We start from the raw sequence: 43,015 nt of genomic DNA on the forward strand, positions 1-43,015 counted from the left end.
CTCCTTCCCATCCCGAACAGGACAGTGAAACGCCTCAGCGCCGATGATAGTGCGGGTTCCCGTGTGAAAGTAGGTCATCGTCAGGCTCTTACAGCCCCAAAAAGCCCAACCCCATAAAGGTTGGGCTTTTTGCGTTGCTCAATTGGAAAGCAGTCCTGGCGAGAGTGCTTTGAATTCTCTAGACCGGAATACCCGCGCGCATCGATTCTCACACTTGAGCGTCGAACCGCAATTGACGCCGAAGAATTTTTCCGACGTTGCTTTTCGGCAGTGCATCCCGAAATTCGATAAGTCTTGGGCGCTTATACCCGGTCAGCTTGTCATGGCAATAACGCATGACATCGTCTTCGGTGAGCGAGCTGTCTGCCCGAACGACAAAAACCTTGATCGACTCTCCCTGCTTCTCGTCCGACACTCCGATCGCCGCGCATTCGACGACGCCTGGGCATAGCGAGATGACATTCTCGACTTCGTTCGGAAACACATTGAAGCCACTGACCAGAATCATGTCCTTCTTGCGATCAACAATCCTGCTGTAGCCATCGTCCTGCATCACCGCTATGTCGCCTGTCCGCATGAAGCCGTCCGACGTGAACGCCAAGGCAGTCTCCTCCGGCTGGTTGTAGTAGCCGACCATGACGTTTGGGCCCTTGATGCAAAGCTCACCGGCCTCACCGGCGGGAAGCGAGCGCCCGACGTCGTCCTTTATCGCGATCTCTATTCCAGGGAGCGGCAGGCCAATCGTCCCCGTGAACTCGGTGTTCGAGACTGGATTGTTCGTCCCTATCGCACAGGTCTCGCTCATGCCCCAGCCTTCAATCATCGGGCAGCCCGTCAAATCGAACCATTTGCGGGCGGTTCCTTCGGATGCCGCCATACCCCCTGCCTGGGAGACGAACAGGCAGGAGAAATCGACAGTCTTGAATTGCGGATGGATCAGCAAAGCGTTGAACAGGGTGTTCACTGCCGGCAGCATATGGAAGGGCCGCCTCTTGAGTGTCGAGACAAACTTGCCGACGTCGCGCGGGTTGGGAATCAAGGTCAGATGGGAGCCCTGCCGAATCGCGAGAAGGCACAGCGTCAGGGCGAAGATGTGATACAGCGGCAACGCGGCAATGCTGTTGACTTTGGAAAGATCGCCGGCACGCGCGAGCGCCGGCGAAAACCAGGCTTCCGCCTGCAGGGTCGCGGCAACGACATTGCGATGCGTCAGCACAGCCCCTTTCGACAGTCCGGTCGTCCCCCCCGTGTACTGGAGAAAAGCGACCGAATCCAGGTCGCTGCCGTCAGGGCCCAAGGGCCGTCCTCGCCCTCCCGAAATGCTCCTCGAGAACGCTGTGACGGTGAGCCCCTTGCCGCGGGGCAACTCGTACACCGGCACCATCTTGGCCAAGTGCCTTACGGCAAACGTGATCCAGGCGCCATAGAGCCCGCCGAGCAGATCGCCCATCGATGTCACGACAACATGCTTCAACGATGTTCGCTCGATGATCTGCCCAAGCGTGGCGGCGAAGTTCTCGAGAATGATGATGGCCGTGGCGCCAGAGTCCGTCAGCTGATGCTCGAGCTCTCGCGCCGTGTAGAGGGGATTCACGTTGACGCAGGTATAGCCGGCGCGCAAGACTCCACACATGGCGACTGCGAACTGCGGTATGTTGGGCAACATGATGGCCACCCGCGCACCTGGTTCGAGCCCACATGATTGCAACCAGCTGCCCATTGCCTGTGACAGCACATCGAGTTCGCCATAGGACATCCACCGTTCCATACAGACGCAGAATGGCCGGTCGGCAAAGCGTGCGAATGACTCATCGAACAGGTGCCGCAGTGAGCGGTACTGCTCGGGATGAACCTCGTGCGGCACCCCGGCCGGATAGTTCTGTAGAACGGATGTCTGCATGCGGTCTCCTTTCGCGCGGATTGTCGAAGCGAGCTCATCGAGCGCGCCAGCGGGCTTCTCCCAGGGTGGCGCCCTTGTTGTCGCGCATGCGATAGTCGCGTGCATGGTTGCGTATGTTCAGCGATGGCTCGTCTTGACTGGGGTCACTGCATCGATGACATGGATGGCTTTCTGGTGGAGCAGGTCGCAACTTGTCGCTGCCGCCGGCGTGCTCGTCTTGATGTTTGCGCACAGCTGTGTCCTCGCGATGGAATTCATTGCGACATGTCTCGTCAATTCAGATGATTCAATTCCACGCGCCAGTGCAGCTCAATGTGCAAGGGCGCGGCTCGCCGAGAGCTGCGTTGCGCCACGCGTCTTCTGCTGGCAGCAGCCATTTCGATCGCAAGCCATTCCGGACCACCTGCCGTCGAATGGCCGCCGTGGGGCAGTCCTGATCCACGGTCTCCTGTGCAACCGGGGCTTCTGGAATCCTTGGCTACGCGACCTGCGTGCTGCCGATCGCGCCTTCATTGCGGTCAGTCTCGAACCGATCATCAGTTCGATCGATGACTACGTCACCATCATCGAACGGGCGATCGTATCCATCAACGAGGTCACTGGAAAGACGCCGATATTGATCTGTCACAGCATGGGCGGCCTGGCTGCCCGCGCCTGGCTGCGCGACTCCGACGGGGCCCGCGTGCATCGAATTGTCACCCTGGGGACCCCCCATCGAGGAGCTTGGCTCGCTCGCTTCGGGGGCAGCGTGAATTCACGGCAACTGTGCCTGGACTCCGAATGGTTGCGGCGATTGAACCACCCGCAGGAACGGAAGCGCGAAGTACCGTTCACCTGTTGGCACTCGAATTGCGACAATATCGTATTTCCGGCGTCGACGGCGACGCTACCCGGCGCGGACAATCGCCTCGCCGAGGGGCGAGGACACGTGGAGATGGCATTCGACGCAAAGCTTCGGCAACAGACCCTTGCGTTACTCGACGAGTAGACGGCGAAATACGCATGTCCGCCTGGTCGTCCAGCGCGAAATCTGGCTCCGTCAGTTCAATGGACCCGCGCGCGGAACGATCCGATTCGGCATTGACATCCATGCGCGCATCCAGACTTCCTCACTTGAACCAGCGATCCATCACCTGTTGAAACTCGCCGCCGGCTTGCGACAGATGCAGCCATTGATCCACGTAGGCCTTGAATGCCACATCATCACGCGGCAGCATCCAGGCCATCTCGCCATATTGCAATGGCTTGTCGGGGTTGATGGCGCAAAGTCCAGGCTTGAGTCTCTGCTGCGTGATGGCCTCGGCCGACTCGGTGACGAAGACGTCCGCTCGATTCGCGAGGATCTCGTCGAAGATCGTCACGTTCTCACTATGCAAAATGAGCCTGGCATGCTTGAAGTTCGTTCGCGCGAAACGTTCATTGCTGCCGCCCGGGTTGAAGATCACTCGCACTTCGGGCCTGTCGATGTCGGCAACGGTCCTGTACTTGGCAACGTCCGCGCAGCGTGCGATCGGGGCCTTGCCATTGACCATGTAAGGCGCGCTGAAGAATGCGCGCTTTTGCCGGTCGGTGGTGACAGAAATGCCGCCCACCGCCATATCGCACTTGCCGGATGCCAGGTCCGGAAGCAGATTCACCCAGCTTGTCTTGATCCACTCCGGCTTGGCACTGAGGCTGGCACTGAAGCTCGTCATGAGATCGACATCGATGCCCTCATAGCCCGCATCGGGCTTCTGGAAGCTGAACGGCTTGTAATCGCCTGGCGTGCAGACGCGCAGGACACCGGTTCTCTGTGCCGCATCCAGATGAGATGGTGCATCAGTCTGGCGCTGTGTCATTGCGCAACCTCCTATCAACAGCGTCGCAGCGGCAATCCATAAGAACCGAATCGGAAAAATCGCGCTCATGCAAGGCTCCAGTTTGTGAGGGGGCGCCTATTTTGCGGCGCTAACTACGCCGCGCCGCATCTGGTCGAGCTCAATGCTCTCGAACAGCGCCTTGAAGTTGCCTTCACCGAAGCCATCGTCGCCCTTGCGCTCGATGAACTCGAAGAAGATCGGCCCGAGTTGGTTTTCGCTGAAGATCTGCAGCAGCAACGCCCCTTTCTTGCCGTCGATCAGTATCTTGCGTTTCTTGAGCGCTGCCAGGTCTTCGCCGTGACCGGGAATGCGCTTGTCCACCAGTTCGTAGTACGTGTCGATGGTGTCGAGAAGCTTCACGCCGGACGCACGCAACGCGTCCACCGAATGCGCCAGGTCGCGCGAACCCATGGCGATGTGCTGGATGCCCTCACCGTGATAGGTGTCGAGGTACTCCTGGATCTGCCCGGCCTTTTCGTTGCCCTCTTCGTTGATGGGGATGCGGATCTTCCCGCACGGACTGGTCATGGCCTTGCTCTTCACACCCGTCACCTGGCCTTCGATATCGAAATAGCGGATCTCTCGGAAGTTGAAGAGACGCTCGTAGAAGTCGGCCCACTCCTGCAGGCGCCCGCGATGCACGTTGTGCGTCAGGTGGTCGATGTAGGTGAGACCGTGCCCCTCCGGCGCAAGCGCCTGCGCCGCGGTCAGCCCTGGCAGCGCCTCGAAATCAACGTCATAGAAGCCGATGTTGCCGATATCTCCAGCATGAGCACCGTTCTTGCCGCGCCAGCGGTCAACGAAATAGATCAAGCTGTCGCCAATGCCCTTGATGGCTGGGATGTTCAACTCGCCCGGGCCGGCGCCCGGCGCGAAACCCCACGCGCCCAGTGAATTCGCGCGTTCATAGGCCGCCTTGGCGTCCTGCACCCGGAATGCGATCGCGCAGATGCTCGGCCCGTGCTGGCGCGCGAAGCGCTGCGCAAACGAATCCGGTTCGGCATTCACGATGAAGTTGATCGTGCCCTGGCGATACAGCAGCACATTCTTGTGGCGGTGCCTGGCGATGGGCTTGAAGCCCATCCGCTCGAAGACCTTGCCCATGGCCGCCGGGTCCGGTGCGGCGTACTCGATGAATTCAAAACCGTCCGTGCCCATCGGGTTCTCCCAAGGTGTGAAGGCGAGGGCGTCAGTGGTACTCATTGGCTGTCTCCGGGTGATGGCGGGGTGTTCGGTAAGGCATCGCGGTGAGAGCGCGACGGCCCCCCGAACTGTAGAAGCGTGGTACATCACGATTTCAGCGTTGTTGCGCCTATTTCGGCGTGAATGCGCACGAAACCTGTAAAAATTGACTTATGACCGCATTGGACAAGCTTGATCGCCTTATTCTTCGCACGCTTCAGGCGGACGGTCGTGCCACCTACGATCAGCTGGCAGAGCAAGTGAGCCTTTCCCCGAGCGCGGTTCTAAGAAGGGTCAAGCGGCTCGAAGAAAGCGGTGTGATCGACAGATACGTGGCACTCGTGAAATCCGAAACAGTGGGCCTCGGGCTCACCGCCTATCTCAACGTCAGGCTCGAGAAGCACACCGAGACCCACAAACGCAACCCTATGGATCTGTTTCGCGCCAGCGTGCAGACTTGGCCGGAGGTTGTCGAATGCGCGGCGTTGACCGGCGACATGGACTATCTGCTGCGCGTCGTGGTCGCCGACATGGCGCACTACAGCCGCTTCATCATGGACACTCTGCTCAAACACCCGAGCGTGCAAGATTGCAAGACGAGCTTCGTGCTCGACCGGGTCAAGGCCACCACAGCCGTGCCGGTGTAGCAGGGGGTCGAGCGCTCGAAGCTGCGGGGCTGTCGATCCGGCACTTGTTCACCCGGTGACCTCCTCGCTTGGCCCTGCTGCCTTGTGGATTTAGGGAAAACCCTTATATTCACTCCATGTTTACAGCCAAGGCCCTCCTGAAAGCCTCGCTCGGCGTCGGTTCGTTCCTGAAGCTCCCCGTGGTCGAGGCGCAGGCGTTGGCCGCCGCACCCGCGCCGGTGATGGTGCCGATCCGTTCGATCGGTCCGCGCGAGCGCGATCGCATCGCGCAGCATCTGCTTACGCTCAAGCTCCATGATCGCTATCTGCGCTTTGGTTACGCGGCATCCGACGAACAGATCCAGCGCTATGTGGACGGCCTGGACTTCGAGCGCGACGAACTTTTCGGCATCTACAACCGCCGCCTCGATCTCATCGCGATGGCCCATCTTGCGTTGGCCCCGTCGGACCAGCCCCGTGACTGTGCCGAATTCGGAGTTTCCGTTGCCGAACATGCCCGCGGGCGAGGTTATGGCGCTCGCCTGTTCGAGCGGGCTGCCGTCGTCGCTCGCAATGAAGGCGTCGGCATGCTGTTCATCCATGCGCTGAGCGAGAACGCCGCGATGCTCAAGATCGCGCGCAACGCGGGTGCCACCGTGGTGCGCAGCGGCTCCGAGTCAGAAGCCCATCTGCAGTTGCCCGTCGCCACTTTCGACAGCCGCATGAGCGAGATCGCGCTGGAGCACTACGCGGAGATCGATTACCAGTTCAAGACACGAGCCAAGCAGTTCTGGTCGTTCCTGGCCGGTTTGCAGGCCATCCGCAGCGGCGTTCGCGACGCGCGCGGCAAATCTGCCCAGTAGCGGGCGCCCGTGGTGGGGCCTTCCGGGGAAGGCGGAGAGAAGCATGCGCCGGGCGCCGCGGCGTCTTCTTCTTCCGGTATCCTTGTGGTCCCCCAACTCCGCCCTCCCGCAGTGGCCGATCCTCACCCTGAACGCGCACCCGTCGAACGCGAAGACAAGCGCAGCTTTCTTCAAAAGCTCGCCGAATTCATCCACCCCGGGCCCGATTCCCGCGACGAGCTGATCGAAACGCTCGCCGATGCCGAAGACAACGATGTCATCGGCGCCGAATCGCGCGTCATGCTTGAAGGCGTGCTCCGCATGGCCGACATGACCGCCGGAGACGTCATGGTGGCCGCCCCCAGGATGGACCTCGTCAACATCGACGCCCCGTACGATGCCTTGCTGCATCTAGTGATCGACACTGCGCACTCCCGCTTCCCGGTGTATGAGGGCGAGAAGGAAAACATCATCGGCATCCTGCTGGCGAAGGACCTGCTCAAGCTCCAGCGCGCGCCGGGCCTGAACATCCGCGCCCTGCTGCGCCCCGCCACCTTCGTGCCGGAAAGCAAGGGTCTGAACGACCTGCTGCGCGAATTCCGCGGCAACCGCAATCACCTGGCGATCGTGATCGACGAGTTCGGTCGTGTGGCCGGGCTCATCACCATCGAGGACGTGCTCGAGCAGATCGTCGGCGAAATCGAGGACGAGTTCGACATCGCAGAAGACGAGGGCGACATCTTCGGTCTTGCCGACCGCACCTACCGCGTCTCTGGCGACACCCCGATCGAGCGGGTAGCGGAAGCCTTCGGCATCACCTTCGACAAGGAGGCGCTGAGCGAGGATTTCGACACCATCGGCGGTCTGATCGCGCACGAGATGGGGCATGTGCCCAAGCGCGGCGAGCACCACGCCCTGGGCGCGTTCGATTTCGTCGTCCTGCACACCAAGGGCGGTGCGGTGCGCTGGTTCAAGGTCTCGCCGGCGCGTGGCGACGACGCGGCCGATTGAACGCCCTGTTGATCGCGCTGGGCTTCGGCGTTGCGGGGCTCGCGCAAGCCGCATCCATCGCGGCCCCTTGGGGCGGCCAGCCGCTCTGGTGGCTTCAGCTCATCTCGTTGGCAGGGCTGGTCTGGCAGCTTGATGCTTTGCGGGCACCTGCCCGCAGCAGGTCCGCATGGCGTGGCGCCGCACTCGGGGGCTGGGTGTTCGCAACGGCCTGGCTATGCGGCACCTTCTGGTGGTTCTTCATTTCGATGCACACCTACGGCGGGCTCGCTGCGCCGTTGGCGGCCGCGGCTGTGTTCCTGCTTGCCGCCGCGCTTGCGCTGTACTACGCCCTGGCATGCGCCGTATTCGTCGCCTTCGCGCCAAGGTCGCTCGCGCCATCGGCCGTGTTCTTCACCGCCCTATGGACCTTGGCCGAATTGTTGCGCGGCAACTGGTTCACCGGCCTTCCCTGGGGGGCGGGTGGCTACGCGCACGTTGATGGGCCGCTGGCTGTCTATGTGCCGTGGCTCGGCTCTTATGGCGTAGGGGCCCTGGCTGCCGCCCTTGCTGCACTGGCCGCGATGGCGCTGCGCAAGGCCCGTGGCCGGGCGCTCGCCGCACCGACCGTGGTGGTCCTCGTGTTGCTGTGCGTCCCTGCGCTCGTCGGCGCGCTACGCAGCGAACCCGACGAAGCGGGCCGGTCTCATGGCCGCCTCGGCGTCGCGCTGCTGCAAGGCAACATTCCGCAGGATGAGAAGTTCATCCCCGGCGGTGGCATCGCAACGGCGCTGCGTTGGTACGGCGAGCAACTGCAGGATGCCACGGCATCCCTGGTGGTCACCCCGGAAACCGCGCTGCCCTTGCTGCCCTCGCAGCTCCCGCCCGGCTATCTGGATGCGATCGCCGCGCGCTACGCGAGCGGCCGTCAGGCCGCCATCGTCGGGCTCCCGCTGGGAGACGGGCGCTTCTATACCAACACGGTGATCGGCTTCAGCCCCGGCCACGGCACGCCATACCGCTACGACAAGCACCATCTCGTGCCCTTTGGCGAGTTCGTGCCGCGGCTCTTTCGCTGGTTCACCGACATGATGAACATCCCGCTGGCCGACTTCCGAAGCGGCGGCCTGGCTCAGGCGCCCTTCGACTGGCAGGGACAGCGCATCGCGCCGAACATCTGCTACGAGGATCTGTTCGGCGAGGAGATCGGTGCGAACTTCCGCAACGAGGCCGACGCGCCGACCATACTGCTCAACGTGAGCAACATCGCCTGGTTCGGCGATTCGATCGCGATCGACCAGCACCTGGCCATATCTCGCATGCGGGCACTCGAATTCCAGCGGCCGATGGTGCGCTCCACCAACACGGGTGCGACTGTCGTCATCGACCACCATGGCCGTGTCACGGCTGCCCTGCCGCGCCTCACGCGCGGCGTTCTGGTTGCGCAGGTGGAGGGCCGTACCGGGATCACGCCCTATGCGTTCTGGGTGTCGCGCTTCTGGCTATGGCCCTTGTGGATCGCCGCGCTCGCCGTGGTGGCTGCGACGCTGTGGCTGCGTCGCCGCGCCAGCAATTGAACTTCTTCAGGCTTTGCTCACCGGCCAATCCCGCAGCTTGCCGGGATTCAGCAGGCCCTTCGGATCGAAGCGCCTCTTCATCTCGATGATCTCCTGCGGCAGCGCGCCGCCCGCCTTGCCGTCCTCGACGATGAAGACGTGCGGGTTGTTGATGCGAACACCGCGCTCCCGATGCATGCGGATGATCTCGTCAAGCCGCTCCTCCGTCGTGAATCGCACCAGCTGCAACGCGCTGCAGGTGATGAGGCCGTCGAGGTTGCGCAGGAACTCCGCATGCATCATCACCTCGCCCGCGAACAGGTGTTCCATCTCGGTGATCTGCTGCACATGCTGGCCGGGTACAAAACTGCTCTGCAGATAGGTGAGCGACTTGTCGACCTTCAGCGCATGCAGGGTCGTATGGTTCCAGGTGAATTCCATCAGCGTGCGGTTGCTCTTGCGCACCTCTTCGGCCGTCTTGCGATAGCTCGGCTTGCCGCCGTGGGCGTCCACGAGCTCAAGCATCGGAGCCTCGGACGACTCGGCCACCAGCGAGAGCACCGCATGGCAACCCTTCGGCAAGTGTTCCGCGAGCTGCGCAAGGTGGTCGGGCACCGGACTCGCCAGGAAAGCCACCTCGCGTTTCACGATCCCTGGTGCATGGGCGAGCGCGTCGGCAAAGCGAAGCGCGTCATCGAAACCATCGAAGACCACCAGGCTCTCGAGCCAAGGGTGCGCGGGGGCCAGCGCCACTTCGAGTTCCAGCACCAGTCCGTTGGTGCCCCAGAGGTGATGCATGCGCATGGCCTCCGGACCGCGCAGTTCGAAGACCTGCGGCTCGGCTTCGATCGTCATGGCGCGCAGGCCGAGCACGTTGCCGGAAGCCCCGAGCGGCCCGTAGTTGATGGAGCCCACGCCGCCGAAGCCGCCGCCGAACAAGCCGCCGAGCGTCGCGCTCCGGTAGGTCGAGGGGACGCAGCGCAGCTCCTGGCCCGTCGGTCTGGTGTGTTTTTCGAGTTCGCCCAGCCGCATGCCCGCCTGGGCGCGCGTCACGCCGGGGCGCACCCATTCCACGGCGTTGTAGCCCGTCATGTCCAGCACGACGCCGCCCGCCAGGGGCGTGGTCTGGCCATAGTTGCCCGTGCCGCTGCCGCGGATCGTGATCGGCACGTTGCGGCGTGCGCAGGCGCCGACCAGCGCGCGGATCTCGTCCTCGGTGCGCGGGCGGACCACCGCATCGGCGCGCTTGTCCTTCAACTGCCGGTTGAGCACGGGGCTGAACCAGGCGAAGTCCTGCGAAAGGCGTGCGATGCGGCTGGGATCGGTGATCCAGTCGAGTTCGGGCAGTTCGAGGTGCAACTGCTCGATCGCGGAGACAGGGGCGTTCATGAAATCAATCCTGTGAGAGTTCACTCGCATGCCAGGAGCCGAGCGCGAGTTTGGTGAGCCAGGCCATCAGCACGAACAGTGCGACGCCCGTCAGGGAAATCAGGAGCAATGCGGCGAACATGCGCGGGATGTTGAGCTGGAAGCCCGCCTGCAGGATCTGGTAGGCGAGACCGGCCCCCGAGCCGCCCGTCCCGGCGACGAATTCGGCCACCACCGCGCCGATCAACGCGAGGCCGCTGGAGATGCGAAGGCCGCCGAAGAAGTACGGCAGTGCGCTCGGGATGCGCAGCCGCACCAGCTGCTGCCAGCGCGTCGCGCGGTTCAGCTTGAAGTAGCTCTGCAGGTCGGGGTCGATGCTGCGCAGCCCCAGCGTGGTGTTGCTGATGATGGGAAAGAGCGCGACCAGCGCGGCGCACACCACCATCGCCGCGGTCGGGTTCTTGACCCAGATGATGATCAGCGGCGCGACGGCGACGATCGGCGTCACCTGCAGCAGGACCGCGTACGGAAACAGCGCGGTCTCGATCCGTTTGCTCTGCACGAAGAGGAAGGAGATCAGCACGCCCGCGATCGTCGCGACCACGAAGGACAGGACCGTGATCTTCAAGGTCACGAGCAGTGCCGTGCCGAGCGGCACCCAATCGGTGACCAGCGTCTGCATCATCAGGTAGGGCGAGGGCACGAGGTAGGGCGGCAGCTCCATCGCGGTGACCATGCCTTGCCAGAGCGCCACCAGCACCACGCCCACGAGCAGGGGGTACATCACGCGCTGCACGCGCGGCTGCCGCAGCAGGGGAACCCGCGCCGACCTTCTCTCGCCCCGCGGTGGCGGCGCCGGCCGCGTGCGGGTGGTGGTGGTGGCGGTGGTGGTGGCGGTGGGGGGCGTCACCTCGGCGTCGGACGCCGTGGGTGCCAGCGCGCTCATGCCGCCACCTCGTCATGCGCGCTGCTCGCGCGCAGCAAGCTGTCCTGCAGGTTCTTCGCATGGCGGCTGAACTGAGGCGACACCATGAAGTCGGCGCTGCGCGGGTACGGCTCGTCGATATGAAACTCCTCGACCACGCGACCGGGTCGCGCGGCCATCATGATCACGCGGCTCGACAGGAACACGGCCTCGTGAATCGAGTGAGTCACGAAGATCACCGTGAGCTTCTTCTTGCGCCAGAGGTCGAGCAGTTCCGCGTCGAGCTTGTGACGCGTGATCTCGTCCAGCGCGCCGAAGGGCTCGTCCATCAGCAGCAGGTCGGGTTGCGTCACCAGGCCGCGCGCGATCGACACGCGCATCTGCATGCCGCCCGAGAGCGCCCGCGGCAGGGCCGTTGCGAACTTGTCCAGCCCCACCAGCGCGAGCGCCTCCGCCACACGAGTGTCGGCCTCCTTGCGCGGCATGCCGGCAAGATCCAGCGGCAAGCGCACATTGGTTCGCACGCTGGCCCATGGCATCAGCGTCGGCGACTGGAAGACAAAGGCCATCTTGCGGCCCCCTTCGTCGATCTGCTGCACCGGTTTGCGCCACAGCAGCAGCCGGCCGTCGGTGGGCTCCAGCATGCCGGCCACCATCTTGAGCAACGTGCTCTTGCCGCAGCCCGAGGGGCCGAGCAGCGTGACGAACTCGCCCTCGGCGATCGACAGGTCCACCGGCAGCAGAGCTTGCGTGCCGTTGGGGTAGGTCTTCTCAGCCGAGAGTATCTCGACGGCGGGGGATTCGGTGCGATTCATGGGAAGCCTTTCGAGGGAGGCCGAAGCCTCCGGTGTTTCAGGGCAGGACCTTGGCGTCCTTCACGAATTCGGTGGTGTAGGTCTTCGCCAGCTCGACCTTGGCCGGATCGAGCAGCTTGGCCGTGACCAGGAAGTCGTAGCTGGCCTTGGCGCGCGCGTCCGTCATCACGCCGATGCCCATCGTCGCGGCATCACCGCCGGTGATCATTCCCATCTCCTTCAACTTGGCCACGCTGTAGGCGAGCTGGTCGTCGGTCATGTTGGGGTTGTCCTTCTTGATCAGCGCGTTGGCTGGCGCCGGATCCGCGAGGTAGCTCTTCCAGCCTTCGGCCGATGCCTTCACGAAGGCCGCCACCTGCTTGCTGCGGTCCTTCAGCGTCTTGTCCATGCATGAGACGGTGGTCGCGTATGACGGGAAACCGTAGTCGCTGAACATCAGCACGGTGGCTTTGACGCCTGCCTTCTGGATCGCGAAGGGTTCCGAGGTCAGGTAGCCCTGCTGCGCGGTGTTCTTGTCGGCGACGAAGGGCTGGATGTTGAAGGTATAGGGCCGCGTCTGTTCGTCGGTGAAGCCGTATTTGGCCTTCAGCCACGGCCAGTAGCCACGATTGGCCTGCGCGCCGATCAGCAGCGTCTTGCCCTTGAGGTCCTCGAACTTCTTGACGTCGTCATGYGCGATCAGCACCTGCGGGTCCTTCTGGAAATAGGCCGCCACGGTGACCACGGGCACGCCGCCTTCGCGCACCTGCATCATCTGGATGTCGCTCGATCCCATGATGCAGTCGGCTTGGCCGGCCGCCATCATCTGCGTGATATTGACCTGCGGGCCGCCCATCTTGATCGTGACGTCGAGGCCGTACTTCTTGTAGATGCCCTGCGCGAGCGCCTGGTAGAAGCCGCCGTGCTCGGCCTGCGCGTACCAGTTCGTCATGTAGGTGAACTTGTCCTGGGCCTGCGCCGGCGCGGCGACGGCCCATGCAATGGCAGCGGCAGTGGCCAGGGGGGCGAGGCGGAGAAAACGGATGCGCATGGTGTGGACCTCTCTCTTGATGAATGCGGTGAAAAGCAAAACGGGTAAGCCGACGGATGCAAATACCGCGCCTCAGGCCATGAGCGCGGCGATCGACCCTGATGACGACTGGATGAAGCCCTGCTGATTGCCACGCCCCCAGGTGGCTTCCTCGCGCACGACCCAACGCAGTTCGTAGAGTTCTGTCAGGGCCTGCACCCAGCTGGCCGACAGCGTGTCGAGGATCTCCTCGCCCTGCTCGCGCGTGGCGCTGGTCGGGTCGCCGATCACGCCGCTCGGGCCGAAGTCCCGCGCGGTCCATGCGCACGCGGGGCGACCGTCGGGCGAGAGCAGCTTGATCGGGAAGGGCGGCGGAAAGTTGGCCGCGGCGCGTTCCATGTGCACCGTGTCAGGCGCCAGCGCGAGCATCAGCGCGGTCTCGGAGTGGCCGGCGTGCATCGCGAGCTTCCTCTCCTGCTCGCTGATCTGCTTGCTCGAAGCGTTCGGCAGGCGCGACACGCCATGCGGCACCACGACGAAATCGCCATGCCGCAGGCGCAACTCGCGCGCCGCCATCTCCAGCACCTGCGGCTGGCCGCCATGGCCGTTGGCGAACAGCAGCTTGCGAAAGCCCGAGCGATAGACCGACTCGCCGATCTCGATCACCGTCGACAGCAGCGTGGTGCCGGTCAGCGTCATCGTGCCGGGAAAGTGCAGGTGCTCTTCCGACTTACCGTAGGTGATCGTGGGCAGGGCGAAAGCGCGCACCTCCGCCGGCAGGCGTTCGAGCGCCTTGCCCATCACGCCCGAGGAGATCACGCTGTCCACGGAGCAGGGCAGGTGAGGTCCGTGCTGTTCGATCGCGCCGCAGGGCAGCACGATCACCGTGTTCTCGCGATCGGGCAAGGCGTCGATTTCTGTCCAGCTCAGATAGGGGAGGAATCGGTGGGGTGGGATGTAGCCGTGCAGCATCGTGGGGTCCTGTGCGTGTGTCGGGAAGGGAGAAGAAGGTGGTCGCGCACGGTCAGGCGAAGCGCGCCATGGCGCGGCCGACACCTTGCAGGAAGCGCTTGAGCTGCGGCTGCGTTGCCACATTCATGTGGTAGTGCGCGTGATAGTCGACCCGCGCCCGTGGCCCCGTGAGCCGGCGCATGTAGCGCGTAACGATCTTGCGCGGAGGGTCGCCCATGTACCACGCCACCCAGCGCGGCCGGCCGTAGGTGACGACCGCCGAGATCCGCTTGATGTGCGTGAGCATCGGCTTGACGTTGCTGGGGTCGCTCAGGTCGAAGGCGACGCCCGGCATGAAGAGCCGGTCGAAATAGCCCTTGAGCATCGCCGGCAGGCCGAAGCACCAGGTCGGAAAGCAGAACACGATGCCTTCGGCCCACTGCAGGCGCTCCACATAGGGCTTCAGGGGCAGCTGGTTGCTCGGCACATCGTGATAGCCGAGCCGTTCCTCGCGCGAGAGCACCGGATCGAAGCCCTCCGCGTACAGATCGCAGTCATCGACCTCATGCCCCGCCTCGCGCAGGTTGCGGACCACCTCCCGGTGCAAGGCCGCATGAAAGCTGGTTTCGACCGGATGGCAATAGACGACGAGCACTCGCATGGTGTGTTTGACCGCTTAATCAGAGTGAGTGGTCAAACTAAGCAAGCGATGTGCCATGCCTGATGCACAAACATGGCGCACGCCCTGGGCCCTCTTCGGCGAAGCCACCGCGTCGCGCGCCGGCGACACCTATGCCCCGATCAGGCGGGGCGCCTGTGCTGAAATGCGCCGCGTTCCAAACAACAGCAGGGAGAAAAACTCATGAGCCTCATTCGCAAGGCCACGCTCGGGTTCGCGCTATTGGCGTCGGCGAATGGATCCAACGCGTCGATCGTTCCCGGCCCGGTGGGCCATCTGGGCGGTTCGATCACGTGGAGCAGTCAGTCGATCGCCGACGGTTACCACGTGTGCGTGACCCCCTTCGATGCCGTCACGCATGCGCCACCGCCCGGGATCGGCTCCAAAGGTGCAGTCTGCGGCCAATCGCTGGTCAGTTACGGTATGTCTCTGCCCGCCAACCGCCACTACAGCATCCGCCTGGAAGTGACCGGCCATCCTCAATACACGCGCACCTGGCTCAACATCTGGGTGCCGGAAAGCGGCAGTGCGCAGGCCCACTTCGACATGACCGGCCTCATGCCCGCCAGCGCCGGGCCTGCCGTTCCCGTGAACATGCCCAATGATCCGGGCATTGCATTGCAATGGTTCCTGAAGCGCATGACCGAATTCCTTGGGACGGGCGCGTTCTACGCCACCACGGGGACGGGGGTGGACGGGAAGGGGCAGGTCATCGCAATCGTCGACACCGGCTATCGCGCGCATCCGGACCTGCCTGCGAAGGGAAGCGATCGCTTCGTGGCGGGCTACAACTTCGTCGATCGCAATGCCAACTACGACGATCCGGGCACGAGCCACGACCCGCAGTTCGCGTACCACGGCACGATGGTCTCCGCCGCCGCACTGGGCACGTCCAACAATGGCGCTGGAGGCAGCGGCATAGCGCCGGGTGCCACGCTGATGCCGATCGTGGGCGTGAAGGCGAACGGCTCCGACATTCAATCGCCCGTGGCCAGGGCGATCACGTGGACTTCCGGCGGAACGGTCGAGGGCATGGCACCACCGGCGAAGAAAGCCGACGTCATCAATCTCAGCCTCAGCGCGCGGGGCGCATGCCCGAAGAGAATGCAGGAAGCGATCGACGGCGCGCTGGCGCGCAATGTGCCGGTAGTGGCGGCGGCCGGCAATTTCAGCGAGAACTTCGAGACCGAGTATCCGGCCAACTGCAAAGGGGTGATCTCGGTCGGCGCGTCCTTCGAGTGGGGTGAACTCTACGCGGATAGCAACTACGGAAAAATGACGCTGGTGGCGCCTGGCCACCAGATCTACACGGCGATCTTCTTCCGGGCCTCGCCCACCGGCCCGGACGAGGCCAAGTACGGATTCGTGAGCGGCACTTCATTTTCGGCTGCGCTGGTGTCCGGAACGATCGCGCTGATGAAGCAGGTCAACCCCTCGCTGACGCCGGCGCAGATCAAGCAGATGCTCACCGACACCTTGCAGCCTTATCCGGCCCGCGCCGAGTGCCCGTACGGCGACTGCGGTCCCGGCATCCTCGATACCCTTCAGGCGGTGGCCCTCGCGGCGGGATGGACGAAGAAGGTGGTCGATGCCAAGTCCATGTCCCTCGCTAATTCCGCAGCGCTGGTGCTGCGTCCGGACCCCCACCCAGGAAGGCGCGGAGCAGCAGCCCACGACCATGGTCGGTCGCGTTTCCAGTGGAGGCGAACTGCCGCCGCAGCGCTTTCGTGCGGCGACCGTGGGCTGGGTGGGCGCCAATATGGTCCTGTACTCGCACTACACGAGGCACTTCACGTGTCTCCAGGGAAACGGCCATGGCAACGAGCGTTCGGTCGTGTATGCGCACTATTTTGATGCGTGCGAGAGTGCAACCGCGTGGTGGGTCCCCGTGCCGGCGGGGCCAGGCTCCAGCAGCAGCTTCCGCCTGGTCCATCCCACGACCGGGTTCTATATGGGCAGCAAGGCGGAGAACAACAAGCAGTTGGGGCGCCTGGTCGACACCTTGGACGACGCGGTGAAAGTCCGCTTCGAAACCGACTACATCCACGACGAACTGTGAGTGCCAGCTAGGCATTTCGAATGCCGCAGCCCCCCAGCACGAAGGCGACCAGATCCCGCGCGATCGGTTCGCGCTCGATGGGGGCATCCGGCGGGAGGCCGAGCATCACGCGCGTCTGCAGCGCGTAGTCGGCATAGCTCTGGGTCATGGCCCAGATATGCATGAGCAGCAGCCGCGCGTCCAGCGGCCGCATCAGCCCGCGCGCGATCCAGCCGTTGATGATGTCGACCTTCTTCTGCGTCCAGGCCCGCGCGTTCGGCCAGTAGCGCTCCAGGTTGCGCCCGCCGTCGAGCACCTCTCGCGTGAAGATGCGCGAGATCTCGGGATTGTCGAAAGCGTGGTCGAGCTTCTTGCGGATGTAGTCGTTCAGGACCCTGGCCGGGTCATTGGCATGCTCCTCGAAGGAGAACACCACTTTCCAGTCGTGCAGCACCTGCATCAACAGCTCTTCGTAGAGCTCTTCCTTGCCCGCGATGTAGTAGTGCAACTGGGGCTTGGTGATCCCGGCGCGCGCCGCGATCGCCTGCGTGGAGGTGCCCTTGAGGCCATGCAGGCTGAATTCGGCGATCGCGGCGGCGCGGATCGCCGCGAGGATCCGTTCGCGGCCGGGTCTCGCGCGCGAGAGCGGGCCGCTCGGCGCGGGCATTTGCTGCGCCGCCACGGCGGTGGGGGGGAGGGTTTCGGTGCTCATCGTTTCAGCGGGCGCGATGCCGCGAAGCGATGGTAGCGCCTGGGCGCATTCCGCCGCGCAAAGCGGCTGCCCGACCGCATGCATGAGCACATGCGCGCTTGGCATCCGAGGCCTGACTCACGGGGGCGTCTTTCCGATATCGTCTCGCCGCTTCGCGAAAGAAACCACACCACCGCCACCAGGAGACCCTATGTACTTTGCCCGTCGATTCCGTGTTTTCGCCGCCGCCGCCGCGCTCGCGGCGAGCAGTGTCATCGCGCACGCCCAGCAGGCGCTGCCCCATGTCGTCATTCTCGCGACCGGAGGCACCATCGCCGGTGCCGGCGCGTCGGCCGTCAACAGCGCGACCTATGCCGCCGCCAAAGTCGGGGTCGACAAGTTGATCGCGGGCCTGCCCGAACTCTCGAAGGTCGCCAACGTTCGCGGCGAGCAGGTGTTCCAGGTTGCGTCCGAAAGCCTGACCAACGACAACCTGCTGACGCTGGCCAGGCGCGTCTCGGCCCTTTCGAAGCTGCCCGACGTCGACGGCATCGTCATCACCCATGGCACCGACACGCTGGAGGAAACCGCCTACTTCCTGACGCTCACGGTCCACACCGCCAAGCCGATCGTCGTGGTCGGCTCCATGCGCCCGGGCACCGCGCTGTCGGCCGACGGCGCGCTGAACCTCTATGACGCCGTCAGCGTGGCCGGCAGCAAGGACGCGATGGGCAAGGGCGTGCTCGTCACGATGAACGACGAGATCCAGAGCGGCCGCGACGTGAGCAAGACGATCAACATCAAGACCGAGGCCTTCAAGAGCCAGTGGGGCGCGCTGGGCATGGTGGTCGAGGGGCGGAACTACTGGTTCCGGGCGCCGGTCAAGCGCCACACGATGAATTCCGAGTTCGATATCGACAGCATCACGGCGCTGCCCCTGGTCGAGATCGCCTACGGGTACGAGGGCGTGTCATCCACCGCCATCGACGCGCTGGCCAAGAGCGGCGTGAAGGCGCTGGTGCATGCCGGCACCGGCAACGGCTCGGTGGCCGACCGTATCGTGCCGAACCTGCAGAAGGTGCGCGCCGATGGCATCCCGGTGATCCGCAGCTCGCGCGTGCCGGACGGCTTCGTGATCCGCAACGCCGAGCAGCCCGACGACAAGTACGACTGGGTGGTCGCGCACGACCTGCGCCCGCAGAAGGCGCGCATCCTGGCGATGGTCGCGTTGACCAAGACCAGCGACAGCAAGGAGCTGCAGCGCATCTTCTGGGAGTATTGAGCCCCCCGGCTTTTCAGTTCGCTTCGCTGCATGTAATTCGCCACCCCCCGAGGGGGCGGCGCGGCCGCCTTGGGGCGGCCCGGCGGCGGCCGCAACTTTTCCCGGGCGATGGATGCGAGGGCGTTGTTGTGCTCCACCGGCCGTTCTCGCGTCAGCACGCTCTTAAAATGCCCGGTTCGCCGCGTCGAAAGCTGCCCGCCTTCGAACGGCCACCGGGCCCACCATGCTGACTTTTCAACAAATCATTCTCAAGCTTCAGTCTTACTGGGCCGACCAGGGTTGCGCGCTGCTGCAGCCCTACGACATGGAGGTCGGCGCCGGCACTTCGCACACCGCCACCTTCCTGCGCGCGCTCGGGCCAGAGCCCTGGAAGGCGGCGTATGTGCAGCCGAGCCGCCGCCCCAAGGACGGCCGCTATGGCGAGAACCCCAACCGCCTGCAGCACTACTACCAGTACCAGGTGGTGCTGAAGCCGGCGCCGAGCAATATCCTCGAGCTCTACCTGGGATCGCTCGAAGCGCTGGGCTTCGACCTCAAGAAAAACGACATCCGCTTCGTCGAGGACGATTGGGAGAACCCCACCCTCGGCGCCTGGGGCCTGGGCTGGGAGGTCTGGCTCAACGGCATGGAAGTGACGCAGTTCACCTACTTCCAGCAGGTCGGCGGCATCGATTGCAAGCCGATCACCGGTGAGATCACCTACGGGCTCGAACGCCTCGCCATGTACCTGCAGGGCGTCGACAACGTCTACAACCTGACCTGGACCGACGGCCTCAGCTACGGCGACGTCTACAAGCAGAACGAGGTCGAACAATCGACCTACAACTTCGAGCACAGCGACGCCGAATTCCTGTTCACCGCCTTCGCGGCGCACGAGAAACAGGCCAGGCACCTGATGGAAGAACAGCTCGCCCTGCCGGCCTACGAGCAGGTGCTCAAGGCCGCGCACAGCTTCAATCTGCTGGACGCGCGCGGCGCGATCAGCGTCACCGAGCGCGCGGCCTACATCGGCCGCATCCGCAACCTCGCGCGCAGCGTCGCGCAGAGCTACTACGAAAGCCGCGAGCGGCTCGGATTCCCCATGGCGCCGCGCGAGTGGGTCGCACAGATCACGAAGAAGGCGGCCTGAGCGATGACCACGAAGAACAACCTGCTCGTCGAATTGTTCGTCGAGGAACTGCCTCCCAAGGCACTGAAGAAGCTGGGCGATGCATTCGCGGGCGCGCTGCGCGATCAGCTGGTGGCGCAAGGCCTGGCCGACGCGGCCTCTGTTCTCACGGCCTATGCGTCCCCGCGACGGCTCGCCGCGCACCTGACGAACGTGCTGGCGCAGGCAGCCGACAAGGCGGTCTCGCAGAAGCTCATGCCGGTGGCGGTCGGACTCGATGCCTCGGGCAACGCGACCCCCGCGCTGCTGAAGCGCCTGGGCGCGCTCGGCGCGGACGCGTCGGCCGTGCCGGGCTTGCGCCGCGCGATGGACGGCAAGGCCGAAGCCCTGTTCTTCGAGAGCACCGCCAAGGGCGCGACGCTGGCCGAAGGGCTGCAGAAGGCGCTGGCCGAGTCGATCGCCAGGCTGCCGATCCCGAAGGTCATGAGCTACCAGCTCGAAGCCGGCTCCGAGCTGCCGGGCTGGAGCAGCGTGAGCTTCGTACGGCCGGCGCATGGCCTGGTCGCGATGCACGGCGATGCGGTCGTGCCGATCGAGGCGCTGGGCCTGAAGGCCGGGCGCGACACCCATGGCCACCGGTTCGAGGCTTTGGTCGACCCGATCGTGCTGCGCGACGCCAACAGCTACGCGGCGCAACTCACCGACCAGGGCGCCGTCATTCCGGGCTTCGAGGCGCGCCGCTTCGAGATCGCACGCCAGCTGGCCGAAGCAGCGGTGAACGTGGGCGGCGGCACCCTGCCGATCCACGACGACGCGCTGCTCGACGAGGTCACGGCGCTGGTCGAGCGCCCCAATGTGCTCGTGTGCGAGTTCGAGCGCGAGTTCCTCGACGTGCCGCAGGAATGCCTCATCCTGACGATGAAGGCCAACCAGAAGTACTTCCCCTTGCTCGACGCGGCCGGCCGCCTCACCAACAAGTTCCTGGTGGTCAGCAACATCCGGCCCGACGACGCCAGCGCCGTCATCGGCGGCAACGAGCGCGTCGTGCGCCCGCGACTGGCCGATGCCAAGTTCTTCTTCGACCAGGACCGCAAGAAATCGCTGGCCTCGCGCGTCGAGTCCCTGGGCAAGGTGGTCTACCACAACAAGCTGGGCACGCAGGGCGAGCGCGTGCTGCGCGTGATGCACATCGCCCGCGCCATCGCGCAACGCCTGGGGGACTCGGCGCTTGCGGCGCAAGCCACGCAGGCGGCGCAACTCGCGAAGGCCGACCTCGTGACCGACATGGTCGGCGAGTTCCCCGAACTGCAGGGCACCATGGGCCGCTACTACGCGCTGCACGACGGCCTGGAGGCCGCCGTGGCGGATGCGATCGAAGACCACTACAAGCCGCGCTTCGCGGGCGACGAGCTGCCTCGCAACCCGGTGGGCGTGGTCGTCGCGCTGGCCGACAAGCTCGAAACCCTGGTCGGCATGTTCGGCATCGGCAACCTGCCGACCGGCGACCGCGACCCCTTCGCGCTGCGCCGCCATGCGCTGGGCGTGCTGCGCATGCTGATCGAGAAGAGCCTGCCCCTGAGCCTGGACACCCTGGTGCAGGACGCCGCCGAGCAGTTCCGGCACATCCCGGACTTCCAGCCCGCACGCGCGCTGGTGGATCTGCAGGGCTTCATCTACGACCGCCTTGCCGGCAGCCTGCGCGAGCAGGGCGCCAGCGCGCAGGAAGTCGACGCCGTGCTGGCGCCGAATCCGCAGCGCCTGGTCGAAGTGCCGAAGCTGCTGGCGGCCGTGCGGGCCTTCGCAGCGCTGCCCGAAGCGCCCGCGCTGGCGGCAGCCAACAAGCGCATCGGCAACATCCTCAAGAAGTCGCCGGAAGCCGACGCCCATGTGAGCGAGCTGCTGCTGCACGAAGATGCCGAGAAGGCGCTCTACGCCGCGATGCAGGAAGTGGTCCCCGTGGCCAACGCCCGGTTCGACGCCGGCGACTATACCGCCTCGCTGCAGACCCTGGCCGCCCTGCGCGCACCGGTGGATGACTTCTTCGACGGCGTGATGGTCAACGCCGAGCAATCCGACTTGCGGCTCAACCGCCTGGGCCTTCTGAAATCGCTGCATGCCGCGATGAACCGCGTGGCGCAGCTCGAACGGCTCGCCGCCTGATCGATCGCAGCACCATGAAACTCGTCATCCTCGGCCGCAACGGCACCCTCAATGTGCACCGCGAAGACTTCGTGAAGAGCGACAGCGAGTGGACGCCGCTGCCCGGCGCGCTGGAGGCGGTCGCGCGGCTCAACCATGCGGGCTGGCACGTGGTGATCGCATCGAACCAGTCGGGCCTCGGCCGTGGCCTGTTCGACGTCGCCTCGCTCAATGCCATGCATGCCAAGATGCACAAGATGCTCGCCGCCGTCGGCGGCCGTGTCGATGCCGTCTTCTTTTGCCCGCACGCGCCGGACGAAGGCTGCGATTGCCGCAAGCCCAAGCCCGGCCTGTTCTTCCAGATCGGCGAGCGCTACGGCGTCGACCTGGCCAATGTGCCCACCGCGGGCGACAGCCTGCGCGATCTGCAGGCCGGTGCCGCGGCCGGCTGCGAGCCGCATCTGCTGCTCACCGGCACGAGCGCGTCCTGCCGAGGCATGGAGACCCTGCCGCCGGAATACCCCGCAACAACCAGCGTGCACGACGACCTGCCCGCCTTTGTCGACTTCCTGCTCGAACGCGAGCAGCGAGCCGCCCTGAAGCTAGCCATCTGATGTCCTTCCTCCGATCCCTCGTCCACGCCCTGTGGATGCTCGTCACCGTGATCCCCTGGGGTCTCATCATGGTGGTCAGCTCGCTCTGGAAGCGTGGCATTCCGCTTTACTGGATGGCGGTGCGCTGGCTCGGCTGGGCCATCGGCGGGGCGCGCGTGCTGCTCGGCATCCGCACCCGCGTCACCGGCATGGAAAACCTGCCGACCGACCAACTCGCCGGCGCGGTGCTTCTGGTGAAGCACCAGTCGACCTTCGAGACCTTCCTGATGCCGACGCTGATGCCGCACCCGCTGGCCTTCGTGTTCAAGAAGGAGCTGATCTACGTGCCTTTCTTCGGCTGGGCCATGGCGCGGCTCGACATGATCCACATCGACCGCAGCCAGCGCACGAAGGCTTTCCATAAGGTTGTGGCGCAGGGCCGCAAGCTGCTCGCGCAGGGCATCTGGATCATCATGTTCCCGGAAGGCACCCGCATTCCGCGCGGGCAGCAAGGCACCTACAAGAGCGGCGGCACGCGGCTGGCCTGCGAGACCGGCGTGCCGGTGATCCCGATCGCCGTGACCTCGGCCAGGGTCTGGCCGCGCAAGGCCTTCATCAAGCATCCGGGCGTGGTCGACGTGTCGATCGGCCCCGCCATCCCCAGCGTGGGCCGCCGGCCCGACGAGTTGATGCGCGAGGTCGAGGCGTGGATCGAGGCCGAGATGCGTCGCCTCGATCCCGAGGCCTATGCACCGGTCCCCGCGCCCGTGTCGACGATCGCCTGAGGTTCGAACATGCGCGGCCTGCTGCAGTTCACGCTGGATCTGTTCGATGAGTTGTCGGTCGCGCCCGCGTCGGCGCCTGCCCCGCTCGAGGAGCGCATGGCAGGCCCCAGCCGGCCGCCCCTGCCGCTGGCGGATGCCCTGACGCCGGCGAGCTTCGTGCACCCGCGCGCCACCCGCGAACTCATGCTGGGGGATGCCCGCGTCGCCTACGAGTTCACGCGCGGCAAGCGCCGCACCATCGGCTTCGTGGTCGGTGCGGAGGGCTTGTCGGTGCGCGCGCCGCGCTGGGTCGCGCTGCGCGACGTCGATGCGGCGGTCAGGGAGAAGTCGGACTGGATCCTGCGCAAGTTGTCCGAAACGCAGCAGCGCCATGCACGGCTCGAAGCGGAGCGCATCGAGTGGCGGGACGGCGTCAGCTTTGCCTTTCTCGGGGAGCCTGTCGTGGTGCAACTCGACCCGCACCACGCCTTCGAAGGTATCGGGGGCATCCTCGACGCCGGCGCAGGCGATGCGCCGCACATCCTGCGTCTTGCGGTCGCCAACGATGCGAGCGAGGCCCAGATCCGCGACGCCGCGCAGGCCTGGCTCATGCGCCAGGCGCGGCGCATCTTCATCGAGCGCCTCGATCACTTCGCCCCGCGCCTGGGTGTGAGCTGGAACAAGCTCTCGCTGTCGAATGCCTCGACGCGTTGGGGCAGCGCCAGCGCCGACGGCGCGATCCGGCTGCATTGGCGGCTGGTGCACTTCCGGATGCCCGTGATCGACTACGTGGTCGCGCACGAACTGAGCCATCTGCGCGTGATGGATCACAGCGCGCGCTTCTGGGAGACGGTGGAGAGCGTGATGCCGGACTACGGTGTGTTGCGGCAGCAACTCAAGGAGCAGCCCGTTCCGCGGTGGTGACCGCCTCGCGCCGACTCCACGGGCGCATGGGACTACCGGGCGTGGGTGACGCCCCCGTCCACGACCAGGGTCGAGCCCATCACATAGTCGCCTGCCCGCGAAGCAAGGTAGATCGCCGCCCCCGCCATGTCTTCGGGCGTGCCGATGCGGCCGGCCGGGATGCGAGCCTTCACCTCTTCACCGTGATCGCGCGCGTCCTTGTTCATGTCGGATGCGAAGGCACCCGGTGCAATGGCGCTCACCACGATGCGGTCCTGCGCCAGGCGCAGCGCCATGCGTCGCGTGAGCTGGATCAGTCCCGCCTTGCTCGCCGCGTACGAATAGGTTTCCTGCGGGTTGACCGAGATCCCGTCGATCGACGCGATGTTGATGACCTTCGCCAGATGGTCGGTGGCCGATTTCCGCAGCATCGGCGTCAGCGCCTGGGTGAGGAAGAAGGGCGTCTTGAGGTTGAGATCCACCACCTTGTCCCAGCCGCTTTCCGGGAACTCGTCGTAGGGCGCGCCCCAGGCCGCGCCGGCATTGTTGACCAGGATGTCGAGCGTGCCTTCGTGCTTCGAATAGGCGTCGACCAGGGCGTGCGCGCCCTGGACCGTCGACACATCGGCCGGCAGCGAAACGCAGTGGCCGAGGGCGGAGAGTTCCTTCGCAGTCTGGTCGCAGGCCGCGGCCTTGCGGGCCGAGATGTAGACGCGGGCGCCCTGCGCCAGAAAGCCCTCGGCGATCATGCGGCCGATGCCGCGCGAGCCGCCGGTGATGAGCGCGGTGCGCCCCTTGAGCGAGAAGAGGTGGGTGGTGTCCATGCTGGGTGTCTCCTGGATGCGCGGCATTGGCGCCGACGACCCGCAGCTTAGTGCGCCGCTCGGCTGAAGCGCGTCACCTTGGTTCCATCGGCGCGGGCTGGGGCCTCGAAGGCCGTGGGGCGCGGGCCGAACCCGTCAGGCAGGAAGCGCCAGCGACCTGAGGCTTGAGAAATGGCGTGCCATCCCGCTGACCGGGTCGCGGAAGGCAAGCTCCATGGCCAGCAGCTGGAGCGGCCGGCTGAAATCCTCATCGCCCTCGGGCAGGAGCTGAGGATAGATCGCATCGTTCAGGATGGGCAGGCCCAGCGCCGCGCAATGCACGCGCAGCTGATGCCGGCGCCCGGTGACCGGGGACAGGCGCAGCCGAGCCCATCCGCCGCGGGCTTGCATGAGTTCGAGCCGCGTTTCCGAGTTCGGCTCGCCGGCGATCTCCTTCATGCGCATGAAATGTTCGTCATCGGCAAGGCGGCTGCGATGGACGGGCGGGAGCACGCGCCCCTGCTGCCATGGGACGATGGCTTCGTAGTGTTTGGTGATCTCGCGCTGGGAGAACAGCGCGTGGTAGATGCCGCGCGTCGCGGGCTGTACCGAGAACAGCACCACGCCGGCGGTCTCGCGGTCGATGCGGTGCAGCGGGGCCAGGTCGTCCAGCCCCAGCTTGCGCTTCAGGCGCACGAGCAGGCTTTCCTGCACGTACTTGCCCACTGGCGTGACCGGCAGGAAATGCGGCTTGTCCACGGCCACGAGCTGCTCGTCCTGGAACAGGATGATTTCATCGAAGGGAATGCGGGGTTCGGATTCGAGCGAGCGGTAGTAGTAGACCCGCAGGCGTGGCTCGAAGCGGCGAGTCTCGGTCACCGGCACGGCGTGCTCGTCGATCACCTCGCCGGCCCGGATGCGCGCTTCCCATGTCGATCGCGGAATGGCCGCGAAGCGGTCCATCAGGAAGTCGGCGATGGTTGTCCAGGGCCCTTCGGGCAAGGCCACGCAGCTCGGCCCGACACCGTCGCGAGTGGGCAGCGGCAGCGTGCGCATGGGTGACGTCGCTCAGCGGCCGGTTGCGACGGCGGCGGTGAGCTTCAGCGCGGCGTCCAGGGTCGACGCGATCTCGGCGAATGCCGGCCGCGCCGCCGCCTCGGCCTGGACACAGCGCAACTGAAGTGCTGTCAGCAGCGCGGCGGTCGCGTGGTCCGCGTCATCTTCGCGCGTGCACAGCGCCAGCAGTTCCTCGAGCAGGCAGCCGAAGGCGCGCACCTCGATGTGCTGCAGGGCCCGCGCCTGCGCGCGGTCGTCGCGAGGCAGGAAGGAGGCGGCGCCGAAGTCACCCAGCAGGCAGCCGCCTTCGTCGTTCCAGAGAATGTTGTGGGCGTAGAGGTCGCCGTGCAGGATGCCGCGCGCATGCAGCTGCGCGACGGCCGAGGCGATGCCTGCCGCCATGCGCAGCGCGGACTCGGTCGACCAGCCCGTATCGCCGTTGTAGACGTCGCGCGTGCAGGAGGCAAGGCTTGGCGGGCCGGCCAGGTTGCGGAAGTCCGCATCCACGAGCTGCAGCACCAGGCCGGCAGCGCCTTCGGGATGGCCGCTGATCCGGCCCCGTGCGGAGATCAGGCTCGGATGCGCGCCGGCGGCAACACAGGCGGCCATCTCGCTATGCGGCCAGCCGTCGCTGGTGACCGCGCCCTTGAAGATCTTCACGGCCACGCCTTCGACGAACCCATCCGGGCGCTGCCATTGCGCCTGGTGGATCACCCCGGAAGCGCCTTCGCCCAGCTGGTGCTGCAATGCGAGACGGTGCCAGTCGATGCCCGGCGCCGCCTGCGCCGCCAGCGCGGCGGCTTCATGCGATTCGATGAAGGGATTGCCGGCGAAGGCCAGCCATGAAAGCCTGGGCAGCGACAGCAGCCAATCGGGCAGGGCATCGAAACGGTTGGCCGAGATGCGCAGCAGTTCGAGCCGGCGGCAACTCGCCAGCTCCGGCGGCAGCGTCCGCAGGCGATTGCCCGCGAGCATCAGCTTCTGCAGCCGCGCGCAGCGCCCGAGCTTGGCCGGCAGCTCCTCGATCTGGTTGTCCGTGAGGATGAGCCAGCGCAAGGACGCCCGCAGCGAAGCCGCGGGAACGCGACGGATGCGGTTGGCCTTGAAGCCCACGATATCGAGCCGAGGACATTGCCCGACCGCCTCGGGCACTTCCGTGAACCGGTTGTCCGAGCAGAAGAGCACGCGCAGCCGGTGCAGCCGGTGCAAGTCCTCGGGCAGGTGCTCGAGCGCATTGCCGGAGAGGTTGAGCACTTCCAGCGAATCCGCAAGCGCGAAGATCTCGCGGGGGAACTCCGTGAGGCCGCAGGACAGATCGAGCCTCGTGGCGCCCGCCAGCAGGCCGGCGCGCAAGCGCTCCATCGTGTTCATGCGGGAACGCCGAAGCGGTAGATGCCGTCCTCCGCAATACTGCGCTGGAGCTGGCCTGCAAACCACAGAAGATGCAGGTGCGCGACCGTCTCGCCCATGGCGAAGGTCATCTGGTGGAGATCGAGGGCGCGCTTGAAGAGGATGGGCAAGCCCTCGGCGGCACTGTGCGGGCGCAGGGTGCAGGCCTCCAGCAGTTCCGCCAGGTGGTCGCGATGGTGTTCCTTCAACTGCTCGACGCGCCGGTGAATCCCGGTGAAGGGCTTGCCGTGCGAGGGCAGGCCCAGCGTGTCCGGCGGCAGCGCCTTGAAGCGCTCGATGCTGTCGAGAAAGAGCCGCAACGGATTGGCTTCCGGCTCGCCCGCGTACACACTCACGTTGGTGGAGATGCGCGGCAGCATCATGTCGCCGCCGAGCAGTGCCTTGATCTCCTCGCAGAAGAGCGCGATGTGCTCCGGCGCGTGGCCATAGCCGCTGATACAGCGCCAGCCGCGGCCCCCGATCATGACCGTGTCGCCGTCCATCATGCGCACGAAGCTGGCCGGCACCGAGGGCACCATGTTGGCGTAGTAGTTGGTGCGCGCGCGGATCTTCGCGACCGACTCCGGGTCGGTGAGACCATGCGAGGCGAAGAAGTCCGCGGCCGATTCACCGCCCGCCAGCGTGTCGCCGGCGGTGGTGAGCACGCGCGCCACGTGGTAGTCGGTCGAGCTCATCCACAGCGGTGCCTTCCAGCGCGCGCACAGCCAGGACGCCAGGCCGACGTGGTCAGGATGCATGTGGGTCACGATCACGCGCAGGATCGGCATGCCTTCGAGCTGCGTGGCGAAGATCTGTTCCCACTGGGCACGCGCCGCGTCGTGCGAAATGCAGCAGTCGACCACCGTCCAGCCTTCCACGCCGTCGATGCTGTCTCGCAGCAGCCAGAGGTTGATGTGGTCGAGCGCAAAGGGAAGGCCCATGCGAATCCAGCGCACGCCGGGCAATACCTCGAGTGCCTGGCCGGGAGCGGGCAGGGTGTCGCCCAAGGGGTAATGGAGTTCGCGTTCGAGAAGGTTCATGTACGATTGACGTTAACGTAAACGTCACAGAGAAGTCCCGATATTGTAGGCAGTGCGTCCGGAAAGCGCTGTCGCCCTCGCAATCGCAGTCGCCGCCAAGATCCGAACAGGTCACCGAACTCCCCCAATGCCGTCGCAGACCCTCAGCACCTTCACGATAGGCGAACTCGCGAAAGAGTTCGACCTGACGACGCGGGCCATCCGCTTCTATGAGGACATGGGCCTGCTCGCGCCGGAGCGCTCGGGCCTCCAGCGGGTCTACACCGCGCGCGACCGCACCCGGCTCACGCTCACCTTGCGCGCCAAGCGGCTTGGCCTGAAACTGACCGAGGTCAAGGAGATCCTCGACATGTACGACAGCCCGCGCGACACGGCCGTGCAGCTGGAGCGTTTCCTCGGTGTCCTCGGCACGCACCGCGCGCAACTGGAGGCGCAGCTGGCCGAGCTGCAAGCCAATCTCGCCGAGGTTCGCGCCCAGGAAAAGCAGGCACGCGCGGCGCTCGCGCGTGCCGTCAAAACGAAGGCACGCTGAGTGCGCGTGCCGGCCCATCCAACCCACTTCTCATCGAATCATGGACAACACGCCCGACGCCCTTGAAGACCTGTTCGCCCACAACCGCAGCTGGGCTGCGCGGATGGAGCGCGACCGCCCCGGTTTCTTCACCAGCCTGGTGAAGCAGCAGACGCCCAAGTACATGTGGATCGGCTGCTCGGACAGCCGCGTGCCCGCCAACCAGATCACCGGCCTCGAGCCCGGCGAGGTGTTCGTGCACCGCAACGTCGCCAACATCGTGGTCCACTCCGACCTCAACGCGCTGTCGGCGATTCAGTTCGCCGTGGAGCGGCTCAAGGTCAAGCACATCATGGTGGTGGGGCACTATGGCTGCTCGGGCGTGCAGGCCGCGCTGGAAGGCGCGCGCATCGGCATCGCCGATAACTGGATCCGGCACATCCAGGACGTGCGCGACCGTCATCGGGTCATGATCGAGAGCCTGCCCGAAGCCGACCGCGCCGATGCGCTGTGCGAACTCAATGTGGCGGAGCAGGTGGTCAACGTGGCCGTCAGCACCGTCATGGTCGACGCCTGGAGCCGCGGCCAGACCGTCGCCATCCATGGCTGGGCCTTCGGTGTGCACGACGGGCTTCTCCAGGACCTGGGCATCACCGTCGATGGCACCAAGCCGCTCGAGAATCTCTACCGCGCGGCGGTGCAGCGCATCCGCTACAAGTGGAGCAAGCCCGCGGAGTTCTCCCAGCCGGCGCCCGACGCCGTCAAGGCGGCCGATTGAACCCATGTTCCCGCAGCGCCTCGACTCGCCGCTGGCCTACGACATCGCGAAGGCGATGCGCGACGGCTTCAATCGGCATTACCAGCTCTTTCGAGCCGAGTCGGCGCGCGCCAAGCATCGTTTCGAGACCGCGGATTGGGGCGGCCAGCAGCGCGCGCAGCGCGAACGCATCGAGTTCTACGACCTGCGGGTGAGCGAGGCGGTCGCGCGGCTGGAGAAGGAGTTCAAGGCCGGCGAGCAGCCGATGGATGTGTGGCACCAGGTGAAGCTGCACTTCATCGGCCTTCTGGTCAATCACCACCAGCCCGAACTGGCCGAGACCTTCTTCAACTCGGTGACCACCAAGATCCTGCACCGCGCCTATTTCCAGAACGACTTCATCTTCGTGCGCCCGGCCATCAGCACGGAGTACATCGAGCCGCGCGACGCACCGACCTACCGCGCCTACTACCCGACTCACGACACCCTGGCCGACACCATCGAGGCGGTGCTCGACGACTACGCTCTGCAAGGGCGCTATGCCGATGTGCGCCGCGACGCCGAGCGCGTGGCCGCGGCCATCCTCGGGCGCTTCCATCAGGTCAAGCTGCGCGCCAATTTCCAGCTGCAGGTGCTCTCCGGCCTGTTCTACCGGAACAAGGGCGCCTACGTCGTGGGCAAGATCATCAACGGCTTCGTCGAGCTGCCCATCGCGCTGCCGATCCTGCACGACAGCGAGGGCCGCTTCTACATCGACGCGGCGCTCTTCGGCGAAGAAGACCTGCAGATGCTCTTCAGCTTCGCGCGCGCCTACTTCATGGTCGACATGGAAGTGCCCTCGGCCTACGTGCAGTTCCTGCGCTCGCTGATGCCGCGCAAGCCGCGCGGCGAGATCTACAACGCGCTCGGGCTGGCCAAGCAGGGCAAGACGCTCTTCTACCGCGACTTCCTCTACCACCTCAATTACTCGAGCGACCGGTTCCGCATCGCCCCCGGCATCAAGGGCATGGTGATGCTGGTGTTCGACCTGCCCTCGTTTCCCTACGTCTTCAAGGTCATCAAGGACTTCTTCCCGCCGCAGAAGGAAACGACGCGCGAGCAGGTCAAGAGCAAGTACATGCTGGTGAAACAGCACGACCGCGTCGGCCGCATGGCCGACACGCTGGAGTACAGCGATGTCGGCTTTCCGCTGGACCGCTTCGAACCCGAACTCATCGAGGAGATTCGGAAGTTCGCGCCCAGCCAGCTGGAGATCGGCGACCGTGACGGCAACCGGGAGAAGGAAGTCGTGGTCAAGCACGTCTACATCGAGCGCCGCATGATTCCGCTGAACATCTACCTGCAGGAAGCCGTCGACCAGATGGCCCATCCCGAGCACACCAAGCGCGCTTGCAAGCAGCTGGAGCACGCGGTCATCGAATACGGCAATGCCATCAAGGACATGGTCGCGGCGAACATCTTTCCCGGCGACATGCTGTGGAAGAATTTCGGCGTCACCCGCGGCGGCAAGGTCGTGTTCTATGACTATGACGAGATCGAATACCTCACCGACTGCAATTTCCGCAAGGTGCCCACGCCGCGCAACGAGGAAGAAGAGATGAGCGGCGAGGTCTGGTATTCGGTCGGCCCGAAGGACGTCTTCCCCGAGACCTTTGCTCCCTTCCTGCTCGGCAACCAGGCGGTGCGGGAGGCCTTCATGGCCCACCACGCAGACCTGCTGGACGCCGCCTTCTGGCAGAGCCACAAGCAGCGCATCCAGGCGGGGCAGATGCTCGACGTCTTTCCCTATGACGAAGCGCAGCGCTTCCATCACGATGGCCATGCGCCGTACTTCTGAAATCACGAACTCAACTCACCAAGGAGATCCACATGTCTGAATCCATCGTCATCGTCGGCGCCGCCCGCACCCCCATGGGCGGCTTCCAGGGCGACTTTTCCTCTCTCGCGGCGCACGACCTCGGCGGCGTCGCCATCAAGGCGGCCGTCGAGCGCGCGGGCATCCCGGTCGATGCGGTCGGCGAGGTGCTGTTCGGCAACTGCCTGATGGCCGGCCAGGGCCAGGCGCCCGCGCGCCAGGCGGCCTACAAGGGCGGCCTGCCCGACAGCGCCGGGGCTGTCACGCTCAGCAAGATGTGCGGCTCGGCCATGAAGGCCGCGATGTTCGCGCACGACATGCTGCTCGCGGGCACGCATGAAGTCATGATCGCCGGCGGCATGGAGAGCATGACCAACGCGCCCTACCTGATGCTCAAGGGGCGCGGCGGCTACCGCATGGGCCACGACCGCATCTTCGACCACATGATGCTCGACGGCCTCGAGGACGCCTACCAGCCGGGCCGCTCCATGGGTACCTTCGGGGAGGACTGCGCGGCCAAGTACAAATTCACGCGCGAGCAGCAGGACGCCTTCGCCATCGCCAGCGTCGAGCGGGCCAAGGCCGCCACGGCTTCGGGGGCCTTCAAGGCCGAGATCGCGGCGGTCACCGTCAAGGGTCGCGGCGGCGAAACCGTGATCGAGGTCGACGAGGGCCCGGGCAAGGTCAAGCTCGACAAGATCCCCACGCTGAAGCCCGCCTTCAAGAAGGAAGGCGGCACCATCACCGCCGCATCGAGTTCGTCGATCAACGACGGCGCCGCCGCCCTGGTCATGATGACCGAGAGCACCGCGAAGAAATACGGGGCGAAGCCGATCGCCCGCCTCCTCGCGCATGCCACGCACGCACAGCAGCCCGAGTGGTTCTCGACCGCGCCGGTGGGCGCGGTTGCCAAGCTGTTCAAGAAGACCGGCTGGGGGGTGAAGGACGTCGACCTGTGGGAGGTCAACGAGGCCTTCGCCGTGGTGCCGATGGCGCTGATGCAGGAGTTCTCGGTGGCGCACGAGATCGTCAACGTGCACGGCGGCGCCTGCGCGCTGGGCCACCCCATCGGCGCGAGCGGCGCGCGCATCATGGTCACCCTGATCCATGCACTGCAGCAGCGCGGCAAGAAGCGCGGGGTCGCGACGCTTTGCATCGGCGGCGGCGAAGGCACGGCGGTCGCGCTCGAACTCATCTAAGCAAAGGCAAGCCAGACCATGCTGCTCACCAGCGACCAGGAAGCGATCCGCGAGGCGGTACGCGCATTTGCCCAAGCCGAACTCTGGCCCCACGCGCCGCGCTGGGACCGCGAGCACAGCTTTCCGAAGGAAGCCCACGCGGGTCTGGCGGCGCTCGGCGCCTACGGCATCTGCGTACCCGAGGAAGATGGCGGCGCGGGGCTCGACTACCTGACGCTGGCGCTGGTGCTGGAGGAGATCGCGGCCGGCGACGGCGGCACCAGCACCGCGATCAGCGTGACCAACTGCCCGGTCAACGCGATCCTCATGCGCTACGGCAACGCACAGCAGAAGGCGAAGTGGCTGCAGCCGCTGGCGCAAGGCCGGATGCTCGGCGCCTTCTGCCTGACCGAGCCGCAGGCCGGTAGCGATGCCTCTTCGCTGCGCACCACCGCGCGCAAGGACGGCGACGGCTGGGTGATCGACGGCGTCAAGCAGTTCATCACCAGCGGCAAGAACGGGCAGGTCGCGATCGTGATCGCGGTCACCGACAAGGGCGCGGGCAAGCGCGGCATGAGCGCCTTCATCGTGCCGACCGATGCGCCCGGCTACACCGTGGCGCGGCTCGAGGACAAGCTGGGACAGCACTCGAGCGACACCGCGCAGATCAATTTCGACGCCTGCCGCATTCCGGCGGAGAACCTGATCGGGCAGGAGGGCGAGGGCTACAAGATCGCGCTCGGCGCGCTGGAAGGCGGCCGCATCGGCATCGCGGCGCAGAGCGTCGGAATGGCGCGCAGCGCATTCGGTGTGGCGCTGGCCTATGCCAAGGAGCGGCAGGCCTTCGGCGGCTCGATCTTCGATCAGCAGGCCGTCGGCTTCCGGCTGGCCGAGTGCGCCACCCAGCTCGAAGCGGCCCGCCAGCTCATCTGGCATGCCGCGAGCCTGCGCGACGCGGGACGACCTTGTCTGAAGGAAGCGGCGATGGCCAAGCTCTTCGCCAGCGAGATGGCCGAGCGGGTCTGCAGCGCCGCCATTCAGACCTTGGGCGGCTACGGCTATGTCAACGATTTCCCGCTGGAGCGCATCTACCGCGATGTTCGCGTGTGCCAGATCTACGAGGGGACGTCGGATATCCAGAAGCTCCTGATCCAGCGCGCACTGGCCTGAGCGGCTTGCGTGCTGTCATCGATTTCGATGACAGACAAATGGCGCCTGGCGGCGCAGCATGGCGATCTCTTTGTCGGGGGTTCCTGCCATGTCGCGTTCGATTCACTATTGCGCCATTCGCACGGGGGCACTGTTGTGCATTGCGGCCCTGGGGCTGCCGGCCCATGCACAGCCCGCCGCCCTTGACCTCGCCACGCTGACGGCCAGCGAAGCGGCGCAGCGCCTCTGTGCCGGCTCGCTGGGCAGCGAGCAATTGGTGGCGGCCTATCTTGCCCAGGCCAAGTCCCGGCCGCAGCTCAACGCCTTCATCACGCTCGACGAGGCCGGCGCGCTCGGCGCCGCGCGCGCGGCCGATGCCGCGCGGAAGCGCGGCGGCGCCTGCAAGCCGCTCGGCGGCCTGCCGGTGGTGATCAAGGACAACATCCAGGTCCGGGGACTGCCGGCCACTGCCGGCACGCCCGCGCTCAAGGGCTTCGTGCCCGGCGTCGACGCACCCGTGGTCGCCAAATTGCGCGCGGCCGGCGCAGTCATCCTGGGCAAGACCAACATGCACGAACTGGCATTCGGTGTCACCGGCTACAACCCGGCGTTCCAGACCGGGCCCGAGGTCGGCGTGCGCAATGCCTACGATCCCAGCCGCATTGCGGGCGGTTCCTCGTCGGGCAACGGTGCGGCGCTCGGCGCGCGCATGGCCCCGGCCGCGCTCGGCACCGACACCGGCGGCTCGGTGCGCATTCCCTGCGCCTTCAATGGCTGTGCCGCCCTGCGCCCGACCGTGGGCCGCTATTCGCAGCAAGGCATCGCGCCGATCTCGCACACGCGCGACACCGCCGGCCCGATGGCGCTCTCGGTGGCCGACCTCGCGCTGCTCGACCGCGTGATCGCCGGCGGCAAGCCGCTCAAGGCGGCCGACCTGAAGCGCGTGCGGCTCGGCGTGGTGCCGGCCCTCTTCGCGAACCTGGACGCCGACACCCGCGCCGCCACCGACGCCGCGCTGGTCAAGCTGCGGGCGGCCGGCGTTACGCTGGTGGACGTGGAGATGCCGAAGCTGATGGAGATCAACGGCGCCGTCGGCTTTCCGGTCGCGCTGTACGAGGCGAATGACGACCTGGGGGCGTACCTGGCCAGGTACCGCACGGGCGTCGACATCGCGCAGTTGGCTGCGGCCATCGCCAGTCCCGATGTCAAGGGCACCTTCGACGGCCTGGTGATCCCGCGCAAGCTGCCCGCCGCCAATGGCGTGGTGGATGCCAAGCCAGCCTACGACAACGCGATGCGCGTCGCGCGGCCGGCGCTGCAGAAGCTCTACATCGACACCTTCAGGGCGAACAGGCTCGATGCGCTGGTCTTCCCGACGGTGCCGCGCGTGGCGCTCGAAGCCACGCCCGAGGCCAGCAGCCCGGAGAACTTCGGCGCTCTGATCCAGAACACCGACCCCGGCAGCAATGCCGGCATCCCCGGTCTCCAACTGCCTTCCGGCCTCGGCGCCACGAGCGGCCTGCCGATCGGGCTCGAATTCGATGGCCCGGCGGGCAGCGATCGCCAACTACTCGCGCTGGGCATGGCGGTGGAGGCGCTGCTGGGCAGGCTGCCGGCGCCAAAGTAGGGTGGCGGGCAGGCGCGCCGGGCCTGATCAACACGTCGGGGCCAGCCCGGCCAGCGCTGAGCGGCGCTCGACGCCCACCTTATCGAAGATCCGCCGCAGATAGGTCCGCACCGTCGGGACGCTGACGGCCATGCGGCGCGCGATTTCCTTGTCGGTGAGACCTTCGCGCACGGCTTGGGCGACTTGCCGTTCGCGCGCGCTCAGTGGCGTCGAGTTTGCGGTGTTCGCGGCCGGGGCCGCGGCGCGTTGCGCGCGCTGCAAGGCGCCGGTGAAGGCGGGCTCGATCAGGTCGAGCAGGCCCACCTCGTGTGCGCCGAAGTCGCCGCGGCCACGGCGGCGCCAGATCCGAAGATCGCCCAGCGCTCGGTCGCCGTCGAACGCATGCAGGTTCAGCCCCCAATGCAGGCCATCGCGCGACAGGAAGTCGTTGAAGAAGGGTGTGCGCATCAGATCGCGCTGGGGCATCACCTCGGTCACGCGGGTGGCATGGCGGCGCGACTGCAGCACGAAGGTGATGGGGTCGTGATGCTGGTGCCACTCGGCATAGCGGTCGAGGTTGGCGGGGTCCATGTTCAGCGCCACCCGGTGGTCAAAGGACCCGCGCTCGGCGTTCCAGACGAAGGAGGCGAACTGGTCGGCGCGCAGAAGATCGAGCAGGGCCCTGCCTGTGCGCTCGCGGATGTCGCGCTCGCTCTGGTCTTCCGAAAGCAGCGCGAAGACGCCGCGCAACGCGTGTTGTTCCGAAGCCGTCAGGTACATTGCCAACCCCCTCTTGGGGCTGGAGCTTAGCCGCGCGGCAGGCGGCACGCCACGGTTGATCGTTCAGGGTTTGTGCGAGGGTCTGCACAATACGCGCAGAATTGCTGTCACCTCTCGTCATGTCCTCATCCTCCGCCAATCCCATTCGAGTCTCTTGTCCCTGCGGGCGCCGCGATCGCCGGGAAATGCCCTTGGCCTACTCGCAGTGCTGCGGGCGCTACCTCGACGACTACGAAAACACGCCGGCGTCGGATGCCGAATCGCTCATGCGCTCGCGCTACACGGCTTTCGTTCGAGAGCGCGCGGACTACCTGCTCGCGACCTGGCACCCGTCGACGCGCCCCGCGAGCGTGAGCTTCGAACCCGGCGTGAAGTGGCTGGGTCTGGAAGTCCGCTCCCGCTCGGTGCTGGACGCCGACCATGCGGAAGTCGAGTTCGTCGCCCGCCAGCGCAACAGCGCCGGCGTCGCGACACGACTGCACGAACGCAGCCGCTTCGTGCGCGAGGACGATGGCGTCCTCAGCCGGTGGTACTACCTCGAAGGCGACCCCCACTGACGGGCTTGCTCATTTGAGACCGCAGGTCATTGCCGGGCTTGATTCTCTTGCTATGAATTGAATAGCAATCGAGGGGATTGTGTCCCGGGAGGAGACACATAGATTCCTTTTGGCGTATTTATCCGGCGGCACTTGCGTTGCACACTTCATGGCCATACTTCAGGGGCTATCCACGGCAGGAGAGGCAGCATGTCCACCAGTACAAGAATCCGAATCGCTCTCCCGCCTCGCTGGGCGACCCTCGCATTGCCGTCGGTTGCCGCGATCCTCTGGATGGGGACGCCGGCCGCGCGTGCCGAGGATGCTCTCCCTCTCACACCCTTCTCCAGTGCGCACGGCGAGCAACCGCCCGAGCCCTGGCATTTCTCCGGCCTGCCCAACAAGGTGCCGACGCGTTTCGAGGTCGTGCAGCAGGACGGCCGCAAGGTTCTCAAGGTGGAGGCAGACCAGTCCTACGGCAACCTCGTTCATCCGGTCCACGCGCCGCTCAACGCGTCCACCACGCTGCGATGGCGCTGGCGCGTCGACGACTTCGTGAAGGACGCCGATCTGCACACACGTTCCGGCGATGACGGCGCCGCCAAGATCTGCGTCTTCTTCGACTTTCCGACAGAGCGGCTGTCGCTCGGCGAGCGCACCCGCCTGGCGCTGGCGCGGCGCACGACCGGCGAGGAGGTGCCCAGCGAGACCCTGTGCTACGTCTGGGACATCAAGGAAGCCAAGGGCACTGAACTCGTGAACGCCTTCACCAAGAGGATTCGCATGGTCATTGTCGAGTCGGGGCCCGCCGCCAGCGCCGGGGCCTGGGTGCCGGAGCGCCGCAACCTGCTGGCCGACTACCGCCGCGCTTTCGGCGAAGAGGCGGGCGACACCGTCCCGGACATCGTGGCGGTCGCCATATCGGCGGACGCGGACAACACGCATGGCCATGGCCTGGCCTATTTCTCCGACATCGACCTGCGCAGCATCGCCGCTCCTAGCCGCAGCGCCGAAACCACCCCGGCGGCACGCCCCGCACAAGGGGACTAGAAGAAAGAACATGAACGATCTCGTCGCGCTTCTCGCCACTCAGGGCGCCGTCGTGGTCTTCGTCGCCACCCTGGCGACGCGCCTGGGCGCGCCGGTGCCGGCGGTGCCCTTTCTCATCGTCGCCGGTGGGCTGACGGTGGGCGGACAGGTGTCCTTCATCGCGGTGGTATTCGCCGCGGTGCTCGGCAACATCCTCGGCGACGGTGCCTGGTTCCTGGCCGGGCGCCGCTGGGGATACCGCGTGATGCGGCTGCTGTGCCGCATCTCGCTGTCCGCGGATACTTGCGTCAAGCGCAGCGAATCGATCCTTGGGCGTTGGGGCGGGATGTCGCTGATCGCGGCCAAGTTCGTGCCGGGTGTGTCGGTCGTGGCGCCGCCGATGGCGGGCGCGCTGGGGATGTCGAACCTGCGCTTCCTGTCGTACGAAACAGTTGCCGCGCTGATCTGGACGCTCGGCTTTCTCGCGGTCGGCCGCATCTTCCACTCCGCCATCCAGGATGTTCTGTCGGTGCTCTCGAGCGTCGGCCTCACGGCGGCGGCGGTGCTGGGGCTTGCGCTGCTGGGCTTCGTCGCATGGCGCTATCGCCAGCGCCGCATGGCGCTGCGCGCGGACGACATCGAGCATATCGAGGTCGACGCGCTGCGCGAGGCCCTCGCCGGCGGCGGCGGCGGCGGGCTCACGGTGATCGATGTGCGCTCCAACGAGGCGCGCGCGCTGGATGCGCGCGCCATCCCCGGCGCCATCGCCATCGAACTCCAGCATCTGCCCAAGCGCCTCGGTGCCTTCCAGGACGGTCGTGCGCTTGTGGTGTTCTGCGACTGCCCCGACGACGCCTCCGCCGTGGCTGCCGCGCGCGTCCTGATGGCCGCGGGCCTGCCGCGTGTGCGCGTGCTTGCGGGCGGGCTCGATGCATGGACGCGGGCCGAGGCCGACAGCCCTGCGGACGAGCTGCTGACCGGCGGCCCGCGGATCGCGGCGCATCCCGCTTGATTCCCCGGCCGAACGAAGCCTAGAATCGGCCCCGCTCCGGGGTGTGCGCAGTTTGCGTGCTGAGATGGCCAAGCGGCCGAACCCGCGAACTTGATCTGGTTCATACCAGCGTAAGAAGAGCTGCGACTCCCCGGTGCCCTGACCCCGATGAACAGGCACCCGCCCGGAGCGATCGCGGAGCACCCCGTTGTCTGCCAAACAGGAGTGCCCGCATGAATGCCATCGACAAGTTCGCGTCCCTTCTCGCGCTCACGCGAGATCCCTTCCCCGCCTCGACCAAAGGTGCCATCACAGGCAGCCGGCCCGATATGCGCGTTCCGGTGCGCGACGTGTCGCTCACCAATGGCGAACAGGTATCGCTCTACGACACCTCCGGCCCCTACACCGACCCCGCCGCCGAGATCGACGTGCGCCGCGGCTTGCCCGATGTGCGCGGCGCCTGGGTTGCCGAGCGCGGCGATACCGAGGGCTATGAAGGCCGCCTGCATCTCGCGCTCGACGATGGCGCGACGCATGCAGACCGCGATGCGCAGCGCATTGCCGAATTGCGCGCGGGCGCCGCCGCCCTCCAGCGCACGCCGCGCCGCGCGAAGGCCGGCGCCAACGTGACGCAGATGCACTACGCGCGCCGCGGCATCGTCACGCCCGAGATGGAATACGTGGCGCTGCGCGAGAGCGGCCGGCGCGAATGGATGGCCGAATACCTCTGCGACCCGGCGCGGGAGAGGCGCCTTGCCGGCAACCCGATGGGCGCCAGCATCCCGAAGATCATCACGCCCGAGTTCGTGCGCGACGAAGTGGCGCGCGGCCGCGCCATCATCCCGGCCAACATCAACCACCCCGAAGTCGAGCCGATGGCCATCGGCCGCAACTTCAAGGTCAAGATCAACGCCAACATCGGCAACTCTGCGGTCACCTCCAGCATCGAGGAAGAGGTCGAGAAGCTGGTCTGGGCGATCCGCTGGGGCGCCGACAACGTGATGGACCTTTCCACCGGCCGCAACATCCACACGACGCGCGACTGGATCGTGCGCAACAGCCCGGTGCCCATCGGCACCGTGCCCATCTATCAGGCCCTCGAGAAGGTGGGTGGTGTGGCCGAGGACCTCAGCTGGGAGATCTACCGCGACACGTTAATCGAGCAGGCCGAGCAGGGCGTCGATTACTTCACCATCCACGCCGGGCTGCGCCTGCCCTTCATCCATCTGACGGCGGGCCGCCGTACCGGCATCGTCTCACGCGGTGGATCGATCATGGCCAAGTGGTGCATCTCGCATCACAAGGAGAGCTTCCTCTACACGCACTTCGAGGACATCTGCGACATCATGAAGGCCTACGACGTGAGCTTCTCGCTCGGCGATGGCCTGCGCCCCGGCTGTGCGTCGGATGCCAATGACGAGGCCCAGTTCGCCGAGCTGCGCACCCTGGGCGAACTCACGCAGATCGCGTGGAAGCACGATGTGCAGACCATGATCGAAGGCCCCGGCCACGTGCCCATGCACCTGATCCAGGCCAACATGGACGAGCAGCTCAAGCATTGCCACGAAGCGCCTTTCTACACGCTGGGCCCGCTGACCATCGACATCGCGCCCGGCTACGACCACATCGCCAGCGCCATCGGTGCCGCGATGATCGGATGGGCAGGCACTGCGATGCTGTGCTATGTCACGCCCAAGGAGCATCTGGGCCTGCCGGACCGCGACGACGTGAAGCAGGGGATCATTGCCTACAAGATCGCGGCGCACGCGGCCGACGTGGCCAAGGGCCATCCTGGCGTGCGGGCGCGCGATGACGCGCTCTCCAAAGCGCGCTTCGAGTTCCGCTGGCAGGACCAGTTCAACCTCGGTCTCGACCCCGACACTGCGCGCGAATTCCACGACGAGACCTTGCCGAAGGACTCGAGCAAAATCGCGCACTTCTGCTCGATGTGCGGCCCCAAGTTCTGCTCGATGAAGATCACGCAGGAAGTGCGCGAATACGCGGCGCAGCGCGGCATCGACGAGACGGACGCCGTGGTCGACGGCATGGCGGGCAAATCGGCCGAGTTCAAGGCGGGCGGCGGCGAGATCTACATTCCGATCCAGCCGGCCTGAGGCGCGCGGGAAGGGCGATTGGTAGGATTCGCCCATGAATCCCATTCCCTTTGAAGCCGTGCTGTTCGACTGCGACGGCGTGCTCGTCGACTCCGAGCCGATCACCAATCGCGTGCTCGCCGAAATGCTCGGCGAAATCGGCTGGCAGCTCACGGTCGACGAGTGCATGCGCCTTTTTACCGGCAAGGCGGTGAAGGACGAGGCCGCGCTCATCGAGTCGAAGACCGGCTTCGTGCTGACGCCGGAGTGGCTGCACGGCTTTCGCGGCCGCCGCAATGTGGCGTTGGAGCGCGACCTGCTGGCCATACCTCATTCCGCCCAGGCTGTCCGGGCCCTTCACGCCGTTCTGGACGGCCGCATTGCCTGCGCCTCGGGCGCCGACCGGTACAAGGTCGAACTCCAACTCGACAAGATCGGCATCCTGGATTGCTTCGAGGGCCGCATCTTCAGCGGCCATGAAATGCCGCGCTCCAAACCCGCGCCCGACGTCTACCTCGCGGCCGCTGCGGCACTGGGTGTGGATCCGATGCGCTGCGCGGTGGTTGAAGACACGGTGACGGGCGCCGCTGCGGGCGTCGCCGCCGGCGCGACCGTGTTCGGCTACAGCCCGAGCGACCTGGGCCATAGCGGCCCCGATGCATTGCGCGCGGTGGGCGTGGCGCAGGTCTTCACGGACATGCGGGAATTGCCGGCGCTTCTGGCCGCCTGGCGCCCTGTTGCGGCCTGATCGAGTCCGATCCGCCGTTCAGGCGTTCTTGCGCAGACCTGCCTTTGCGAGGGCGATGAGCGACCGTGTCATCGCGTCGGCGCGGGTCGACAACATCCGTGCGATCAGTTCGCCGGCATTCTCCGTCACCGAGGGATGGATGCGCGAGCGCCCGGATGTGGCCGCGAATTCGATGAGGGCTGCGTATTCGGAGGTGTCGGTGTCGGGGACTTGCATGCGTCGATCGTAGGGCGGTAAACGGGCGAATCTGCCCTCCGTTTCCGACGCCGTCTGTAAGCAAGAGTACTTTTTCACGAACCCCGACCTCCGCTTGTAACGCCGCGCCGGAAGGCTCCGGGCGTCACGCCTGACCAGGAGCTGAACGCGCGAGAGAAGCTCTTTTCGTTGCGAAAGCCCACGGCGAGCGCGATCTGCTTGATCGGCCGGTCGGTGCGCCGCAGCTGATCGGCAGCCTGTTCGTGCCGCACCTCGTCCTTGAGCGCCTGCAGCGAGACGCCTTCTTCCTGCAACTGGCGGTGCAGTGTGCGGCTGGAGAGGTTCAGCAATGCGGCGAGGCTTTCGGCCGTGGCCGCCTCCGCGCCGCGCGCGCGCATGAGCTCCCGCACCCGCTGGCCCAGCAGCCGGTCCCGGCGGTACTGGAGCACGGTGAGCGGCAGCGCGCGCCGCAGCATGGCCCGCAGCGCACGTTCGTCGCGCTGCAGCGGCAGGGCCAGGTAACGCTCGTCGAAGCTGTAGCCCGCTCGCGGCGCATTGAAGCGCAGTGCGCCGGTGAACATCAGCGGATAGGCGTCGTGGTGAGTCGGCGCCGGAAACGGGAAGGTGGCTTCGCGCAGGGAGACGCGCGAGTCGATGACCCAGGAGGCATAGCCGTGCAGGAAGCGCAGGTTGGACACGAGACAGAACTCGCGGAAGCCGCCGAGCGGAGCGTGCTCCGTGATCGACAGGGTCGCCAGGCCTCCTGCCACCTTGAGATCGAGCGCGATGTCGTCCGTCAGCAGCCGGAGGTGGCGGCACCAGCGCTTGATCGCCACACCCAGGTTCGGCGAGCCGAGCGAGGCGCGGCACAGCATGCCGTAGCTTCCCCAGGGCAGGCGTCTTGAAAACCAGCCGAGCGCCTCGTCGTCTAGCCCGAGCTTTGGCCTCTAAAACGCGATAGATCAAGCAATGGCGCGGCTTCGCGCCGTTTTTTGGCCTAATTGTGTTCCCATGTAAATAGCGTATGTTTACCTTGTAAATTCGGGTTCGTTTACTACCATGTAACGCATGTACATCGAGAC

40 protein-coding genes, 1 rRNA gene, 1 pseudogene and 1 riboswitch are annotated in these 43,015 nt (G+C 65.9%); of the genes and pseudogenes, 25 read left to right on the top strand and 17 right to left on the bottom strand.

Annotated features, from left to right (window positions below; all coding sequences use genetic code 11):
* Positions 1–86: ribosomal RNA gene (gene rrf / locus AC1DNF_RS29070) — 5S ribosomal RNA — on the top strand; the annotation flags it as partial.
* Between the two features lie 122 nt (positions 87–208).
* Here rrf and AC1DNF_RS29075 read toward each other — a convergent pair.
* On the bottom strand, positions 209–1,900 hold the full coding sequence (locus AC1DNF_RS29075) for an AMP-binding protein (protein ID WP_478152127.1): 1,692 nt from the start codon (positions 1,898–1,900) through the stop codon (positions 209–211).
* A 163-nt stretch (positions 1,901–2,063) separates the two neighbouring features.
* On the opposite strand from AC1DNF_RS29075, the gene AC1DNF_RS29080 reads away from it, so the two are divergent.
* On the top strand, positions 2,064–2,888 hold the full coding sequence (locus AC1DNF_RS29080; RefSeq protein WP_478152128.1) for an esterase/lipase family protein: 825 nt from the start codon (positions 2,064–2,066) through the stop codon (positions 2,886–2,888).
* A gap of 121 nt (positions 2,889–3,009) precedes the next feature.
* Here the strand turns inward: AC1DNF_RS29080 and AC1DNF_RS29085 are convergent, their stop codons facing one another.
* Both AC1DNF_RS29085 and hppD read right to left on the bottom strand, forming a co-directional pair.
* Positions 3,010–3,807, bottom strand: coding sequence for a transporter substrate-binding domain-containing protein (locus AC1DNF_RS29085; protein ID WP_478152129.1), 798 nt, complete (start codon positions 3,805–3,807; stop codon positions 3,010–3,012).
* Between the two features lie 27 nt (positions 3,808–3,834).
* A complete protein-coding gene (gene hppD / locus AC1DNF_RS29090) occupies positions 3,835–4,962 on the bottom strand; it encodes a 4-hydroxyphenylpyruvate dioxygenase (protein WP_478152163.1) in 1,128 nt (375 codons plus the stop codon).
* 152 nt (positions 4,963–5,114) lie between these two features.
* Here hppD and AC1DNF_RS29095 point away from each other — a divergent pair, with 152 nt between their 5' ends.
* The 4 genes from AC1DNF_RS29095 to lnt all read left to right on the top strand — a co-directional run bounded on the left by AC1DNF_RS29095 (position 5,115) and on the right by lnt (position 8,973).
* Positions 5,115–5,588 carry an Lrp/AsnC family transcriptional regulator gene (locus AC1DNF_RS29095; protein ID WP_478152130.1) on the top strand — a complete coding sequence of 158 codons (474 nt, stop codon included), beginning with the start codon at positions 5,115–5,117 and terminating at the stop codon, positions 5,586–5,588.
* 116 nt (positions 5,589–5,704) lie between these two features.
* Positions 5,705–6,430 carry an N-acetyltransferase family protein gene (locus AC1DNF_RS29100; RefSeq protein ID WP_478152164.1) on the top strand — a complete coding sequence of 242 codons (726 nt, stop codon included), beginning with the start codon at positions 5,705–5,707 and terminating at the stop codon, positions 6,428–6,430.
* A gap of 111 nt (positions 6,431–6,541) precedes the next feature.
* A complete protein-coding gene (locus tag AC1DNF_RS29105) occupies positions 6,542–7,420 on the top strand; it encodes an HlyC/CorC family transporter (RefSeq protein ID WP_478152131.1) in 879 nt (292 codons plus the stop codon).
* Positions 7,421–7,425: 5 nt separating this feature from the next.
* On the top strand, positions 7,426–8,973 hold the full coding sequence (lnt, locus tag AC1DNF_RS29110; protein ID WP_478152165.1) for an apolipoprotein N-acyltransferase: 1,548 nt from the start codon (positions 7,426–7,428) through the stop codon (positions 8,971–8,973).
* Positions 8,974–8,979: 6 nt separating this feature from the next.
* Here lnt and AC1DNF_RS29115 read toward each other — a convergent pair whose 3' ends face one another.
* The 6 genes from AC1DNF_RS29115 to AC1DNF_RS29140 all read right to left on the bottom strand — a co-directional run bounded on the left by AC1DNF_RS29115 (position 8,980) and on the right by AC1DNF_RS29140 (position 14,681).
* On the bottom strand, positions 8,980–10,341 hold the full coding sequence (locus AC1DNF_RS29115) for an FAD-binding oxidoreductase (protein WP_478152132.1): 1,362 nt from the start codon (positions 10,339–10,341) through the stop codon (positions 8,980–8,982).
* Between the two features lie 4 nt (positions 10,342–10,345).
* On the bottom strand, positions 10,346–11,104 hold the full coding sequence (locus AC1DNF_RS29120) for an ABC transporter permease (RefSeq protein WP_478152166.1): 759 nt from the start codon (positions 11,102–11,104) through the stop codon (positions 10,346–10,348).
* Positions 11,105–11,262: 158 nt separating this feature from the next.
* Entirely contained in the window at positions 11,263–12,060 is a 798-nt protein-coding gene (locus tag AC1DNF_RS29125; protein WP_478152133.1) for an ABC transporter ATP-binding protein, read from the bottom strand.
* Positions 12,061–12,097: 37 nt separating this feature from the next.
* Positions 12,098–13,090, bottom strand: coding sequence for an ABC transporter substrate-binding protein (locus AC1DNF_RS29130; protein WP_478152134.1), 993 nt, complete (start codon positions 13,088–13,090; stop codon positions 12,098–12,100).
* Positions 13,091–13,162: 72 nt separating this feature from the next.
* On the bottom strand, positions 13,163–14,041 hold the full coding sequence (locus tag AC1DNF_RS29135) for a creatininase family protein (protein ID WP_478152135.1): 879 nt from the start codon (positions 14,039–14,041) through the stop codon (positions 13,163–13,165).
* 52 nt (positions 14,042–14,093) lie between these two features.
* Positions 14,094–14,681, bottom strand: a complete 588-nt coding sequence (locus tag AC1DNF_RS29140; protein WP_478152136.1) for an NAD(P)H-dependent oxidoreductase — start codon at positions 14,679–14,681, stop codon at positions 14,094–14,096.
* A 201-nt stretch (positions 14,682–14,882) separates the two neighbouring features.
* Here AC1DNF_RS29140 and AC1DNF_RS29145 point away from each other — a divergent pair, with 201 nt between their 5' ends.
* Positions 14,883–16,553, top strand: a complete 1,671-nt coding sequence (locus AC1DNF_RS29145) for a S8 family serine peptidase (RefSeq protein ID WP_478152137.1) — start codon at positions 14,883–14,885, stop codon at positions 16,551–16,553.
* 34 nt (positions 16,554–16,587) lie between these two features.
* Positions 16,588–16,758: a hypothetical protein gene (locus AC1DNF_RS29150; RefSeq protein ID WP_478152138.1), complete on the top strand. Its 171-nt coding sequence runs from the start codon at positions 16,588–16,590 to the stop codon at positions 16,756–16,758.
* A 7-nt stretch (positions 16,759–16,765) separates the two neighbouring features.
* On the opposite strand, the gene AC1DNF_RS29155 is transcribed toward AC1DNF_RS29150, so the two are convergent.
* Positions 16,766–17,449: a TetR family transcriptional regulator C-terminal domain-containing protein gene (locus tag AC1DNF_RS29155; protein ID WP_478152139.1), complete on the bottom strand. Its 684-nt coding sequence runs from the start codon at positions 17,447–17,449 to the stop codon at positions 16,766–16,768.
* 190 nt (positions 17,450–17,639) lie between these two features.
* Here AC1DNF_RS29155 and AC1DNF_RS29160 point away from each other — a divergent pair, with 190 nt between their 5' ends.
* From AC1DNF_RS29160 to AC1DNF_RS29185, 6 genes are all read left to right on the top strand, one after another.
* On the top strand, positions 17,640–18,710 hold the full coding sequence (locus tag AC1DNF_RS29160) for an asparaginase (RefSeq protein ID WP_478152140.1): 1,071 nt from the start codon (positions 17,640–17,642) through the stop codon (positions 18,708–18,710).
* 223 nt (positions 18,711–18,933) lie between these two features.
* Entirely contained in the window at positions 18,934–19,839 is a 906-nt protein-coding gene (gene glyQ, locus AC1DNF_RS29165) for a glycine--tRNA ligase subunit alpha (RefSeq protein ID WP_478152141.1), read from the top strand.
* A gap of 3 nt (positions 19,840–19,842) precedes the next feature.
* Positions 19,843–21,978: a glycine--tRNA ligase subunit beta gene (glyS, locus tag AC1DNF_RS29170; RefSeq protein ID WP_478152142.1), complete on the top strand. Its 2,136-nt coding sequence runs from the start codon at positions 19,843–19,845 to the stop codon at positions 21,976–21,978.
* Positions 21,979–21,992: 14 nt separating this feature from the next.
* A complete protein-coding gene (gene gmhB / locus AC1DNF_RS29175; protein WP_478152143.1) occupies positions 21,993–22,571 on the top strand; it encodes a D-glycero-beta-D-manno-heptose 1,7-bisphosphate 7-phosphatase in 579 nt (192 codons plus the stop codon).
* On the top strand, positions 22,571–23,335 hold the full coding sequence (locus tag AC1DNF_RS29180) for a lysophospholipid acyltransferase family protein (RefSeq protein WP_478152144.1): 765 nt from the start codon (positions 22,571–22,573) through the stop codon (positions 23,333–23,335). Before gmhB ends, AC1DNF_RS29180 begins: the two co-directional genes overlap by 1 nt.
* A 9-nt stretch (positions 23,336–23,344) precedes the next feature.
* Positions 23,345–24,238, top strand: coding sequence for a M48 family metallopeptidase (locus tag AC1DNF_RS29185; RefSeq protein ID WP_478152145.1), 894 nt, complete (start codon positions 23,345–23,347; stop codon positions 24,236–24,238).
* Between the two features lie 32 nt (positions 24,239–24,270).
* On the opposite strand, the gene AC1DNF_RS29190 is transcribed toward AC1DNF_RS29185, so the two are convergent.
* From AC1DNF_RS29190 to AC1DNF_RS29205, 4 genes are all read right to left on the bottom strand, one after another.
* Complete coding sequence (locus tag AC1DNF_RS29190; RefSeq protein WP_478152146.1) at positions 24,271–25,041, bottom strand: SDR family oxidoreductase; 771 nt, start codon at positions 25,039–25,041, stop codon at positions 24,271–24,273.
* 135 nt (positions 25,042–25,176) lie between these two features.
* On the bottom strand, positions 25,177–26,076 hold the full coding sequence (locus tag AC1DNF_RS29195; RefSeq protein ID WP_478152147.1) for a pseudouridine synthase: 900 nt from the start codon (positions 26,074–26,076) through the stop codon (positions 25,177–25,179).
* A 12-nt stretch (positions 26,077–26,088) separates the two neighbouring features.
* A complete protein-coding gene (locus AC1DNF_RS29200) occupies positions 26,089–27,447 on the bottom strand; it encodes a leucine-rich repeat-containing protein kinase family protein (protein ID WP_478152148.1) in 1,359 nt (452 codons plus the stop codon).
* Positions 27,444–28,505 carry an MBL fold metallo-hydrolase gene (locus AC1DNF_RS29205; RefSeq protein WP_478152149.1) on the bottom strand — a complete coding sequence of 354 codons (1,062 nt, stop codon included), beginning with the start codon at positions 28,503–28,505 and terminating at the stop codon, positions 27,444–27,446. Before AC1DNF_RS29205 ends, AC1DNF_RS29200 begins: the two co-directional genes overlap by 4 nt.
* 127 nt (positions 28,506–28,632) lie before the next feature.
* Between AC1DNF_RS29205 and AC1DNF_RS29210 the strand changes: the two genes are divergently transcribed.
* From AC1DNF_RS29210 to iaaH, 6 genes are all read left to right on the top strand, one after another.
* Positions 28,633–29,037 (top strand): MerR family transcriptional regulator, encoded by a 405-nt coding sequence (locus AC1DNF_RS29210; RefSeq protein ID WP_478152150.1) that lies wholly within the window; start codon positions 28,633–28,635, stop codon positions 29,035–29,037.
* 40 nt (positions 29,038–29,077) lie between these two features.
* Positions 29,078–29,794: a carbonate dehydratase gene (gene can / locus AC1DNF_RS29215; protein ID WP_478152151.1), complete on the top strand. Its 717-nt coding sequence runs from the start codon at positions 29,078–29,080 to the stop codon at positions 29,792–29,794.
* Between the two features lie 4 nt (positions 29,795–29,798).
* Positions 29,799–31,610, top strand: coding sequence for a bifunctional isocitrate dehydrogenase kinase/phosphatase (aceK, locus tag AC1DNF_RS29220; protein ID WP_478152152.1), 1,812 nt, complete (start codon positions 29,799–29,801; stop codon positions 31,608–31,610).
* 32 nt (positions 31,611–31,642) lie between these two features.
* Positions 31,643–32,827, top strand: a complete 1,185-nt coding sequence (locus AC1DNF_RS29225) for an acetyl-CoA C-acyltransferase (protein WP_478152153.1) — start codon at positions 31,643–31,645, stop codon at positions 32,825–32,827.
* 18 nt (positions 32,828–32,845) lie between these two features.
* A complete protein-coding gene (locus tag AC1DNF_RS29230; protein WP_478152154.1) occupies positions 32,846–33,976 on the top strand; it encodes an acyl-CoA dehydrogenase family protein in 1,131 nt (376 codons plus the stop codon).
* Positions 33,977–34,064: 88 nt separating this feature from the next.
* Positions 34,065–35,582, top strand: coding sequence for an indoleacetamide hydrolase (iaaH, locus tag AC1DNF_RS29235; protein WP_478152155.1), 1,518 nt, complete (start codon positions 34,065–34,067; stop codon positions 35,580–35,582).
* 27 nt (positions 35,583–35,609) lie between these two features.
* On the opposite strand, the gene AC1DNF_RS29240 is transcribed toward iaaH, so the two are convergent.
* Positions 35,610–36,341 carry a helix-turn-helix transcriptional regulator gene (locus AC1DNF_RS29240; RefSeq protein ID WP_478152156.1) on the bottom strand — a complete coding sequence of 244 codons (732 nt, stop codon included), beginning with the start codon at positions 36,339–36,341 and terminating at the stop codon, positions 35,610–35,612.
* Between the two features lie 119 nt (positions 36,342–36,460).
* Between AC1DNF_RS29240 and AC1DNF_RS29245 the strand changes: the two genes are divergently transcribed.
* The 5 genes from AC1DNF_RS29245 to AC1DNF_RS29265 all read left to right on the top strand — a co-directional run bounded on the left by AC1DNF_RS29245 (position 36,461) and on the right by AC1DNF_RS29265 (position 41,738).
* Positions 36,461–36,898: a YchJ family protein gene (locus AC1DNF_RS29245; RefSeq protein ID WP_478152157.1), complete on the top strand. Its 438-nt coding sequence runs from the start codon at positions 36,461–36,463 to the stop codon at positions 36,896–36,898.
* Positions 36,899–37,087: 189 nt separating this feature from the next.
* Positions 37,088–37,927 carry a DUF3047 domain-containing protein gene (locus AC1DNF_RS29250; RefSeq protein WP_478152158.1) on the top strand — a complete coding sequence of 280 codons (840 nt, stop codon included), beginning with the start codon at positions 37,088–37,090 and terminating at the stop codon, positions 37,925–37,927.
* A 10-nt stretch (positions 37,928–37,937) separates the two neighbouring features.
* Positions 37,938–38,918, top strand: coding sequence for a rhodanese-like domain-containing protein (locus AC1DNF_RS29255; protein WP_478152159.1), 981 nt, complete (start codon positions 37,938–37,940; stop codon positions 38,916–38,918).
* 27 nt (positions 38,919–38,945) lie between these two features.
* Positions 38,946–39,052: riboswitch (TPP riboswitch) on the top strand.
* A gap of 78 nt (positions 39,053–39,130) precedes the next feature.
* Positions 39,131–41,011: a phosphomethylpyrimidine synthase ThiC gene (gene thiC / locus AC1DNF_RS29260; RefSeq protein ID WP_478152160.1), complete on the top strand. Its 1,881-nt coding sequence runs from the start codon at positions 39,131–39,133 to the stop codon at positions 41,009–41,011.
* Positions 41,012–41,045: 34 nt separating this feature from the next.
* A complete protein-coding gene (locus tag AC1DNF_RS29265; RefSeq protein WP_478152161.1) occupies positions 41,046–41,738 on the top strand; it encodes an HAD family hydrolase in 693 nt (230 codons plus the stop codon).
* A gap of 18 nt (positions 41,739–41,756) precedes the next feature.
* Here AC1DNF_RS29265 and AC1DNF_RS29270 read toward each other — a convergent pair whose 3' ends face one another.
* Positions 41,757–41,954 carry a hypothetical protein gene (locus tag AC1DNF_RS29270; RefSeq protein ID WP_478152162.1) on the bottom strand — a complete coding sequence of 66 codons (198 nt, stop codon included), beginning with the start codon at positions 41,952–41,954 and terminating at the stop codon, positions 41,757–41,759.
* Between the two features lie 74 nt (positions 41,955–42,028).
* Positions 42,029–42,865: pseudogene (locus AC1DNF_RS29275) on the bottom strand (AraC family transcriptional regulator); the annotation flags it as partial.
* Positions 42,866–43,015 lie beyond the last annotated feature (150 nt).

This window comes from Variovorax sp. 01T432 (assembly GCF_056398605.1).

Bases quoted from the DNA above. Each gene is read 5' to 3' on its own strand.
- AC1DNF_RS29200 (WP_478152148.1), bottom strand. From the start codon at position 27,447: ATGAACACGATGGAGCGCTTGCGCGCCGGCCTGCTGGCGGGCGCCACG.
- thiC (WP_478152160.1), top strand. From the start codon at position 39,131: ATGAATGCCATCGACAAGTTCGCGTCCCTTCTCGCGCTCACGCGAGAT.
- AC1DNF_RS29185 (WP_478152145.1), top strand. From the start codon at position 23,345: ATGCGCGGCCTGCTGCAGTTCACGCTGGATCTGTTCGATGAGTTGTCG.
- glyS (WP_478152142.1), top strand. From the start codon at position 19,843: ATGACCACGAAGAACAACCTGCTCGTCGAATTGTTCGTCGAGGAACTG.
- AC1DNF_RS29145 (WP_478152137.1), top strand. From the start codon at position 14,883: ATGAGCCTCATTCGCAAGGCCACGCTCGGGTTCGCGCTATTGGCGTCG.
- AC1DNF_RS29085 (WP_478152129.1), bottom strand. From the start codon at position 3,807: ATGAGCGCGATTTTTCCGATTCGGTTCTTATGGATTGCCGCTGCGACG.
- AC1DNF_RS29075 (WP_478152127.1), bottom strand. From the start codon at position 1,900: ATGCAGACATCCGTTCTACAGAACTATCCGGCCGGGGTGCCGCACGAG.
- AC1DNF_RS29080 (WP_478152128.1), top strand. From the start codon at position 2,064: ATGGCTTTCTGGTGGAGCAGGTCGCAACTTGTCGCTGCCGCCGGCGTG.
- AC1DNF_RS29210 (WP_478152150.1), top strand. From the start codon at position 28,633: ATGCCGTCGCAGACCCTCAGCACCTTCACGATAGGCGAACTCGCGAAA.
- AC1DNF_RS29240 (WP_478152156.1), bottom strand. From the start codon at position 36,341: ATGTACCTGACGGCTTCGGAACAACACGCGTTGCGCGGCGTCTTCGCG.
- AC1DNF_RS29205 (WP_478152149.1), bottom strand. From the start codon at position 28,505: ATGAACCTTCTCGAACGCGAACTCCATTACCCCTTGGGCGACACCCTG.
- AC1DNF_RS29230 (WP_478152154.1), top strand. From the start codon at position 32,846: ATGCTGCTCACCAGCGACCAGGAAGCGATCCGCGAGGCGGTACGCGCA.
- AC1DNF_RS29255 (WP_478152159.1), top strand. From the start codon at position 37,938: ATGAACGATCTCGTCGCGCTTCTCGCCACTCAGGGCGCCGTCGTGGTC.
- AC1DNF_RS29115 (WP_478152132.1), bottom strand. From the start codon at position 10,341: ATGAACGCCCCTGTCTCCGCGATCGAGCAGTTGCACCTCGAACTGCCC.
- AC1DNF_RS29180 (WP_478152144.1), top strand. From the start codon at position 22,571: ATGTCCTTCCTCCGATCCCTCGTCCACGCCCTGTGGATGCTCGTCACC.
- AC1DNF_RS29160 (WP_478152140.1), top strand. From the start codon at position 17,640: ATGTACTTTGCCCGTCGATTCCGTGTTTTCGCCGCCGCCGCCGCGCTC.
- gmhB (WP_478152143.1), top strand. From the start codon at position 21,993: ATGAAACTCGTCATCCTCGGCCGCAACGGCACCCTCAATGTGCACCGC.
- AC1DNF_RS29270 (WP_478152162.1), bottom strand. From the start codon at position 41,954: ATGCAAGTCCCCGACACCGACACCTCCGAATACGCAGCCCTCATCGAA.
- AC1DNF_RS29265 (WP_478152161.1), top strand. From the start codon at position 41,046: ATGAATCCCATTCCCTTTGAAGCCGTGCTGTTCGACTGCGACGGCGTG.
- AC1DNF_RS29245 (WP_478152157.1), top strand. From the start codon at position 36,461: ATGTCCTCATCCTCCGCCAATCCCATTCGAGTCTCTTGTCCCTGCGGG.
- can (WP_478152151.1), top strand. From the start codon at position 29,078: ATGGACAACACGCCCGACGCCCTTGAAGACCTGTTCGCCCACAACCGC.
- glyQ (WP_478152141.1), top strand. From the start codon at position 18,934: ATGCTGACTTTTCAACAAATCATTCTCAAGCTTCAGTCTTACTGGGCC.
- AC1DNF_RS29250 (WP_478152158.1), top strand. From the start codon at position 37,088: ATGTCCACCAGTACAAGAATCCGAATCGCTCTCCCGCCTCGCTGGGCG.
- AC1DNF_RS29190 (WP_478152146.1), bottom strand. From the start codon at position 25,041: ATGGACACCACCCACCTCTTCTCGCTCAAGGGGCGCACCGCGCTCATC.
- iaaH (WP_478152155.1), top strand. From the start codon at position 34,065: ATGTCGCGTTCGATTCACTATTGCGCCATTCGCACGGGGGCACTGTTG.
- AC1DNF_RS29155 (WP_478152139.1), bottom strand. From the start codon at position 17,449: ATGAGCACCGAAACCCTCCCCCCCACCGCCGTGGCGGCGCAGCAAATG.
- AC1DNF_RS29140 (WP_478152136.1), bottom strand. From the start codon at position 14,681: ATGCGAGTGCTCGTCGTCTATTGCCATCCGGTCGAAACCAGCTTTCAT.
- AC1DNF_RS29100 (WP_478152164.1), top strand. From the start codon at position 5,705: ATGTTTACAGCCAAGGCCCTCCTGAAAGCCTCGCTCGGCGTCGGTTCG.
- aceK (WP_478152152.1), top strand. From the start codon at position 29,799: ATGTTCCCGCAGCGCCTCGACTCGCCGCTGGCCTACGACATCGCGAAG.
- AC1DNF_RS29125 (WP_478152133.1), bottom strand. From the start codon at position 12,060: ATGAATCGCACCGAATCCCCCGCCGTCGAGATACTCTCGGCTGAGAAG.
- AC1DNF_RS29095 (WP_478152130.1), top strand. From the start codon at position 5,115: ATGACCGCATTGGACAAGCTTGATCGCCTTATTCTTCGCACGCTTCAG.
- AC1DNF_RS29135 (WP_478152135.1), bottom strand. From the start codon at position 14,041: ATGCTGCACGGCTACATCCCACCCCACCGATTCCTCCCCTATCTGAGC.
- hppD (WP_478152163.1), bottom strand. From the start codon at position 4,962: ATGAGTACCACTGACGCCCTCGCCTTCACACCTTGGGAGAACCCGATG.
- AC1DNF_RS29195 (WP_478152147.1), bottom strand. From the start codon at position 26,076: ATGCGCACGCTGCCGCTGCCCACTCGCGACGGTGTCGGGCCGAGCTGC.
- AC1DNF_RS29120 (WP_478152166.1), bottom strand. From the start codon at position 11,104: ATGTACCCCCTGCTCGTGGGCGTGGTGCTGGTGGCGCTCTGGCAAGGC.
- AC1DNF_RS29225 (WP_478152153.1), top strand. From the start codon at position 31,643: ATGTCTGAATCCATCGTCATCGTCGGCGCCGCCCGCACCCCCATGGGC.